The sequence below is a fragment of the Streptomyces sp. NPDC056161 genome (assembly GCF_042268025.1).
Taxonomy (GTDB): domain Bacteria; phylum Actinomycetota; class Actinomycetes; order Streptomycetales; family Streptomycetaceae; genus Streptomyces.
In genome coordinates this window covers 1-54,503 of the sequence record NZ_JBHJUV010000055.1, presented here as the reverse complement: position 1 = coordinate 54,503, position 54,503 = coordinate 1, and the positions used below count along the sequence as shown (strand labels likewise).

Here is a 54,503-nt window from a genome sequence, read left to right as displayed (position 1 = left end):
CACAAAGCCCGCATCGGGCGGTGTCGCCGACGTCGATGGAAGAGGCGCTGGTCAGCTCCCTGGCGACCAACCTGATCGCTGACAGTGCCTTGGGATTCAGTTTTCGGAAGGCCCCGCGGGTGAGTCCCCGGGGCGTGTATCAGCTACGTCGATATGCCCCCATGGCGACTACCCCGAGGGAGGGGTGCGTCCTGAGCCGGGTTGGCCGGGCGCGATGCCCCCTCGATCCCCTGGATCTCCTTCTTCACCATCTCGGCTGTGCGCTTCCAGTCCAGCGGCTCGTCGCCGCGCAGCACCAGGTGCTCCACGACGGCGCCGATGAGACCAGCGGCAGCCAGGCGGGGGTGAATCTCCCGCAGCTTCGGAATCAGGGCCTCTGCCACCACCGGCGGCAGGTTGACGGTGATCCGCCAGTTCTCGCCGGAGGCAGGGTCATAGCTCGACTCACGATTCGTGAGCATCCGCTTGTTCCCAGTCCCGGCCATGATCCGTATCTTGCCATCCCGGACCCCTTCCGTGCATCACGAATCACGCGTGTCGGGGCACTTTTTTCACGTGCGCCCCGCCCTGCTCAACGCGGAATGTCCGGCCTTCGACCTGTTCATGTCGGCTTGCCACTGTGGTGCCGGCGCGTCAACGACGGCGGGGCTCGTGCCCTTCGCGAGGGTGACGGTTCGTCACCCTCGCTCTCTGTGAGCGTTGGACTGGGTGTCGGCTCCTACGGCAGTGCTGCGGGCTGCCCTCGGCCTCGCGATGCTGCCGGACGTACGACGGTCCCCTCAGTGGAGAACCGAAGGGACCGGGGATGCGGGGGCCAGGTCGGCGCGACTGGAACGCGGCTGGGACATGCGCGGGGTCCGCGATGACGTCCCAGTCGCTGAACTCGTGGTGAGGCCGACCGGAGTTCGGGGAGCGCTCGTTCAGGAACCCAGCGCTGACGTGAGTTTCTGAGGACGAACGCTCAGCCGGTCAGTCGCTATCCCTCCGGGTGACGACCAACTGGTGACTGCCGGGGACGTCGGCACGGACGCGCGTGGCGAAACCCCGCCGCCGCAACACCCGGTCGATCGCGGCCGCCATCGCCGCTTCGGTTTCATCCTGCAGCTGCACGTCGGGGTGCTCGTCCTCCTCGCGGTCGATGGCGTCGGCGGCCTGCTTCAGCAACTCCGCGCTGCACGCCCACCCCACGATGACGGCCCCCAGTTCGCGGGACTCCACGACGTCCACGCCGCCGCCGGCGCTGACCGGAGTGGAAGGGAGATCACTCAGGGGAAGGCCCGCGAGCTGAAGCGTGCGGTACACCTCGATCCGCAGGCCCTCGACATCGTCCACCGTGTTCTCCGCTCTTCCCGGCTCCCGTGTGCCGCTGCCGCGGCCCCCGGAGAAACGCTACTGGTCACACCGGTTTCTCAGCAGCAGCGCACTGATGCACGACTGCGGGAACCAGCCAACCGTCCGGGAAACCTGTTCCCTGTTCGTCGCGGGCGTCCGCCCGGTACGGTCTGCCCTATGCCGGACAACGCCCTCGCGCTCTCCCCGCTCGCCGTCCCGGGCCTGCCCACACCGTGCTGCCTCGACGGCCGCGACCTCATGCAGACGTGGGTCACCGCCTATGGCGCCGCCGTGAACTCCGGGGAAGCGGCACGAGAGGTGTTCGATGCCGAGAACGCGTGGACCACGCATCAACTGGTTGTGCACCGGTTGAATCCGCCCCGGGTCGACGGCTGCCACAACTGCGTGGAGTGGGCGGCGAACCTGGGGCTGGGCCCGGACGACTCCCCGGACCTCGACCACCCCGTAGAGTACGAAGCAGCCGAGCACGCGGTCCGGCACCAGGTCTTCGACCCGCTGGTGCGGCACTTCAGCGGCGGCCGCCACTCTCCCGTCTGATCAGGACCTGCGGACATGCCCGACACCACCGCCGACGCTCGTGCACGGCAGGACCGTACGACGGCGGCCGGACTGACCGGCACCGCCGCGGTGTGCGTCGTCCTCGCGGCCGGCTCAGGGCACCGGTGGCCGGTACTCGTCGCGGCGGGTGCACTGTTCGGCGCCGTGATGGTGTACCGCCGGGTCATGCGCGGTGCTTACGCGTACTGGGTCGCCTGGGCGGTGTCTCCCGTTCTGAGCCTGCTACTGCTGTGGGCCCAGCCCTCTGACCTCCGCGATGCGGCCGCACTGCTCGCCCTGCCGTGGGCCGGGCTGAGCGCCGTGGTCGCGCTCGTGCTGTTCGTGCTGTGGCGTTCTCGCCGCGGCGGTCATCTGGACTGGGTGGTGTGGCACCCCGACCTCGGCCTCCTTCGGCGCGAGCAGACGAAGCGGGCGGCCCTCGACTGGGCGCGGTGGCACTACCGCGAGCCGAGCCTGATCGACCGCCTCGACCGGGCGCCGGAACTCGCGCGGCAACGTCCGCTCTACCCGTACGCTGACCGGCCGCTGAAACAAGCCGACCGGCCGCAGGAGTCGCTGTGACCCGGCCTCCGGAGGACGGGGCCAGGGACCGCGCCGTGGCCGGGGTCGCCGCGTTGGGTGCCACCGCTCCCGACTGGGACGCGGTGGACGCTCTCCTGCAGCGCCGGGGCCAGGACGCGGCCGTCGTGACCGTGGCCCTGGCGTACCTGACGGCCTGCGCCGAGTGGCGGACGGCAGAGCAGAGCGGCCGCATCGGTGTGCAGCTCGACCGGTACATGAGCCGGTGGCAGCGCACCGAGAAGCTGCTCATACACCGGCTGCGCCGGCGGGCCGTACTCAAGGCCGCCCCGCTCGGTGTCCGGCGGGCGCGTTGGCGGCAGGCACAACGGATCGTGGCCGCGCTCGACGTCCGCGGGCTCGGCGTCTACACGATGGAGCGCGAGGAAGCGCTGCACGTCTGCGGGCTCATCGCGCTCGGGGTCGTCCACCACCTGGTGGCGGGAGCGGCCCTGCCTGCCATCTGCTCGACAAGCACCGAGTGGGCCTGACGGCCCCCTGTCAGCACCTGCCGGTGGATGGTCACACGTACCGGTGGTCCTTCCGCGTGTCGGGGGCGGGCTCCCTCCCGGCTCGGGCACGGTGGGGTGGTGCGCCGTCTACTGTCCGCCCTCGTCCTGCTCGCTGTGGGGTGCACGGGGTGTGTCAGCGTCGCCGGGCAGGCTCCGCACCCGGACGGTACACGGCCCCCGGCGAACGCCCGGCCGATGATCTTCTCGGAGACACCGCCGCCCTCACCTCCACCCGCTCTCGAAGCGCTCGTGGACACCTCCGAGGACTCGGCACGTCCCGCGCCGTCGTCCCGGCCGGCGAAGGAGACACGGAAGGCGCCGCCACGGCCCCCGGCCTCTCCAGCCCGCGCCGCAACGGCCGCAGCCGAACGCCGCGCGGCTCCGCGTCCGCGCCCCCGGGTCGAGCACGTGACCCCACGGCCGCGTACGGTGCCGAAGCGGCCTCCGGTTCGTCCCCGCCCTGCCCGTTCGTACGACATGGGCACGGTGTGCGCCATGTCGAAGGGGACCGTCGACCCCTCCCTCTCGCAGCTGTGCGAGTCGACCTATGGCCGGTGAAATCAGCGCCCGGGTCCGATATTCTCGCGTATTAAGACGCGAGAATGGGAGAAGCGATCATCACCACGTCAGCAGCGGAGTCCGAGGGTCCTGCCGAGAACGCGACACTCAGCAGCGTCGGAGCCGCGATCACCGAAGCTCTCTGCGCGGGGTGGCAGGACATCCGCCGCCATCATCCCGACGTGCCGGACGCCGTGGTGACGATGGGGACTCGGCACGGCAAGCGCCTCTGGGCCCACTTCTGGGCAAAGCAGTGGAGCCTCACCGGCGGCGAGACGGTCCCGGAGGTGTGGATCGCCGCCGAGGGCCTGGCCCGCGGCGCCGCCGACGTGATGGGCAGCCTGCTGCACGAAGCCGCCCACGGGCGGTGTTCCACCCGTGGAGAAGAGGACTGCAACGCTGCCCAGTACCACAACAAGTTCTTCCGGGACTCGGCTCAGGTGCTCGGGCTCTCCGTGGAGCGCTCCGAACGCAAGGGCTACTCGATCACCTCGATCACGGACATCGCACGGCAGCGCTACCGCGAGCCGATCGCCGCGCTGGAGGCGGCGATCCGGGCGGAGCGAACGATCCCGGCCTCGGGCGTCACCGCCAGCGGCAAGACGCGGCGGGACACCAACTACCGGCCGGCGAGCTGCCAGTGCCGTCCCGTGCGCACCCTGCGGGCGGCGGCGGGCACCTGGGAGGGGCCGCCGGTGATCTGCGGCGGGTGCAACAAGCCGTTCGTGATGACGTCCTAAGCCGCGAGGCGCAGGGACATGGTCGCGCTCTGCTCCCAGTCCGGGACGCTGTCGACGTACTCCCAGAACGCCCGGCTCTTGGGTGCGTGACGGGAGTGGATGGCGACCTGGTGCGGTGGCTTCTTGCTGCGCAGGGCGGCCTGGATGAACCCGCGCCTCATGCTGTGTCCGGTGATGCGGCGGCCCTGCTGCAGAGCACGGCGGAGGCGGAGCCGCCAGCCGGAGAGGATGCTGCTGGCCTCGGCCTCGCTGTCGGTCGCCGCCGCGGCGGCGACCGCCTCCGCGCGGTCTTCCCAGACCTCGGCGACCGCCCGTTCGTCCTCGTCCTTGATGAGCCCGGCCGCGCGGGCGGCCGTCTTGATGATGGTCCGCACGGTCCGGGCGGTGATGCCGCCCTGGCGGTCGGCGTCGTCGTTACGGCGGCCGGCGGCGTCCGCGCCGATCTTCCCGTGCCGGTCGATCCGGCGGAGGAGGGGACCGTCCGTGAGCTGCCCGGCGTCGGCGAGGACGTCGAACCACCGGCGCACGGCGGTGACCGGGCACAACTCCGGTGCGTCCAGGGGCGCCAGGATGCGGACGGTCTCGCCCTCGGCGTCCTGGTCCGCCTTGGACTCCCTGACCTCGACCTCCAGCGCGGGAACCTCGTGGATCTCCCCGGTCTCCTCGTCCGTCAGCTCCACGGTGAGGATGCGGATGTCGTGGATGTTGAGGGCGGCCGGCTCGCTGCACCGCCCGGCCATCCACCAGTCGAGCACCAGCGTGACCGCGTCCCGCGCCCCGCGCGGGGTGCTCACGTTCAGGGTGGCGACCATGCGCCGCAGGTCTTCCGGGGTCACGCCGTCCGCCTTCAGCGGGCCGGGACGGACGCCCCCGATCCCCTTCGCCTCGTGCTTGGCGCGTCCCCGGATGACGCCCTCGATCGCCTTCAACTCCTCGGCGTCCAGCGGCGATCCGTCCAGCGCACGCATCCCGCGCAGGGTGCCCGACATCGCTTGCAGCGTCTTGACCGGGTGCCCCCGGTCGGCCAGGGCGGCGATGAACGACGCCACGGCGCCGCGTTCGGCGGTGTGCCAGTCGACGTCGCTGCACCACTGCGCGTACTCCTGCCAGCGCCAGGCCCGCGCGTCCCGGCTCGACCGTGGGACGCTCTCCTCGAACCACTTGGCAGCGGACGCCGACAGGCGCATTCCGGTCCTGGTGGTCACCGTCTCCATTTGCCGGGCGATGGGGCGAGACGGCGGGAGGGCGATGTCAGTGCTGGTCACGGCAGGGGCCTCCGGGTCTTACTTCCGCTTGGTGCGGGTCGGCGGGAGCATGGCGCGTACGGCGGCCGCCGCGTCCTGGGCGGTCTGATGGACGGCTTCGGCGCCCGTACCGGACGCCCGGGTCATCGTCTTCAGCGCGTTCAGCAGCGTGGCGACGGGGTCCGGGGTGCCGTCGAGCGGCTGGGCTCGGTAGACCAGGACGGCTTCGCCCGGGTCGGACGGCAGGGTGGCGGGGAAGGTCTCGACCTCCATCCGGCCGGCGCGGTAGGCGAATCCGATCTCCAGCCGACGGCGTTCGTCCGGCAGGCCGGTCAGGTCGAACTCCTCGCCCTCCAGCAGCAGTTCCACCAGCGGGAAGACGGTGATGCCACGGCCGCGCCGCAGAGCTGCGTGCACCCGGGTCTTGATCGCTTCGGCCTCGGGCCCCCACTCCTGGGTGCGGGCCTGCTCAAAGGTCTGGCTCACCGGCCCGTGCCCTCCGTGCCTGGGGTGTCGTTGTTCAGGGTGCGCATCTTTTCCTGCACTTCCGCGGCGGTCAGCCGGATCAAGCGGTCTCCCCGGAAGGGCTCGTCCGGCGGCGCGGGAAGGGGGAGGACTGCGGTGGGAGCATCCGCTGGTACGGCCGGTCTGCCGTACACCATCCTCACCGCGTCGGTCAGGGCGTCATGCCGTGCGGCGCCCCGGGCGACGCCCTGGAGGCAGTCGGTCAGCTTCCGGGCCTGCGCGCTCAACGGCGCCCCGGCTGCGGCCAGTCGCCCCAGCTCGGCGGCCTCGGCCGCGATCTCCTCGGCGAGACGCTGCATGTTCCCGGCGGCCGTGGCGATCTGCTCGTCCAGCCGGTCCCGCCCGGCCTCCGCCCGGGTGTACGGGGCGGTCACAGCGCGCCCTGCCGGTCGCGGGCGGCCCGGATCGGAGCACACCGTCCGCAGGTCTTCACCGAGCACACCGGAGCATCCCCCGACCGCCACCGGAACTCGTGACAGTGCTGGTCACGGCCGGACTGGGGCACCTGCTCCAGGGCCGTTCGGATCGCCTCGCGGGCCTCGTCCAGCGCGGCGGGCCGGCTGGGTGCCTCCTGCAGAAGCTCCAGCGCCCGGCTCAGACTCGCCCGGCCGGATGCCAGGCCGGGCAGCTCGGCGAGCGGGACCAGGTCCCCGCGCTGGGCGTCCGCCGCATCGGCCTCCATGCACCAACGGCCGTACGGCATCCGGCCGCCGGTCACTCGCCGCTCTCCGGCCGCTCGACGGTGAACTCGACGCGCTGGACGCCGAAGTCCTCCGTGACGGCCCGCTCCTCGTACGCGACGCCGGCGGCGTCCAGTTGCGCCCGGGTCAGCTCGACGGCGCTGGTCTTCCCGCTGTTCAGCGGGCCCAGGATGGCGGCCCCCTCGACGCCGTCCAGGATCGTCACCGGTCCGCCGCCGAACAGCTCGGGCGACACCAGGGGCTGGACGGACACCGTCTTCTCCTCGCCGCCCCGGGCGATGCCGCTGCGGTCGACCACCGTGGTGGTCCACCCGGTGAGGTCGCCCTGCGGGTCGGTGTCGACCAGGCCGGTGTACCGGCCCTCGCGGGCGAGCTGGTCGAGCAGTTCGCGTCCGCTGACGCCGCGGCGCTCGGCCTCGACCGCCAGCAGCCGCTGGACCTCCCCGGCCGACCGGTCCGGCTCCTCGGACTCGCCTCGCTCCGGCATCGCCGCCCCCTCCAGTAGTTGTCAGCGCCTGTTGTAGGCGTCTGCAAGCGCGCTGTTTCTGATTTCCGCTAAGGAGACGGTATCGGAAATCAGGCGGCCGGCAGGGGCCTTCGGCGTCGCCCGGACGGGTACTTCGACTGTCTAACGGTTCTGTGAGAGCGATTCTCCGCTCCGCCCCCCTCGCGGCCGGTGGGCCGGTGCCGCGCTCGTCGGTGCGCGAGGGGGGAAGGCAGGCAACGGCGGCGGCCGGAGGGGCGAGCCGCTGTGTACCGATCTGCGGCACTCATTGCCCGATCCGGTAGGTACCTGCACTGAAACGAAACTCCTTCCTCAGATCGGCGCGTGTCGAATCGTGCCTGATCAAACCCTGTGGCGATTCAATTTCATTGCGTTGCATTGCATTACGTTTCATTACATTGCATTGCGATCTTGAAGCGGGTTCGACTACACTGCGGAGTCAGGTCGGTACACCGGTCTTCGCTGAGAGCCGTCCTGCTGCGCACGCAGGAGTTCCGTACAGCCGCAAGGGGAGGACAACGGAGTGAGGAAGAACCGCCGTCGAGAACAAGGAGCCACCGGGGTGTCTGTGAGGCGGGTTGTTACGGCGGCCGTAGCGGCGGCCGGGGCGTTCGTCATCGCCGGGTGCTCGTCGGGTACCGGGACGACGAAGGGGACGGGCGACCGGGACGGCGGGAGCGGCGCTGACACCACGGCCGCTGCCGTGCAGACCGCCCGGGACTACCAGAGCGCCGTCAACGGTGACGACTGGACGAAGGCGTGCGGCCTGCGGACCGAGCGCTACCGGCACGGCTCCGTGAAGGAGTGCGTCGCCGACAACGCGCCGAAGACCCAGAGCCCGGAGCCGAGTCCGACCGAGTCCGACGAGTTCCCGCCGCTTCGCCGGGCGGACGGCTCTGTCGTGCGCGGCAAGCCGAAGCCGAGCGCCAGCGGCCCGGACCGGGCGGAGACGGGGGAGGTCAAGGCCAGCGGGCCGCAGAGCGTCCCCGCCATCGGTGACCACCCGGCCGGCACGGGCGTACGGGTCGAGTACACCGTCACCTGGCCCGACTCCACCACCACCAGCCGCAAGGCCCTGCGCGTCGTACAGCAGGGCGACACCTGGCTGGTCGACCAGTCCGAGGACATCGCCGAGTCCGACGAGGCGCACGGCAATCCGGTCCACGACGCACTGATGAGGGGATGACCCCATGTTGGAACCAAAGACCTACTTGTCCGTGGCGCATGAGACCGTGAGGTCCCGCGACGCACACGAGTCCACGCAGGTACCGGGGAGGGCCCGAAGGTGAAGAAGAAACCGCCGCCGTCACCGCGCCTGGCCGCCGTCGCGGTGATGGACCCGGACCTCGCAGGGAAGGACCGGGACCTCCTGGAGCGGGCCGAACGGCATCCCCGTTCGTACAGCGAGGGCGAGATGAGCGTCTGGTGGGCCACCGCCCCGCGTCTGGTTCGCCCCGGTGCCGGCGTCGCTGGTCTCGCGGGCGGAGCCTGGGTCACCGGAGAGTGGAAGTGGTACGACCCGAACGCCCATGACGGCCGGGCCACCGCTTCGGATGTCATCGGCCGGAACATGCAGGGCGTCTTCGACGCGCTTCACTCTGCCCTCACCTACGCCTGGCCATTCGGGGTCGGAGCCTTCGTTCTGGTAGCGGCCGTGTACGCGACGGACGCGGCCGCCCGAAACAAGTCGGCGCGACGGCTGGCCGAACTCAGGGACCGGTGTGTCCGGCCCGCCGAGCTCAACGACGACGCCCGCACTCTCCTGGCCCGTGCTCAGCAGGCGAAGAAGGCCGTGCTCACCTCGGCAGTGCACCGCTTCGACCTCATCGACCGGCAGCGCAACGAGGTGTCCCTCCCCCATCAGGAGTGGGAGATCGCGGAAGCACTGCGGGAGTACACCCGGCTGGTCAAGGCCGAGCCCTCCAACCCCAAAGGGGGCAAGGTCGCCGCGCTGCTCGACACCCGGCGCCGGGCCCTGCGGGCGAGCCTCGACGGGATCACCCGGCGCGTGGTCGCCCTGGAGTCGTACGCCAAGCAGGTGGCCCAAGCCGATGACCGCTACCGCGAACTGCAGCAGATCCAGGCCCTGACCGACGGCAGCGACGACGTCCTCGACTTCCTCGCGCGTACGGCCCGCGATGACCTCGCCGTCGCCGAGATCGAAGGCATGACCGGTGAAGCCGCCGCCGTCGCCGCCTCCTTCACCACGGCGCTCGAATCCGCGAAGGAAGCCGCCGTCATCGCCCTGCCCACACGCAAGACCGCCGCCTGAGCGACGGGGAACGGAATCCACCGATGACTGACCAGAACGGCAGCCCCGCCGAGACCGCCGTCCGACTGTGTGAGTTCCCCGCCGGGTGTTCCCGGCCGGCGAAGACGAAGGCGCCCGGGACACCCGGGCCCCCGTCGAAATACTGCGATGACCCCGACCACACCGCGCTCAAAGCCCTGCGCTGGGAGCGGAGGCACGGCAAGGATGCCGCCGCTCGTCAGGACGCGGTGCCGGACGACCTGTCCAGACTCCCGCACAGTGCCGCCGTGGCGGAGGCCCAGACCACGGAGATCAGTCTTCGGTCCCTCCTGGTCCAGGTCCTCGAAGTTCTCCCCGGTCACCTGGCGGCGGTGGAGGCCGCGGGCGACCCTGAGCTGGCGAGCGTCCAGGTCGCGAACGCACAGAACGCCGCCCGGCTGCGCGTCACCGAGGCAGAGACGAAGCTCGGTGTGGAGCATGAGGCCCGGGTCGCCGCCGAGCAGAAGGCGAAGCGGCTCGAAGGCCTGAAGGAGACGGCGGAGGAGGCGGCGGTCGAAGCGGACGGCCTCCGTGAACAGGCCGAGTCGACCGCCGCCCTGATGTTCCTCCTCGCGCTGTACGCCGCGCGGGCCAAGGACGTGGCCGAGCGGGAGGCCGAGGAACGGGTCACTGCTGCCGATGCGCGGGCGCAGGACGCTCAGGAAGCCGCCCGTGCCGAGATCGAGCGGGTCAGGACCGAGACGACCGAGCAGATCGAAGCGGCCAAGGTCGCGGCCGACGAACGGATTGAGGAACACCGGGTCCAGGTCGAGAAGGACGCCGAGGACAAGGTCGCCGCCGCCCAGAAGAAGGCGGAGGACGAGATCGCCGCCGCCCGCAAGGACGTCGAGACCATCGAGCGGACCACCCGGAAACGCGTCGAAGAACTGCAGGCGGAGACCGCCCAGCACAAGGCGACGGCGGAGGCGGCAACGGCTCAGCTCACAGAAGCCAAGCGGGAGCGGAAGGACCTCATCCAAGAGCACCTGACCGACCGGGGCAACCTGATTAAGCAGCACAACGACGAACGCGACGAGCTGATCAAGCGCCACAACGCCGACCGTGACCGGTTGCTCGAAGAACTCAAGCAAAGCCGGGAGTTCGGCAAGACCCAGGCGGCGGCGGCCGAACGGACGGAGAAGGCTCGCAAGGCTCTGGAGACCCAGGTCCGCCGTCTCGGACGGCAGTCGGCGCCCAGCAGCGGCAAGGGCGGCAAGTCGGCGTCGGCCTCCCCCGCCGACGACGGGCACGGCCGCGAACAGGTCACCGCTGCCGTGGCCGAGGACGAACCGATCCCCGGGCAGTCCCTCATCGTGGATGACCAGGGCAAGCCGGTCCAGAGCGAGGGCAAGGAGGACGTCCAGTGACGCTCACCGACCCCTCCCTGCTGGAGGACCTGTTCACCCATGAGGTCGACGGGCGGTCCGCCCAGTTCGTCCGGCCGGCAGACACCGACCTGCCCAACTGGGGGGTGTACGAGGGAAGCGACTTCCTCGGGATGCTCTACTCCGACCAGTCCGGCGGCGGGACGCGGTGGCGGCTCGGGCAGTCCCACGAACGGCACGACGTCCTCGACGACGCGGTGCGGGCCCTGCGTCGGCCCCGGTCATGGCCGCGCGAGCGGGCGCAGGTCTCGGACTGGGCCCGGCGGCTCCTCGCCGACGAGTCCCTGACCGCTGTCGACGTGGAGACCACCGGCCTCAACGAGCCGTGGGCCGTACAGATCGCGGCCACCGACAAGAGCGGCACCGTGCTCTTCGACTCATACGTCAACCCGCAGGCCGGGATCGAGCCGGACGCCATCGCCGTCCACAAGATCACGCCGGAGAAGGTCGCTGACGCGCCCACCTTCGGAGAGCTGCTGCCCGCCCTCACCGAGGCTCTGCACGGGCGGACGTGCATCGCCTACAACTTGCCCTTCGACAAGGGGTGTTTGGAACGGGAGCTGGAACGGCACAGCTCGGTGCAGGCGGCTGCCCGGTGGCTCGACGGGTGCCGGTGGCACGACGCGATGGAACCGTACGCCGTCTGGAAGGGCCTGTGGTCGGTCAAGCGGGGGCGCTACCGCTCGCAGAAGCTCGGAGGGCCGCACACGGCCGTGGAGGACTGCCGCCTCCTCCTGGCGCGGGTGCGTGAAATGACATCGTCCGATCGACTGTCAGGGGGCTGATCCTGTGGAAGAACGTGCCGAACTGCGCGACTCGCCCGGCGCGGTGGCCGAGCGTATCCGCGAGGACATCCGGCAGTGCGCTGCCCTGCTCAGCCGTGCCCGGCAGTACGGCGAGCGGAGCCCGCAGTACAAGGAAGCTCAGGCCACTTGGAGGTACCGCCAGGCGATCATCGACGCGCTCGCGGTGGAACGGGGGACCTCCCCGGACGACATCCAGGTGCACCGCGTAGCCGCGTACGACGTCATCGCTGCGACGCGGACCGTTCGGACGGATCTCCTGCAGCGCGAAGCGGAGCAGGACGACGCCGGGCGCCGCTTCCTGGAGGCCACGGCGTTCCTGGACGTGCCGACCGGGCCGGCGGCGGGACCTCGCGTTCAGGGCCTGCCCGAGTGGAGCCCGGAGCCTCCCGGCGGGGCCGGGTAAAGCCGGACGACCTGCAGATGGCCCTGGACCTCGCGCATGAGGTCCAGGGCCATCTGCGTGGCTGGCGCCGCGGGCTCTACGAGCGTCGGGATGTGGGGGGCTGCCAGAGCGCCCAACCCACCGCGCAGGCACACGCACCCCACAGGAGGGCTTCGGTGAGGGAGGTGGCCGCGGTCGTCACCACGTTCGTGAAGAGCCATCCGAAGATCACGACGGCGGTGCCACGGGCCCAGCGTGTCTGTTTGGAGAGGACGACCCAGGACCCCACGTAGGGCTGCCAGAGATTCCGGATGATGGAGACCGGCAGCATCAGCAACACCCAGACGGCTACGGCGACCAGGAATCTGAAAAGGGTGCTCTCCGTGAGGACGTAGGCGGTGGTGCTGGCCGTGGCCAGCAGTAGCGCCATGGCGCCTTCGAGTCCGGCGCGGGCCCGCACGGTGCGTTTGGGGTCCAGTGCGTACAGCGCGGTGCGGGCCCGCAGGACCGGCTCGGAGCGGTAGCCCGGCCGGCCGCGCTGGCTGGTGACGAAGTCATCGAGGGTGGCGAGGGCCTGCTGCCGGTGGACGACGTCCTCGCGGGCGATGCGCACGAGTTCGCGGATCGGCTCGCCCCTCGTGTGCACGGTGCTGCTCGACAGGGAGCTGGCGGCGCGCTCGAAGTCCTCGTGGCTCATGGGGGACAGTGAAGCAGGTGCCACCGACAACCGGCCCCGGGATCGAACCCGGTCAGCAGGTCATCCCCGGCACCTGGCTCTGCTCCCGGTCGGCCTCCTGCCACAGCTGCAGGGCGCGGTCGACATCGCCCTCCAGGACATGCACGAGGGCCTGCGCCGTGTCCCGCCGAACCAGGACGGTTCCCGTCAGTACGTTGTTCACCGCGGCGGCCGCCGGGTAGCCCGTCACCGCCTCAACCTGCCAGGCGAGGGCAGCGACGCAGGGCGTCCCGGCCGCATGGTAGAGGTCTCGGACGTAGTCGGCGAAGGCCCGCAGCGCGGGCGAGTTCTCCATAGGCGGCAGGCATCCGGGGCAGTACGGACGCAGGCGCACAACGCCGGTGTTGGACACCAGCGCGCAGGTGTCCGTGGCGGCACCGCACCGGTGGCACTGCCAGCTCAGGACCGTTTCGCTCCACGGCAGGGGCTCGCCCCTCGTGAAGGACCGGAGCGTCACCTCGTCTCCGGTGACGGGGATCGCGGCCGCGCCGCGCCGGGCCTGGGTGTACTTGGCGCCGCTGCGCTCCTTGCGGGCGCGGGCACGGGACTTGGGGCCGTTGGCTCCGTTCTTGGTCATGAAAGCCTCCGTCACGAGACCCCACGCGTCTCGCCGGGCTCGGGCGCTATCAGCGCGGGCAAGGGCGTACTGCGTCCGCGGGCCCGCGCCAGGAATATCCCGGGGGTCCTTGGCCGGCCGTCGTCCGGCACAGCGTGGGTTCGTGGCGTGCGGCGTGCGCGTCCTGCCGCTGAACGGCAGCGTACCGCCCGGCCACCCCGGAGGGTGAACTGCCCTCGCCGGTGGTTGCCGTGGACGGTCGCGGGGCTGGGCTCGCTTCGCGTGCGGCGACGTCGTCCGCGAACGCCCGGTGGACAGCAGCACCGGCTCTGAGTCTCGGGCGGCTGGGCGCCGTGACGATCAAAAACGGGAAGCGTGGCTGATGTCCGCGGGGGTGCCGCCGTACGGCCTGGGGGGCCGCACGGCTGGGTACCTCCGCTCGTCGGTCCTCGACTGCGGGCGCTGAGGGGTTCCGTTCTGTGGTTGAGGTGGACCGCCCCCACTGTGGCTCTGCGGGTACCTGTTGGTGCGTCTGCGACAGACGATCTTCGGGTTGCTCTAGAGTCGGGACCATCTTCCCGGTGGCGCCTCGCTGCCGGGATTTCGTGTTCTCTGGGTGGAGTTGGATCTTGCGTAAGGCGCGGCTGCACGACCGGAATTCAGCGGGGCCCGTCCCACGTATCAGCTGGGCGGCCCGGGTCCGGGAGGCAGGCGCCCCCTTGGCGATCAGACCGTACCGGCTGCACTTCGCCGCCCGCCTGCTCTCCTGGACCGGCTCGGCCGTGGCACCCATCGGGCTGGCCTTCGCCGTGCTCAAGATCGGCGGCGGGCCCGGCGCGCTAGGCGCGGTCCTCGCGGCGAGCGTCGTACCCCAGATCCTGCTGCTGCTCGTTGGCGGCGTCGTCGCGGACCGGCTGCCCCGACACCGAGTCATGGTGTGGTCCAACATCGTCTGCGCGGCCGCGGAGGCGGCTGCGGTGCTCCTGCTCCTCTCGGGCACGGCCCAGGTCTGGCACCTGGTGGCGATGTCGGCCGTCTGCGGGGCGGCGGGGGCCTTCTTCACCCCCGCGGCCGGCGGCATCGTCGTGGAGGTCGTCCCGGCCGAACTCCGGCACGCGGCCAATGCCCTGCTGAAGATCGGGCAGAACACCGTGAAGGTGGCGGGGCCCGCCCTGGGCGGCGTCCTGGTCGCCGTGGTCGGCCCTGGCTGGGCCCTCGGCTGGGACGCTCTCACGTTCGCCGCCTCGGCCCTGCTCTTTTCCCGGATCAGCCTCAGAGCCAAGAACGTGAAGGTCCGGACCGGCTTCACCGCCGACCTGCGCGAGGGCTGGGATGACTTCCGCTCCCGCCGCTGGTTGTGGGTGATGGTCTGCCAGGCCGCCGTGATCGTTCCCGTGTGGCTGGTCGGCTACCAGCTCCTGGGCCCGGTGTACGGACAGCGGGTGCTCGGCGGCGCCGCCCCGTGGGGCGTGGTGGTCTCCGGCTTCACCGCGGGGCTGGTGGCCGGGGCGGCGCTCGCCCTGATGTGGAAGCCGCGTCGGGTCGGGTTTGTGGTCTGTGCGGGAACCGGTTCCATGGCGGTGCCGCTGGGCGCGATGGCGGCGGCCGTACCGCTGCCTGTCCTCGCCCTCGCCACGGCGTTGGCGGGCTCGGGGCTGGCGGTGAGCATGACCGTGTGGGCCTCGTTGGTGCAGGAGAGGATTCCGGCGGACCGGCTGGGCCGGACCCTGTCCTACTCGACGCTCGGGCAGATCCTTCCCGTGCCCTTCGGATACCTCCTGGCGGGCCCCGCCTCTCAGGTGTTCGGGCTTCGCACGACGCTGGCGGTGGGCGCCCTGATCATCGCGGCCGCCGCTGTCGTGCCGCTGGCCATTGCTCAGGTCCGGGGGCTTTGCCTCGCGCCGCTGGTGGTCAAGGAGGGCGACGGCCCGGCAGTACCGGCGCGGGCGGAGAGGTAGAACGCTCGGGCCACCTCGACGGCGCCGGCGAAGTCGCGGAACGCCCGGTCCCGGGCCGCTGCGTCGAGCACGGTCCGGCCGCACCGTTCGGGCAGCCCCCACCGCTGGACCAGCGATGCGGTGATGCGGTCAGCGCTCAGGTGGGCCGTGGTGTGGTGAGGGTCGGCCGCCTCGACCTCGGCGTTGAAGGTGAACGCGGCGGCCACGGCCTCGGCCACCGAGGGGACGGGGCCGATCAGGTCGCCCGCTTCGGCCACCGTGACCGGCCACACCGTCCAAGCTCCGTCCAGGCGGGCGGAGCGGACGACGATCCGCACCAGCGCCTCCTCCGGCGGGAGCTGGCTCACCTCGTCCTCGGTGAGCCAGTGGGCGAGCTGGTCGCCGGACATGCCGCCCAGCTCCACACCGGCCTCGGCAACGCGCCGTAGAGCGGACCGTTCCACTGCCGCGGCTCGCACCGGGCGGCACACGTCGTCGCCCTCTTCCTGCGCGAGAGCAGCCAGGACCCGCGTGCGCCACCGGCTGGGGAACCCCGGGTCGTAGAGCTGCTGATAGTTCAGGAGAGCGAGGCAGTTCACGGACTGCCCGTTCGCCTCCGCGACCGGCCGGAAGGTCGCCTGCCAGTACCGGACGAAGCTGGTCTGCCACGGCTCGCCAGCCCATGCCCCGGCTGTGCCGGGGGCCGGGGGCAGGCCGGCGGCCACCAGGGCAAGGGCACGCTCGGCGTCCTCCCGTTTGGCGTCGCAGGGGTGCACGCGACGCCAGGCGTCCACCCGGTTGAACGCGGGCTGCAACCCCTCCCCCGCCGCGAGGCGGCCCAGGGCGGTCCAGGACCGGCGGGTGTAGGGCAGGGAGCGAGCCAGGTGGGCCAGCCGGGTCGCCTCGGTGGTCTCCAGCTCTCCGTCGGCGGCCGCCCGGGTCAGAGCGGCCCGCAGGTTCACCAGGGCTTCGGACAGCGGGCGGTCGTCGTCGGTGTGGAGCACGGCGACTTCGTCGTCCGCGTCCAGGACGCCGCTGCGGAAGTCCTCGAAGATCCGCCCGATGCCGATCATGCCGTGCGGAGCGAGCTCGGCGGCCCGCAGCGCTCCCATGCTGGCGGCGCCAACCACAGTGACGCCGTCGGCCAGCAGCGCCAGGATCTCCTTGTGCCGCACCGGGGCGCTCTGATGCCAGAGACCGTCAATGATCAGCACCGTGTCGCCGGGGCCGGTTCCGAGTCGCATCAGGTCCCCGTGCCGGACCGGGGAGTGCGTCACGGCGCCGGGGAGGACTTCCCTGACGCGGGCGGTGGGCACGGTGGGCCCGGAGAAGACGTGAACGCTCACGCGACTGCCTCCTGGGTCGGTCGGGGGATGACGTGCCGGGCGTCGTAGCGCAGGGCCGGGGCCAGCACCTTGACGACGGCGAACTCACGTCGCTGGTGGGGTCCGTGGGTAAGGTCCACGACCAGCGGGGAGTGGCCGGTGGCCGCGCTGATGCGGGCCGCCAAGTGCTCGGCCTCGCCTTCGTCCGTGGCGAAGCCGGTGGTGTGCTGCCCCGTGACCTCCGCCCACGGGGCGCCACGGCCGGCGGACGGCTGGGGGCCGTGGTGTACGGCGGGCTGGTAGGCGGCCGGGTGGATGTCCTCCCGGCTGCCGGTGATCTGGGTGAGCCGGGACTGAGCCGCTTCCGTGATCGCCCTCGACACGGCCACGTGGGGGTCCAGGTGGGCGCCGGAGCCGGAGACCAGCAGGGCGGGCTGGTCCTCGCGCCACAGGTAGCAGCTGATGACGGGCACCTCGAAACGGTTCGGCAGATGCCACAGCTCCAGCCAGGCCCCTGCCACCCGCACCCGGTCGATCAGAGCTGCACAGTGCTCGTCCTCAACGGTGCCGGGGTCGATGAGACGGCCGTGCCCCGACCCGTCGGCCAGCGCACTGATCGTGTCGCGCTCGATCAGCTCGGCCAGGGCGTGCACGATGGCCTCGGCGCGCGTGTTGCCGGAGGCGAGCCCGTTCGTGGACGCGCTGGGCAGGTGCAACCGCCATCGGTCGTGGACCTCCCGGCCCAGCTGCACGCACGCCGCCGGAACGAGCGTGGGTTCGCCGTCCAGTGCCGATCGTGCTGTGATCCAGTCCAGGACGGTCCGGCCGGTGACCAGAGAGCCGGGGTGGCTTTCCAGGGCGGTGACCGCATAGGGCAGTTCCAGGCCGAGACCGTCCGCCGGCGCCCGCACTTCGGCGGTCGGGACGGCCCGCTCGCCGTGCCATGCCTCGATCGCCTCCATGGCCCCGGAGACGCGGGCGGCGGACAGCGTCGCGCCCTTCCCCTGAGCGACGGACAGAGTGCGGGCCAGCGGCCGCACGGCCATGGTCACCGGGATGCCGAGATCGTCCAGGCCGGTCACGTCGGCGACGCGGGTGATGCCGTACGCCATCAGCAGCGGGCGGATCGCCTCCCAGGTCTCATCGGGATGACGGGTCCGATGGGTGCCGTCGAAGTACGCCTTGCGCATGGGATCTTCCCTTCGCAGATGCCGAAGCCCGGCCGCCGGGACACCCAGGTCATGAAGGGTGCCCCGGCGGCCGGGCGGCTTCAGCTACCGCCTACGGCGCCGTCAGGCGGACGGCAGCGGGTAGGTGTGGGTGTCGGGGAAGGCGGAGTCCGGCACGGCCGGGTCGCCGCCGGAGTTCTGCGGCATGTTGCCCTCGGCGTGCAGCTCGGCCACGAAGTCGGCCGGGTCCACGGCCTGCGTCGTGGCGGACGGGATCTGCTGGGACATGGTCGTTCCTCCTGGGTTCCGGGGAAGGACGCTGCTACACCGAGAGGTCGGTGAAGCAGATGGTGATCAGTACCTCGCGCGACTGGGAGTCGAGCGGGGTACGCCAGTGGGGGATTCGGCTTCCGTCGAATCCGGTGAGGACGCGGTGGCGGACCGGGAAGGTCTCGCCGCCGTCGGGGTACGGGGTGTTACCGAGGCGGTCGGCCACCTGCTGGGTGGTCAGCCACCGCAAGCGGGGCAGCCAGCCCATCGAGACGAGACCGGGGGTCAGGCCGCACGAGAAGGTGATCTCACACTTCCCGTCGTCGCGGTGGACGTGCATGTAGTCGCCGGGCTCGTAGAACTTCAGGCCGAAGCGGATCGGGGTCATCCGGGTCCGTCCGGTCGCCTCGCCCGCCACCTCCGCGAGGCCCTTGGACATGGCCAGTCGGCTGAGCGCGTCTCCCCCGGTGTGGACCCGGCACCGCTGGGGGGAGGTGATCGAGCCGTCCCGCATCACCAGCAGGCCCGGCCGCCGGTTGTGGCGGACGACCGCGTGCGGCTCGCACCGGTCGGCCTCCTCGGCAAGCTCCTCCCAGAGCCCGGGGTCGACCACGTCCTCCGGAACGACCGCCCGTCCTTCCGCCAGCCAGAGCTGACGTGGAGTCATGGCCGCCATCACAGGTCCATGAACGACATCGTCACCAGCAGGCCCGTCGACGTGACCGGCCGGCGCCAGTGCGGCACGTGGTACCCGGCGAACGCCCGGACACTGCCGTCGCCGTACGGGTGGGCCAGGGTCGTGAAGCCTTCCCCCTCCGGGAACATGCCGTGCTCGGTGACGACCTCCCCCAGACGGTCGGGGAAGGCTCCCATCAGGTCGGGAGCCCAGCCCATCGGCGGCAGGTCCTCGGTCAGCGCGACCGCGACGGTCACGGTGGACTTCACCGAGTCCACGTGCAGGCCCTGAAAGTCGCCTTCCTTGTAGAGGACGACGGCGCCACCGCGCGGGATCAGCCGGGGAATGCCGGTGGCCTCGCGCAGGGCCATCAGCAGGGTCTTGTCGTAGGCCAGGGTCTCCAGCACCGGGCCGGGCGGGATGAAGCCGCAGTGCACCGGGGAGGCGAAGCTGCCGTCACGGTGGGCTGCCGTGTGCTCGTGGACGTGCGGGGTGACCAGGTCGATCCGGCCGTGCGCCTCCTCGACCAGGGCCTTGAAGCGGTCCGGCTCCAGGACACCGGGAACGATTGCCGTTCCCGTCTCCTCCCATGCGGCGCGAGCCGGCAGCCGATCCACAGGTGCTGCGGTGTCCATGATCCCCTCCAGTTGGTCTGTCTGTCCGGGTGGCGCCGTGCGGCCGGTGGAACCTCGACCCGCCGCCGAAGCCGTTCCGGCGGCGAGCCGAGGGATCGGCGGCGTTCGCCCATTGAACTGCCGGGGAACACAAGGAATGAGGGGCCACGAAGGGGTGCGTTTCCCGGCGGGGGGCCGCTCCGGGGGGCCAGGATGAGGGCCGCACCCGACGGCGACGGAGGGAAAGTGTCATGGTGGCCCCGGACGGCATCGGCGTCTTACTTCGATCGATCCGCGAACGCGCCGGACGCACCCGAGATCAGCAGGCCAAGGTCGTCCAACAGGCCCAGGGCGGCCGGTGGTTCGACTGGGAGAACATCAAGCGGTGGGAACTGGAGAAGCGGTTACCGGTCCCGGACTGGCACGAGACGATCGCCCGCGCATACGGGCTGAGCGTGGCGGACGTGCAGCGGGCAGTCGCCGCATCGCGGCAGCACCGACGTAGCCAGCGCAGGGAGAAAGAGGACGTGAAGCGACGCAGTTTCCTCGGGGTGGCGGCCGCGGCCGTAGGTTCAACCGCGTTGCCGGGCATCGCGCAGGCGCGAGAGGGCATCGACGGGGCCCTCACGGGCTCCGGAGCCGGTGATCTGGCTTACCTGGAGTCGGCATTCGAGCGGCACCGGGGTGGCTACCACGGCCGAGCTCCCGACGACGTGCTGAGCGAAATGCAGGCGGACCTCGATCTCCTCGGTCAGGTCCTCAACCAGCCCCACCCCGCCGGGGCACGGGCTGATCTCGCCCGTACCGCTGCGGGGATTGCCGGTCTCGTCGCCATCGTCCAGCACGATCGCGGCGACAAAGGGGACGCGTTCCGATGGTTCGCAACGGCGGAGAAGGCGGCCCGCGAATCCGGTGATCGCAGGATGACCGCCTGGGTGCTGGCACGGCACGCGATGGTGCCGCTGAACTACGGCGCCCCTGAGGCGGCCGTACGGATCGCTTCCCGAGCTCGCAGGGCCGCCGGTCGGACGCCCACCGCCGCCGGCGCGTTGGCGGCGGCGGTCACGGCCCGCTCCCTGGCCGCCATCGGTGACCTTCGGGGCGCCCGGATGGCAGTCACAGACGTGCGGAACCTCGTGGAACACCTCGACGGACAGGAGACAGCAGACACCTGGTTCGGCTATCCGGGACAGAAGCACTTCGTCCACCTCTCCCAGGCGTACACCCTCCTCGGGGACACGGAGGCTGCCTACGCGGCCCAGGACGATGCCCTCGACCTCACCGATTCCCCATCGGTGATGACCCGGGCCCTGATCGCGATGGACACCGCTGCCTGCCTGCGCCTCGACGGCGACCCTTCAGCGGCTGCCGAGATGGCGGCAGGCATCTTCGACCGTCTCCCGGCCCCCTACCGTGACGGCCTGATCCGGTCTCGGGCCGAGGTCCTGCACCAGGCACTCGATGGCCGTCCACGGGACCTTCTTGGGCAAGCTCTCGCCTGACAGACGCTCGGTCGTACGGAGCACCCGCAGGTTCAAATCAGGGTACGGGCGGGCAATTCCGTGGCAGAGTGGGCCAATAGCCCAGCGCCGAATCCCCCCGTTTCGGCGCTGGGCTTGCTCGTTCCCGCGTGACCTCACGGGCGAGCGCTCGTTCATCTCGGCGGAGGTCATTCCGCATCGACTTTCACGCTCGGCGCCGAGCGGTGTCTTCGGAACGGTCGCTGATCGGTCCGCCCGCGGAAGGGTGTTGAAGACACCGAGGGGCTTCTCCTGCTACCCCCGCGGGGGTAGCAGGAGAAGCCCCTCGTCGTTCGTCGTCAGTCCAGGCCGGCGTACGCGATGCTGAGCACCGTGACGGTCTTGGTCTCGGCGCCGACCATCAGCACCACCGCCAGGTCCCCGGCGGCCCACAGCCGCACCACGCCGTCATCGACGTCGCCGTACGGCTCGGTCGCGGTGATGGGGTCAGTGAGCGAGTCGAGCAGAAAGCGGGCCAGGCGGTCGCGGGCCCGCTCGGGCAGGCTCCGGTAGACCTCGTGTTGCGTGGGGTCCATGTAGAGCCGGTAGTTCACGCGACCCGCCGCTCGCTGATCAGCTCGGTGACGTCCGTGTACTCCGGCGGCAGAGCGCCGCCGTGCTGACGCTGGTAGTCCAGGACCTCGGGGGCCTTCGCGGCTCCGGCCCGCAGGTCCTCGATGAGCTTCCGCCACCGGGCACCGAGGGCTTCCAGCTCGCTGAACGGGGTGAGGTTCAGCTGACGCATGAACTCCATCCGCTGGACCGGCGTCAGGGCGTGAGCGATGGCGTCCGGGGTCCACTCCCCCTCGCCAGGATTCGTCACCTCGCGCATGGTCACCGCCTTCCCGTGGCACGGGGCTCCGGAACGGTCGCCGGGCCCTCGCCCCCAGAGTAGCGGCGGCAAGGGCCCGTGTGGGATACGACCGACAGTCCCGGCGGCTACCGGCCGGTGCCCGGAGGAAGGGCGGGGCGGTTCCGGCGCCCGCTCATCGGGCGTCCGCCGCGGCGGTCTCCTCGGCGGGCGGGCTCCTCCCGCTCGACGCGCACGGTGTGCTCCTCGGCGGCCGGCGCCGGGGCGGGAGCGGGAGCGGGGATGACGGTGAAGACGATCCGGTAGGCGGGGGTACCGGGTTCGGACCGCCGGTTCTGCAGACGGCGCGGTTCGTCCACGGCGACCGGTACCGGGTACGCCGCGAGGGCCTTCCTGATCAGGTCCGTGACCTGTTCCTGTTCCTCGACGCTCGCGCCCATGATCCGGATCTCGGCCATCAGCGGGTCACCTCCTGGCGGACAGCGGCCTCGGGGAGGTGAGCGCGGCCGCGGGCGCGGGACCGCCGCAACAGCTCCTCGCGTACGTACTCGCACCCCTTCACCGCAGGCAGTCCCCTGACCGGGGTGACCGGGTCGTCCCCCTGGCGCAGGGCCCAGGATTCGTCGGCGGCGAGGTGCATCGGGCGCTTGCCCGCCCGCGCGGTGTCGGCCGCGATCAGCTTCTGGTCCTCTCCCGGCCGGCCCGGGACGATCAGGCGGTTCCGGGTCACGTCCCGCACCCGGACCAGTACGCGCTCCCACGGGGAGGCGTCCGCCAGATCCTCGTCGGAGAGCCCTCCGGCGTACCGCTCCCCCAGTGGGACGGACGGCTTCACCCGGCGGTCCAGCAGCACCTTGCCGGTGGAGGCGTCCATGACGGCGATCTCGGTGATCTCGGTCGTCTCGGCATCGTTGGTCGGTTGCCCGGAGGACCTGGTGCACAGCAGCACCGCCGTGTCCGCCGCCAGGATCTCGCGTGCGCGACGTGCGCGCTGGCCCCACCGGGTGCCGCCGACCGTGACGTCCGCGCGGTAGCGGGCGGCCTGCTGGTCGGCACGGAGCTCGGCGGCGACCTGCTCGCGCGTCGGGCCGTCCTGGTCGTTGCGGGCCCAGTCCAGTGCCCACGCGCCGGTGCGGTCGTCGTGGAAGGCCCACACCTCGACCTGGTGCCGGTCGGCGACGGCGGCGGCGAAGGCGTGGATCGCCTCGGCGCGGGTCGTCACCCGGCTGTACTCGCGCAGCGGACTCGGTTCTCCGGGTCGTACCGCGCGGACCTCCTCCCACGGCACACCCGGAAGATCCCGCAGGCCCTCGACGTCGCGGGTCCGGAACAGCGGGACGTCGATCCACCGGCGCTTGCCGACCCGGGCCTCTACGTGGGAAGCCGGGGTGATCCAGCCTGCGGCCACCACGTGCTGCCAGTCGGTGGGATACCGGATCTCCAGCAGTCCGGCCGCCTCGTCGGCCCGGATCAGCCGGTCCCCCGTCACCTTTTCGCACAGTTCCTCGTCCGCGGCGAGCACGTCCAGGTCCTCGACGGCGAACCGCCCGCCCCTCCCCGCGCTGATCCGCCCGTCCTGGGCGACCTGCTTCAGCTCGGCCACCTTCCACCCCAGACGGCCGGCTGCCTCGTCGGGCGGCAGACTCACCTCGACCCACGCGATCCACTCGGCCTCGCTGCGGGCCTTCGCCTCCTGCCGAGCGGCGATCAGCTCGGTCATCAGCGCCTTGGCGTCGTCGGACGCCGCGAGGGCCCGCGCGTCGCGTACCGAGTAGAGATCCCAGCCCTTGTACTTATCCACGACGCGCAACCTGGTCTTCTCGGCCAGGGGCGGTACGTCGGCGGACTCGACTGCGAGTCCGGTCAGCTCGGCCAGCAGCTCGGCCGTACGCCGGGCGCCGTACCCCTCGCGGTCCGCGATGCCCTCGCAGATCTCCTCGACCCGCGGAGCGAGCGCGTCGGCTGCCTCGCGCGACCACCCCTTGGACTTGTCTCGGGGCGGGATGAGTCCCAGCTCCTGTGCCCGGGTGACCATCCAGGGCTCGATGCCCAGTTCGGCCGCCAACTGTGTTCCGTTGACCACTTTCGGCCGCGCCTTTTGCGCCGCGACCGCCACCTCTTCGGACATCTTAAGAGCCTTCCATTTCTCGCTGACTTCACCGAAGCCATTTCATGGATAGCAGTACCGGTGGCGCTTGACAAGCAGAATCGGCAATCGGTCAGAAAGGCGGCTCGGAAACGATCCGCGGATATGTTGAGTCAAAATAACGTTATTGGTCAGAACCCTTTCGTGATTCAGTTTGCAAAACGCCCTTGGTGGGCCAGTGGTCCGCGATCCCTTGCCGGACGATGGCGCCGAAGGTGAGCACATGGGCACCGAGCGCGGCCCGCCGGTCACGCTGTTCCTCGGTGAGCCCGCGCAGGTTGCCCAGCCCCTGCCTCAGGATCTCCTCGATCCACGGCTCACTGATCCGCCATGCGGCCGTGCGCGCACGCCAGACCAGGTCATAGTCGAGCGTGCAGGCGAAGGGAGTCCCGAAGTCCTCCCCCGGCCGCTCCGATCCGGGCCACATGCCGGGCAACGACAGCTCGGCCTTCTCCTCCTCGGTCAGCGGGCGCCAGTCGCGGGCAAGGTCCGGCTGCGCCATGCGGCCACGAACACAGGCTTCGACAAGATGATCCTCTGTCGGCCACTCCGTTCTGCGGCGCAATTCTGCCTCTACTCGAATCTTCTTACGCTCTCGGGAATCTCTCGCGTTTAGCAGGGAAAGGCGACGCCAGGTTTTTTCAGCCAGCCGGTACGACCTGGCGGTACTGCTGATCCGTGCAGCAAGATCCTCGGACATGTGGACGGTGACGCGCTGCGTTGCTGCCATACACCCATTAAACCGTTCGGGAAACCCACATGCCAATGACCCGGAAAGACTCCCGGGCCATTGGCATGGTTTGTTCGACTTCCTGGCGAAGCGGCGTTCTATTCCTTCGGGGGAAGGGCCTGGTCGGCTGCCTGCCCGGCCTGGGCGACCTCGGCCGGCGAGAGGACGCGATGCTGTTTGCGCAGGTAGCCGCGAAGGCGTCGGGCCTCGATGACCACCACGCCGTCGAAGACCAAGATGCCGCGACGGCCAACCGGAGCCCCGTGTACGGCGATGATCGGCCGGACGTCGACCGGCAGCCCGTCCAGCGGGCGCCGGAGGGCGGCGGCTGCCTGCCTCGCTTCACCGTGGGCTTTCGCCACCTCGCGGTTCTGGGCGTGGGCGCCGTACCACAGGGTTCCGCCGTCGGGGCTGACGGCGACACGCGCCCCTTTGGCCTGCCAGTTCTTGGTGTTGATGCAGGCAATCCCCCAGTGCCCGATGGCGAGATGGTCCAGGTTCGCGACCTTGCCGAGTGCGCGGTCGTGGAGGATGACCGCGCCGCGGCGGGCCAGCGGGGCGAGCATCCGCGCGGTCCGGCGCTCGCCTTCCGCGCCGGACCGCCAGGCCCGTACGTGCTGAGGGGCCGTGAGGGTTCCGCACCACGCGAGGACGACGGCGAGGGCAGCGATGTGGCCGAACAGCGGGACACCGATGCCGTGCCAGCCGATCCACCACTCCAGCACCCCGGCGAGGGCGAGTACGGGGGCCAGCCCGATGAGGAACCGCCGCCGTGCCGACGCCCTCCAGGACCGGAGACGCCGCTTGTACTCCTGCTGGGCCGACTGGCCCGGTCCCACACGGATCGCCATCCGTCTTCCCCGTCTCGTGGTGGTGCGTCAGGAGGCAACGGGCAGCAGTTTCGCCGCCCACTCCTCGGTCGTGGTGATGATGATCGGCTCGACGTCGACGTGCCGGAGCACGCGAAGGAGGTCCTGGACGCGCTGCTGGGCCTGGGCGGGGTCGTGGGTCCCTGGGTGCTTGGGGCACTGGGCGACCAGGTGCTTCCAGCAGAAGTGCGCGTTGCGGGCCAGCCGCAGCGTCTCGTCCCGGGGGGCCTGCTGGTCATGCCGGAGCCAGGCCGCGCGCATGTGGAGTTCCAGGCTGGTGGCCCACGCCGCCCTGCGCAATGCCAGGTTGGCCCTGACCGCGACGACGTTCACGGTGTAGGGGTGCGAGGCTCCGTACGCGTCGTCCAGCGCCTCTTCGAGATCCTTGGCCGCGACCTCGGCGGCTGGCAGGTTGCCCGCTACATCCGCGGACCTCACCGCGTCCAGCATCTCCCGGTACTCGGGAGGCAGGGGCGCCATCCAGTCGACGCCGGGGGCGGCCGGGGGCGGGCTGGGGATGACCGGTTCGCCGGTGGGCGGGGGAAGGTGGACGGGGGCGGCGGCGGGAGGCGGCTCGGGAGCTCTGCGTGCTGCAGGCGGGGCCGGCGGCGCCGGGTGAGGCTGTTCGAGCGGCGTCACCTCACCGTCCCAGTCGACAATCAGGGGCCAGGTGCTACCGTCCGGCTCCTTGGCGTTGACGCGGACCGGTCGATCGAGCCGGGCAGCCTTCTCCTGGATGTGCGCCAGGGCGGCGTCGCGGGCGTCCTGGCCGGGAAGGGTGTCCACTGGATGCCCGTCGACGCTGGCCTCACCGCTCTCGCGGATCACGATCGTGTAGACCGGGGTCAGGGGGACGGCGTCATGGTCGGTCACAACAGGCATCGGGCCACTTCCTTACAGCGTATTCGCGTGCAGCCGGTCCGGGTCGGTCCACGTGGCGGCACAGCACCTCTGGATGGCGTCGAGCGCGGGCCCGGCGCCGTAGTACAGAACGGTTCCCGGCCGCTCGCGGTCGGGCAGTTCGGTGCTGGTGGCGTCGATCAGGTGCTGAGCGTGGGGGGCGATCTCGTCCATCAGCTTGTTGGCCCGGTCCGCGGGTAGCGGGGCAACGGGCCAGCGGAGCGTCCAACACACGGCCACCAGCCACGGGGGGCAGGCCGCGAACTCGTCGGTCGCGCGCACGTCCAGCTCCCCCGTGGTGAGGTTGAGCCAGACGAAGCAGGCCGCCTCTTCGGTCAGCCTCTTCGCTGCCTCTTCGGTCAGGGGCCGCCAGGCCACGGAGGGCCGGGTGCGTCCCTTCGGATCAGCGACCGGCATAGGGGTTCTGGGTCGCGGGCTCGGCGGCGTCATCCTGTGTGCCCTGCGGCGGGACGCTCGGCCCCGGCTCGGCCTGGGCTCGGGCGTACGCCTCGCGGACCGCCGCCGGGACCGGGCCGCGGTCGGGCACCTCGTGCCCGTTCGCCTTGGCCCAGTCGCGGACCTTCTTCGTCTCGGCCGCCGTCTCGGACTTGGGCTTCGCCGCCTTGCGCCCCTTGCGGCCGGCGCCCTGCTTCACCCGGGCCACCTTCAGCAGCGGAGCGAGGGCTTCGTCGTACTCCGCCAGATGTTCCGGGTTGAGGTCGACCTCGTACTCCGTCCCACGCCACGTGAAGTCGATCCGCTCAACGCCCTTGATGCTCTCCTCGTCCAGGTCGTCAACCAGGATCAGCCGATCTGCCACACCCGTCTCCTTTGCTCTGCTCTAGATCATCTCAAAAAGCACTGACATGCCACGGGTTATCCACCCTTGGGGAAGTACGGAGGCGCCCAACCCTGGTACGTAGCACCCCATTTCGACTCAATGTCGGTGGCCGGGACGATCGAAATCCGGCCGGGAGAGCGGATGTCGTTGGATGCGATCTCGCCGTTGCCGACGTAGATGGCGACGTGTCCGGCCCGGCTGTCGGTGCTCCAGTACATGAGGGCGCCCACCGGGGGGTTGCGGTCCCGGTTGTGACGCATTGTGGAGGGCATTTCCCAGTAGTGGTCTATGGCGTAGTTCGTTCCGGAGAATGACCACCCGTACGAGATCGCGACGAAGGCGAGGCACTTGCGGTACCACTCGGTGGACCCGCTGTCGGCCTCCCTCCGCGCCCACTTCACGGCGTCGGCGGTGGACCGGGGGTTCTTCACCTGGGCGGGCCAGTTGGCGTTGCCGTCGTGGAACGCGGTGCCCGGCTTCGGGGCCGGTCCGTCCTGCTGGTCGTCCTCGTTCTCGCACCGCTCCGTAGGGGCTCCGCTCGGGGCGTCGGACGGGTTGGCCGTGCTGCCGGATGGGCCGTCGGTCGGCTGGCTGTCCGCCCGGCCGGGGTGCGCGAGGTTGATACCGGCTTCCTTGGCGATCCGGCGGGCCTCGGACTCCTGGCCGGCGTACAGCTCGCCCTGCTCGGAGTGCTGGACGGCTTCGGCGGCCTTCTCCAGCGCCATCGACTCCCAGCCCTTGACGTCCGTCAGGCCGCGGGGGCTGCCGCTGTCCGCTCCGAAGAAGAACATCTTCGCCGCGTACTCGGGCTTCATGATCTGTTCCTTGGTGCCCCACCCGTACTGCGGCTTCTGCTGGAACAGGCCCACGGAGTCGCCGGGACCGTGGTCAAGGTTGATGAGCGTGCTCTCCTGGAGCGCGGTCATCAGCGCGACCAGGGTTGCGCGTCCGGGCAGGCCGCCCTGAGCGGCCACCCTGTCGATCGTCTTGGCGTTGTCTATCTGCTGGGCGTGGAGACCGTCGGTGCTGTCCTTGCTGCCCCCGTCGTCGCTCTCGTCGTCGTTCTCGTACTGGGCATCGGGCAGACCGGCGCCGCCGCAGGACGCGGCGGACGCCTGGGAGCTACCGGCGATGCCGCCGACGATCCCGAGTCCTATCAGGAAGCAGAAGAAGAGGATGCCGGCGGGGACGACGAGTTTCAGCGCCGCCCCCCGACGCGCCACCCCCGAGGCCAGCATGGCGGCCTGGCGCGAATTCACGTCAGACCCCCAGCACCCTCGACACGCGCCACTGGTCGCCGTCGCGCGTCATCTCCGCCTGGAAGACATAGGTCTTGTCGTACTTCTTGTAGCCCTCGATGACGGTCTTGACCTTGACCTCCCGCCAGGCCCGTAGCGGGGTATCGATGCCCAGCTTCTCGTCGGCCTTGCCCACCTCGACCCCGGTCACGGTGGACACCCCGCCGTTGGAGATCAGGTTGTCCCACAGGCTGTCTCGGGTGCCCGCGAGATTGCGGGCCAGAGCCTCGGTCATCCACGGAGCCGCCCGCTCGACCACGGTCTCGTGCTCCCTGTCGACCGGCGGGTTGCGGGTCATGTAAACCCGGCCCCAGCCCTCCGCCGTCTTCTCCGGCGCGCTCAAGTCCACGGCCGGAAGCGAGGCGGACGGCGACGCCGATGCGGAAGGGCTCGGCGGCGAGCTCGCCGTCGTGCCCCCGCCGGCGGGATCGGCGGCGGTGGCACTCGGGGCGGTGCTGACGCTCTGCTGTCCCTTGTCGTCCCCGGTGATCCACTTCGTGGCACCGAATCCCACGACCAGGATGACGACGATGATCAGGGCGGCACCGGCAGGGTTCATGGGCTCCTTGGCCCGCTCCTCCTCCAATACCTGTTTCATCGTCGTCTTGCGGTTGGTCTTCGCCGTACGGCGGGCTTGGCGGCGGGCCTTGCGACGCTGGCGCCGCTTGCCCCCTTCCTCGACCTCCGGGACCTCGTAGACCTCCTGCAGCAGCTCGCGGAAGTCCGCGGGCGTACGCGGCTTCTTGTCGTCGTCAGCCACTTAGTTCCCCCCGTTGCGGCGCGTCACGGTCGGCACGGACAGACCCCGGCCGCGGCCGCGACTGCGGGCCCGGCTGCGGTTCTCCGGCCGGGTGGGGTTGGGCCCGGTGGAACCGCCGGGACGGTTCGGTGTCGAGCGGACCACCTTGTGCGGAATGACCTTCGGCGCGGAGGTGCCCGTCTTCGGACCCTGCCGGAAGGTGTAGCTGGCGCCGCTGTTCTCGGTCCGCAGCGTCGGGGACGGACGGCTGGCCGCTCCCGCTGCCGGACGGCTCGTGCTGTTCGCCGCCGCCTGCGCGGAGCCGCTTGCGGCGGGCAGTGCCTGACGGGGCACCGAGCCCCCGACCTCCGCCGGGCGGCGGGTGCCTCCGACCTCCGCCGGGCGGCGGGTGCCCGGGACGGCCTTGGCCGGGCCGTCGGCAACGGACCGGCCGCGGGCCGGCGCGGTGGACGACGGCAGTTCCGGACGGCTGGTGAGGGGACCGACTTCCTTGCGGCTGCCGCTGTTCGGCAGTGCGGCGCCTGCCGTCTGGCCGGAGGGCAGCGGCGGCATGGGGCGGCGGGTACCGGCCAGGGCACCCGGGTTGCCGCCCGGCGGAAGCTGCGGGGTCGTCGGCCTGTCGGCGTTACCGCCGCCTCCACCACCGCTGCGGCGGGGCATACGGGGCATACGCGGAAGACGCATCCCCGCGAGTCCGCGGCCGAGTCCCTTGGTGATACCCCAACCGGCCTTGCCTGCCGCACGGGCGGCGAGCAGTCCGCCGACAGCGGCGGCCGGACTGGTTAGGCCAGTGACACCGACGATGGACTCCAGAACGCTGCGGAACTTGAACGCGACGATGGCAGTGGCGATGCTGATTCCGGCGGCGGCCGCATAGCCGTACTCCCCCATCATCTTGGTGGACGCAGTGGTCACGACCAGGACCGAGCCGAGGGTCATCGTGGCGATGCCGCTCTGCAGGGTGTAGCCGAGGAGGAAGTCGAACCAGCGGACGCCCCACGTCCTGGGCCTGCCTGGAATGATCCACAGGCAGGCGAAAATCACTCCGGTCACCAGCATCATCAGGGCGCCGAGCAGGGACGCCAGACTCGCGAACGCCAGCATCAGGACCAGGGCCGCGAACAGGATCACGCAGATCAGGGCCGGGATGGCGACCATCATGCGGCCTACCGGGTTGTGGCCGTCGACCCAGGAGTTCGAGTCACCCCCGATGCGGTCGCCCACGTCCTTCATGTGCTCCTTGCGCTTCTCCGGGCTGATGCCCGCGTCCAGCAGCCCCTTGCCCTCGGCCTTGCAGGCATCCAGGCTGCCGAACTCGACCACGCACCACGGGGTGACGACGTACGTCCGCCAGACGGCATCGCTCGACTTCCGCAGCATGTTGTCGCGCTCGTTGTTGCCGTACGTGGTCTTGTGGCCGAGGTCGATGGGCTCCTTCGTGCCGTCGCCCAGGCCGGCGGAGGTCGCGTTCATGGCAACGCTGGAGCCGACGTTGCGGGCGGAGTCAATCCCGTTGACCCAGGTCTGCGGGGCCATCAGCAGCGAAATGGAGAAGATGGTCGAGACCGCTACCCAGCCCAACTGGGACAGGCCCGATCCGGCAGCCCGGCGGTGGTTGGCCCACGCGACCAGGGCGCCGATCACCATCGCGGAGGGCAGCAGCGTCTCGGTGAGCGTCTTCGCCGCGCCGCCCACGGAGGCGGTGATCGCGTTCTCCAGCGGCGGGATCGTGGTCACGTTGAAGATCCACTGCACGATCGTGACGGCGGCGGAGCCGATCACGGCGGTGAGGGCCATGCAGATGATCGCGGGGATCTCCAGCATGGGGTCCATGACGTCCCACATGCCGTAGTCGTCGGTGACCGTGTAGAGCAGGGGGTTGCCGTACTCCTCGTACAGCGTCCCCTGTCCCTTCGTGTACGGGATGTCAACGGAGGGCAGAAGGTCACCGATGCCGACTGGGGTGTAGTCCTTCGCCCATGCCGACTGCGCGGTGACCATCAGCGTCACGTAGATCCCCACCAGGGGGATCAGGATCGTTCGCTTGCGGGGCAGCCGGAAGTTCTGCAGCCGGATCAGCAGCTTCAACACGCTGAAGCGGTACTTCTTCGGCGGTTCGAGACTGATCACGACGTCATCCCCTCATCAGTGCGTCGTGGACCGGATTGCCGTGCGCCTCGTCGGACTCGGCGATGTCCTCGGACTGGTCGACCAGCCAGGTGTCGCCCTGCTGTACGACGCGCAGGGCCTTGCGGCTGGTGGTGGTGGAGTCGGGCCAGGTGACGGTGTACTCGACCCGTACGCCCGTGCCGGCCGGGTGGTCACCGATGGCGGGGACGCTCTGCGGCCCGCTGGCCTTGACCTCCCCCGTCTCCGCCCGGTCCGGGCCGCTGGCGCTCGGCTTCGGCTTGCCGCGCACGACAGAGCCGTCCGCCCGGCGAAGCGGCGGGAACTCGTCGGACTCGGTCGGACTCGGCTCCGGGCTCTGGGTCTTCGGCGCGTTGTCGGCGACGCACTCCTTCACGGAGCCGTGCCGGTAGCGCTCGGTCCGCAGGCCGCACGCCTTCGCCCAGTCGTCACCGTTGACGGCGCTCTGGTAGGTCCGGGCGGTCTGCACCGCGGCCGCCGTGGTGTCGGAGGCGCCACCACCGTCGCCGGACTCGCCCTTCTCCCCCTCGTCGTGAGATGAGCACCCGGCGGCGAGAACGGTGACGGCCGCCGCGGCGGCAATGATCATTGCCCGCTTCATACCCCTACCCCCTGCGGTTCCTTGGTCAGGTCGGCCCCACCGGTGTCGACCTCCGGTGTCGTGCTCAGCAGTTCCAGCAGCTCGGCCGACGGGACGTCGAACTGGACGGTGGCGGACTGGAATCGGCGGTCGCGCATGATCGCGTGGCCGTGGCGGATCTCCTGATCGAAGCCAATGCCGATGGCCTGGATCAGCGCCCGGGTGTGCTCACCCGTGGGCAGGTCGAGCAGGGTCGCAAGAGCGTCCTGCTGCTCAGAGGTCGTGAGCTGGAATCCGAACATGGTGGTGATCTGCTCGACCAACCCGACCAACTTGGCCAGCGATTCCGGGTCCTGCGTGTCGATGACCAGGGCGGTTTGGAGTGCCCTGCCGACCCTCGCGATGTACTGGAGGAAGCTGCTTCCCTCGCGGGTCGCGGTCAGCACATGCACCTCGGGGACCGCAATGGCCTTGCGCAGGCCGCGCAGGTCCTTCCGGCCGGCCATCGAGATGCCGAACGCGAGCATCGAGTGGACCAGGGCGACGCTGAGCCGCTGGTGCACGGACCAGTCCTCGCGGTCGTCGTCCGGGGCAGGCAGGGAGATGCCGGGGATCTGCACCACCCAGATGCCCGGTTGGGGCCGCATGAACATGTTGTCGCCGGTGGCCCTGCCCATGAACGGTGCGCCCAAGCCCGTCTGCGCGAGTTCGTACAGGGCCTGCCCGGTCTCCCTGGACAGCTCGTCGGTGGACTGGCGCAGGTGCTCGATGACCTTCCACACCCGCGGTTCCCCGGCGGCGATCACCTCGTTGACGGCCGACTGGATCGGAGTCTCGGCGCCGCGCATCCGCAGGTGCTGAGGGAGGGCGATGCCCAGCTGTGCGGGAACTTCGGTCTGGGCCCGCTCGGCGCTCTCGCCGGTCAGCAGGGTGAACAGGTCAGCGACACCGGCGTACTGGGCGCCGGTCTCGACCAGGTGCGCGTTCAGGCCGTAGCGGCGGCCGGCCGCGACCAGACCACCCATGTCGCCCTTGAAGTCGAGCGCCAGGACGAAGCTGCCGCGGAACGCGGCGTCCAGCAGGGACATCATCATCGCGGTCGTCTTGCCGCGTCCGCTTCGGCCGATGAACGCCGTGGTGGTCGCGTCGCCGCGCTGGCTGCCGCCGGTCAGGTCGTTTCGGACCAGGCCGGGGGTGGAGCCGGTGAGGTAGCCGATCACTGGGCCGGTGTCGTCACCGACGGAGGCGCCGCCCCAGAACCACGATCCGGCGAGCGCGCTCACGGTACGGATGTGGGAGAGGTCAGGGACGCGGACCTTGTCGCCCGGCAGCGTCTCCAGCCAGAGTTCCTTCTGTTCCTCGGTGCCGACGGAAACCTCGATGCCGAGACCGCCGTAGTGGGTGGTGACCGCGTCGATCTTCGAGCGCAGGTCCTCCAGGGAGACGTCGCTGGAGACGACCAGCCGGGGGTGGTCCTCCAGCAGGGTGACGTCCTCGCGCTTCATGTCGCGCGCGAGCTGGGTCATCGTCTCTTCGGTCTCGATGATGTCGGCGGCGGGGGTGGCGGCGGAGTGCTGGGCAGCGGAGTCGCCCTGCTCCTTGGCTAGTTTCCGTGTCTCCTCGGTCAGCTTCAGCGCGTCCCGCCGGTGCAGGACCTTGAAGCGCACGGACGGTTCGGGGTTGACGGGGAGGATCTGAACATCGGGGTCGACGCCGTCCTCGTCGTACTCGGGTACGTACGTGATCTCGCTGACCGTCCGCAGCCACTCCCCCGGCCCCGGGGACTCCATCTCTTCGGGGAAGGAGTCCATCGTCAGGACACTGGTCCAGGCGGCGACTTCGCCCTGGGCGTCCATCACGCGCACGTGGTCCGGGTAGGGGACGACACGGCCGCGGGTGAGGGCGGCCAACTTCGCCCCGGAGATCACACCTGCGGAGTTCGGCGTCGGCAGGCTCGTGGCCCGGTGCTGTTCCCGCGCGACCATCCAGGCCAGGACCTCGACCGGGGCGGGCTTGGCCCGCCACGGGGTCGTCTCCAACTGGCGCCCGAGCCGGCGCGCGAGCGCATCGAGCCGAGCCAGCTCGCGCTGAGGAATGCCCGTCTTCCTGATGCCGAAGGCGTCCTGCACACCGCTGCGGCTGCGGGCCTGCGTCTGTCCCGAGCGCTCTTGGATGCGGACACCCAGCAGTAGCTGACGCTGGGAGAGGGCAAGGTCATCGAGCCGTTCCACCCGGGCGTCCGCCCACGCGGCGTAGTTCCCGGCGGTGAACAGCTCCTCGGCCTCGACGCGGTAGTCCGCCGCGTTCAGCGGGCTCCAGAGTATCCGCAGGTGGCAGTCGTGCCCGGCGAGCGTGCGGGCGAGCGCACTGGATGCCTGGTCGTGTTCGGCGTCCCGCGCCGTCTCCGACATCAGGTCGGTGTTGCTGCTGGACAGGACGTACCACGCCTCCGCGTGGGTCTCCGTCACCGTGAGTCCGTCCGCCAGAGCCAGGTATCGCGGCGGCGGCGCCGACCGGTCCCCCGCGACTCCGAGGAACTTCCCGACTGCCTTCGTGATCTTCATCCCCGTACCCCTCTTTACTGCGGCTTGCCGCCGGTGCGCTTGCGGGCGCGGTACACCGCGTCCGGCCCGTACATCCGGGTCTTGGAGTCGAACGGGACGGCCCGGCCGGCAGTGGGCCGGGGCGCGTCCTTGCCGAGCGCGCTCTCGAAGGCGCCCATGCCGGGCAGTTCGACAAACGCCTCGGCACGCTCACCGAGCCGGGCACGCAGCGGCATCCACTCGTGCCTCTCGGCCGCACGGCGCCCGCCGTTGATCACGGGCCGGTGTCCCAGCGTCATGTACCGGACCCACAGCGCCCATTGGGTGAGGTTCCACCGGCGCTCGTTCCTCCGGCTGCGCTGGGCCCCGTAGTACGTGATCACTGCCGGAGGCGCGAAGTACAGCGTGAACGTCAGCTGGCTGGGTAGCCCGAACAGCATCAGGAGAGAACCGGTCCACAGGACGTAAACGACTACGCCTGTGACCAACATTCGGCGCGAGGGGCCTTCGCCCAGGTCCATGCCGAAGATCTCGTGCTGGCGAGTTTCAAGATCGAAATGGCGCGTGTACGTGTGTCCGACCCTGCTCACGCGCCCGCGACCTTGTTGAAGATCTCCACGAACATGTTCTTCGTGGTGTCGGTGGCGAAGACGAACCCGGCCACCAGGATGCCGGTGATGACGTGGCCGATCAGCTCACCCCACTCGCGCTTGGCGTAGTGGCCGATCGCTCGGACCACCAGGATGATCAGGAAGATGTTTCCCGCGATCAGGAAGACCCACGTCTTCAGGTCTGCGCCGCTGGTCAGCGCCAGCGTCACCGTGTCGGCAGACATGCCTCGTATCCCCTCGTTTGGTTCCTTCAGGCGGAGTTAGACGGTTCCGCCGTGGACCTCGGCGACCTGCCACCGCTCGGCGGCGGCCGAGGCCACCCGGGTCAGCTCGACCCGGTAGGTCTGCTCCAGCTCGGCGGCGCCGATCTGCCAACGCACGACGGCGGTTCCGGTGCGGTCGCTGCCCTTACCCTGGTCGACGTTCCAGCTCTGGATGCCATGGAGCGTGATCCCGTCGGGCAGCGGCGGAACGCTCGCGCCCGGGGCGGTCACGCTGTCCGCCTCCCCCTTGGCGTACTCGGTGAAGAACGTCTCCACGGTGCTCTGGGTCTGGGCGGAGAGCTCGACGTCGCTGTCGACGGCGTTCTGGTCGGTGACGGTCGGGCCGGAGGCGGGAACGCCGACGATGCCCGGCTCGCCGGTGACGACGATGCGGCCTGCGGTGTTGAGGACCGGGACCTCCAGCCCCACCCACTTCCGTTGGGCGGGCGCCGGGTCCTTCTTCTTGTCCTTGGGCGGTTCGCCGGGGACGTTGACCAGCACGGTCACGTGCACCCGGGCGCGCTTGTCGCCGAGCTCCGTCACCGCGCCCGGCTGGGCGAGGAGTACGGTCTGCTGCCCCTTCGAGTTCCAACCCGCGGTGGTATCCGTGCCCTTGGGCATGTCCCGCGCCAGGGCCTTGGCCCGCTGGTCTGGGTCGGCCTCGTCCCAGGTCAGGTACGAGTACGCGAATCGCGCGGCGACCAGTTGGGCGTCCTGCACCGGGTAGGTGGGCCCCTGCTTGACCGTCGGCGCCGGGGCAGGCGCGGGCTGGCTGGGCCAGAACCAGGACCTGACCCCGGTGATCACGGCCAGGCCAACCACCACCCACAGCACGATCCGGCCGGTGACGACCAGCGCCCTCGTGCCGGTCTTCTCTTCCTGAAGTACCCAGGGGGTGGCAGGCGTCCGTGTTTGCTTGGGTTCGGTCGCAACCTGAGTCGGGCTGTGCCCGTTGCGCTCGGCCTGGACACGCTTCCCTGCGGCTACCCAGTGGGCGGCGCCGGCTGACGGTGTGGTCTGCTGATGGGGCGGTTCCGCTTGGGGAGCTGGTGCTTCCTTGCTCCGGGGCTCCGGGAGGTTGAGAACCTTCCACACGACCGTTTTGAGCGCACTCATCCCCAGACGACCTTCCCCGCGATAGGCCCGAACTGATCTGGACAGTACGCGGATCGGCCACAGTGCGTCAAAAAATTTCGTATGGGTCGCGGTAGAGTGCGGCGCCATGCGCACGGGGGCAGACGGATGGCGTCTGCGGGGATGGCTTGTCGCTGAGTTGCGGCAGGCCCGTGGAATCTCCCAGAAGGTATTGGCAACAGCGGTCGGGTGCTCTCGTAGCGCCGTCGCCATGTGGGAGTCGAAGAATCAGCGGCCCAGTCCACGGCATCTGCTCCGGCTGGCCAGAAGCCTCGACGTCTCCCCTCTTGATCTGGTCGAACTTCTCGACGTTGACTGGACGTTGAGGATACTCCGACGGTTCCTGGGGTTCACGCAGGCACAGGTGGCGCAAGCGCTGAAAGTCGCCGTCAGCACGTATTGCGATGTCGAGACGGGGCGTCAGGTTCTGCCTGACAGATGGGTGCCAATACTTGGAGCTCTCTTCAATACCGACGAACACACCGTCAGGAATAGCGCCCCATTAAAAAAGGCGAAGAAGAGATAACCCTTTGTCGACAAACCCACAGAATGAGTTACAGCCAGAGGGAACGTTTAACCACGTATGTATTCCTTGATCCGAAAAGTGCGATTTGACGATCAATGAGGCATGGTTCCGCTTCCTCGGCGCCTGCGCCCGACTGCGTCCGGCGCCCGGCCCGCCGATGGGAGGGACAAGGACCGGGGCATGTGACAAGAGCACAACTAAGCCCCGGTGGGCGGCAGTTGGCGCTCATCCGGGGCTTTGCGGTCGTGCAGTGAGGGTTATCCGGGGCCGATCTGGCGGAGCCACTGACCCATCTGTTCGGCGGAGGGCCGTGCAGCCGGCGGTCGCATGAGGGCGTACTGCAGAACCTCTTCGAGCTGGGGCCAGTGCGTGATGTGCCCGTGCGGCAGCCGGTTACGCAGCAGCAGCCCGCGGAGCACTGCCGCCGTGAACCGTGCCGGGTCGACCCCGGCCGCGGCGTAGTCGCGGTGCCATGTGCCTGTCGCCGCCCACCACAGTCCGGCCGCGAGGGCGTACACCTCGTCCGAGGGCTCGGTGACCACCGGACGCTCTCCCGCCTCGATGCGGTGCATCAGTTCGGGTGACATCAGGTGCACCAGTCCGCCGAGGAAGGTGTGCGACGGTGCCAGCACCGGGCCCGACGCCCATGTGCAGTCGATGAAGCGGACCGCGCCGGACGTGTGGACGGTGTGGTGTGGCTGGAGGTCACCGTGCACCCATCCGGCAGCGTGCAGGGCTCCGACGGCCTGGCACACGTCGACCGCTGCGGCGAGGGCCGAGGACCGGTCCTCGTCGTGCTGCTGGCGTACGCTCTCGAACCGGGTCCAGGTGGAGGCGCCTTCGAGCCACGGCGTGATGAGCCACGCCGAACCGGTCCCTCGGCCCGCCTTCGCCCGCCCTCCGTACGACAGGCCGGGCACCAGGGAGTGCGTCTGCTGGAGCACCGCGGTTTCGCGGGCAACGGCGGCGGCCCCCTCGCCGGTGCCGACCTTCAAGGCCCACAGCCCGCGCGGTCCGGACACCTGCCAGACGGCCGCGCCTCTGCGGTCCGTCACCTGCTCCCAGTGCGCGGGTTCTCCCGCCAGCGCCTCCGCATCGGCCCGGCCGATCAGCGGTGCCTGCGCGACGCGTTGCCCCGGCAGACTGACGGACTTCGTCCCCTCAACGTCCAGCACGGAAAGGCCCTCTCTCTATGGTCCGCGACGGTCGCGGTCAGGTCGTCGGTGACGGGACGGCGGAGAGACCGGTGCCCACCGGCTGGCGGTGCGGCACCGGTGCGACGCCGGTCCGCCTCAGAGCAGGTTTTGAGCGGCCACGGCTGCGGTCACGGTCCACATGGCGCCCAGGTAGGTGCACAGGCAGCGGACCAGCACCGGGTGGTCGCGGTACATGTGCTTCAGCGCGGCGAAGCCCGTCCTGCCGTGCGATTGCGCTCGGAAGCCGAAGAACGAGACGGTCACCGCGGACACCTGCACGGCACGGCCCTCGACCTGCTCCTGGTCCTGGTCCTGGTCCAGAAGCATGTCCATGAGGGTGCGGGGCTCGAAGTCCTGCCGCGGCGGGCGATTCGCGCGGATGCGACGCAGGTACGGGAAGTCAGGCATGGCGGTTCGCTCTCTCGGTTGTTTCGGAGGATGGTGCGGCGGGCGCTGTGCCCGCCGGCGCTGACCGTCCGACGACCCGGGCGCGAGGCACCGGGCCGCCGGACGGGGTTTAGGCCGCGACGCTCGGCGTCGCGAGTTCGGCCAGGTCCACGGGGGTGCAGCCGTGCAGAGTCACGACGTCGCGGGCGGCGAGAGTCCACCGGAGCGCGGGGTCCTCGAACGCGACGTCGGTGAGGCCGTTCTTGCTCTTCGTCGGGACCGGCCGAAGGGTTCGCGGGTCGTAGACGATCCCGGAAACCCCCCACGGCTCTGTCCGCTCGACCAGGGCGGCGGTGTGCCCCTTGACCAGGTGCGGGCAAGCCTCGGCAGCTTCGACGGCACACGGCAGGCACACGGGAGGGGTGTCCGTCACATCGCCGTCGCGAATCGGTCGACCGTCAACCGCGCGTCCGATGAACAGGTGCTTCCCGCCCCAGCGGCTGAACTCGTCGTTGTCGAACGTGGAGGTCGCACAGACCATGCAGAGCATGTGCGACATGGCTTGACGCTGACGCAGAGGGTGGATGTCCGCCAGACGGGGCCTTCCCCTCCCCCGCACCAGTGGGTACCGCACCCAGAGGGCGCCGTCCCTCCGGTCCGCGCCGCTGACTTCGTCGGCGTAACCGATTCCCTCCGCGCCGTCCGGGCCGACCCGCTTGATCAGCCTGGTCGGCAGCGGGTTCTCCTCGCTCCACGGCGCAACGAAGGGGACGTGGAGCCCCCGCCAGTGGAACTGAGCTACGGTCATGCCGCTGCCCCCGCGAACTTGGGCCGGTGCGGCGCGATGACCTGCCCGTCGGGCAGCAGGCTCCCGGTGTCGTCGAAGACGATGGTCCCGTTGCACAGCAGGGCCCAACCCAGCAGGTAGTCCCGGCCGACCACCCTGGCGTGCTCACGGTCCGACTCGTGCACTGCCGGGCAGGGAGGGTTGTGCGGACACATAGCGCTTCGTCCTCTCGGTGGTCCGTGTTGGTGAAGGCGTCCGCTGGACGCTCTGGTTCACGCGACCTGCTTGATCGCTCGCGTGGCGGTGAGCCGTTCCAGGAGGTCGTTCGCGACGGCGCCCACCAGCCGCAGGTGGAGAACGCGGTCCTGGAAGCGCTCTGGCAGGTCGACGGCCTGAAGGCCGGCGGCCCGCTCTGCGAGCCGCAGTACCTCGGCGTCCCTGCTCTCCGCCGCAATAGCGATGGCGGCCAGTCGCTCCAGGTCGTCACGCAGGTGACCGTGAATCTCCTCGACCTCGTCCTCCTCGGGAGGCTGCGGGTCGAGCGCGTCACCGATGTCGTCCAGGATTTCGGGGAGCGTGCGCATCCTCCGCAAGGCCGCTGCCATCCGAGCCAGCTTCTCGGCGCTGACCGAGGGAGCGTGAACCGCGTACGTCGACTGCATCAGCAGCTCCCTATCGCGTAGGCGTGCCGCCCCCGGCGCGGGATACGGGGGGTTGGCCCTGCCAGGGGCGGCACGGGGGGCGCCGGTAAGGCGCCCGGGGTCCGCGCCGGACGGCGTGCTCGCCAGTCCGGCGCGGTGGCTGTGGTGTTCGGTGCGCGCTCCGCGAGAGCGCGGCCGGCCGGAGACTCGGTCATCGGACATCGCCCGTCGCCTCGATCGCGGCCCACACCCTGAGCCCCGGCCCCGCTTCCGTGGCGCCCCACCGGCTGGACAACCGGCGCACCAGGTCGAGCCCGCGGCCGTGCTCGTCCCACAGGTCGGCGGTCTCCTCCGAGATCGCGCGGAGCGGTCTGGCGGGCCGGGGACCGCTGTCACGAACGGCCACCTCGACTTCGCCGTCACGCCGCAGCAGTTCGAGCTGAATGCTGGATGACGTGGTGTGCCGCACCGCGTTGGTCGTGATCTCGGACGCCAGCAGGACGGCCGTGTCGACGGTGTTCTCCGGCATCCGCCAGGAACACAGGGCCTCGCGGACGTGGTGACGGGCGCGGGCCGGGGCCTGGTCGTCGCCGTCGAAGGCGTACTGGTGAGCCGTCATGACTCACCCCCGGCAGCCGCCATGCACTTCTCGTGCGCCTTGACGTCCCACCAGAGCGTGTCGCCGCTCGGGCTGACCGTGCACGCGCGGCCGGCGTTACGCAGTTCTCCGTCCGGCTTTCGGCAGCACAGGCAGGCAGCCCCATGAAGCACGCGTAAGACGGCCCCGCTCACTTCGGGGACCTCGAACCGGCGGCAGATCGCCGTCGCGTCGGCGGGACCGCGTTCACCGTCTGGGATCGGTGCTGCCGCCTGCGGAACTCTCTCGTTCTTCATCGGGGGCTTCCCTCCCGGCTCGGCGAGTCGCTGCGCTCCACGCGTCCACGCGCCGCGACCGGCTGGACGTGATCACCAGCCGTAATGAGCCCGTCACCCTAGAATGGCCTCAGAAGATTCTCTGTGCAACTTCAATGGGAAGATTCACCGAAGTTTCTGACGGTCGGAGGGTCACAGTGGACGGACCGATTACTCCTGGGCCCCGCCGTGCGGCAGGATGGAGCCGTGTACGCAGGCGGAGACTGAGGGGAGGTGCCGGTATGGCGAGAGCACAAGGACCCATGGTCAAGCGACGCCAGATAGGGCGTGAGCTTCAGGCGCTCCGTGAAACTTCTGGACTGACGATCGAAGAGGCGGGCGCCGCAATCGGCCGGTCGGACTCAACGATCAGTCGAATCGAGAACGGCAAGCGCGACGTCCAGCTGATCGAGCTGAAGGGACTCCTGGAGGCGTACGACGCCCCGGGTGAAACCCGCGAGCACCTGCTGACCATGCACAGCGCCTCGCCAGAAGCGTCGTGGTGGACGAACTTCGAGCTGCCGCCGAACCTGGACACGTACATCGCCCTCGAAGCCGAGGCCGCCGCGCTCAGGGTGTTCGCCCTCGCCTCCGTTCACAGCCTCCTCCGCACCGAGGAATATGCGCGGGCGGTTCTGCGCGGCACAAGCCCGTCGGCGCCGGCGGACGAGATCGAGACCCTGGTCAAGTTCCACATGCAGCGGCAGCAGGTACTCACCCGCGAGTTGCCTTTGGACCTGGTCGTGATCCTTGACGAAGCGTGCCTGTGGCGCCAGATCGGCGGACTGGACTGCCAGCGCGAGCAGTTGAAGCACCTCATCGAGCAGGCCGAGCAGGTCCCGAACATCACGGTGCAGGTACTCCCCTACAGCAAGGGCGCCCACACAGCCCTTACCGGCGCCTTCACCATCCTCGACTTTCCCGACCCCACGGAGCCCGCAGTGGTCTACGTGGACAGCCCCGGCGGGAACTTGTACCTCCAGAAGGCCAAGGACACCCGGCGGTTTGACCAGTCCCACAGTCGACTGCGCGGCATGGCGCTCGATGAAGCCGAGTCGGCGCGGTTCATGAAGACCGTGCTGAAGGAGATGAAATGACCACGAACCCTGACCTCAGCAACGCCCTGTGGCGGAAGGCATCTCTCTCCGAAAGCGCCCAGGGGTGCGTTGAGGTCGCCTTCCTCGACAACGGCCAGGTCGCGGTACGCGACAGCAAGGACGTGTCCAAGCCCGCCCACCTCTACCCCAGGTCGACGTGGACCGCCTTCCTGGATCATCTGCGCGGTCTGGTGCCGGCTGAGGGCTCCCGGATCTCGATCGACATCACCGCGGACTCGGCAGTGCTCAGCGATCGAGAGGCGACCGCCGGGGCACCGCACGTCTACACCCACCGCGAGTGGCTGTGCTTCCTCGACGGCGTCCTGAAGCGGGAACCCCAGCTCGTCGGCGCGTGACATCACGGAACGGGCCCGGCAGACCATCGTCTGGCGGGCCCGTTCCGTTTGTGCCGTGACTCCGATCAGCTCATGAGCGGGAGGTCGCATGAGCGGGCCAGGACGGCGAGCACGGCCAGCACGACTAGCCCGTACAGGACCTGGCGGCCCGTGATCGGCTGACCGCCGCTCTGCTCGGGTCCGTCCTCACCGTCGGGGATGCCCCCGAAGTGGGCCTGCTGGCGGTGGGCTTCGCGTGCAGCCGTCTCCCCCTCCGGGCCGATCGGGAAGCGGGTGCGGCAGGCGCCGCACTTCCAGTACGCCACGGGGACGTTCTCCTCTCACGGGCCGCCCGCGGGTGGGCGGCTGCTGATGCGGGAATCGAGCCTAGAACCTGCGCGGGACGGCAGGTAGCCCGCCTACCGAATCGGTAGGCGGGCAGTAGGTGGCGGGTAGTTATTGCAGGTCAGAGGGCTGACCTACCGGTAGTAGGCGGACCAGGTTGGACCCCTGGGCCGGCAGGGGAGTGAAGCCCTGGGGAAGGTCCGCGGAGTGCACACCGGGCCGGTTACGGGTGGCCCCGTCCTTGTCCGATGCAGGGGCCTTCACGCCGTCCCGGACGGGGATCTGGTGGGCCGCCAGGAGGGCCCTCACTCGGCCGATCTCGGACCGCATGTCACCCCCCTCGGGGAGGCTTCCCAGGGCCAGTTCACGGAGGTGCACGGCGGTGCCATTCCCCCGGGTCCGGATGCTCTCGCGCACCCACGCATAGACCCTGATTCGCTCCGCTGCGGCGGTCTCTTCGGGGGACGGTTCCGCCACTTCCCCACCGGACGGATCGGGTTCCACTTCCCCACTCCCCTGATCCTCTTCGTGATCTTCAAGGGGGTCTGCCTCTACGACTCCCCCGTCCGCGTCCTCTTCGCGATCTTCGTTGGCCCCGGCAACCGCTCCGACGATCCAGGCGATCACCACGAAGACGATCACGAAACCGCCCGCTCCTCGCATCAGGCCCACCGGGTGGTCGACCACCCAGTTCCCTACCGCCGCCGCCAGCCTCCCCACCGCCGGGACCGCCGTGTTGACCAGGAACATGCCCCCCATGCCGACGAGAACCACACCGCCGATGATGAGGTCACCGGTGCTGGTCCCGGACTTCGCGGGCGCCCTCTTGCCCCCTGCCGACTTCTTCGCCGGAGACTTCCCTCCGCGCCGCTTCGGCTTCGCGGAACGCTCGGCGTCGCCACCGGCTGCCGCCTTCGGGGCCGACTTCGCGCCCTTCCCCTTTCGTACCCGGCCGATGACCAGCGCCCAGCCCCGGCGTGTCAGGGTCCAGGTCGCGCGGAGGATGATCACCGCCCCCGCCCGTACGGCGACCAGGCCGGCGCGGTCGAACGCGTGATACGCCGACAGGTCCGGCCGGGTCACGGCACGGCCGGACACCCGGGGGGCGTCCGCCTCGCTCTCCAGGGACTCGATGATCTGGCCCCACCACGCCCGAGGGCGTGACGGCTGCTCCACCGTCACGCCCTCGCCGTCCACCAGCTCGATGTCGTCCGCGACGTCCTTGTCCTCGTCGCCCGGGTCGGACTTGACCAGGTCCACAGTCATCAGGCGACCACCGTTCCGGTCAGGTTGCTGATCAGGTGCGTGATCGTGTCGAAGATGCCACCGGCCGCCGTGAACATGCTGGGCAGCATCAGGGCGAACAGGCCGTTGCGGAACTTCGACGGCTTCAGGCCGTACAGCAGGATGCACATCAGGATGGCGACGGCACCGGCGCCGAAGTTGCCCGCGGACCCGAAGCTGGTCTGGATCGCCTGGGACAGGCCACCGCTCATGTCTCCGACGAAGCTGAAGGTCTCCCCGGCCTGGGCATAGAGCTGGCCGGTGATGAACGCGGCCGCGATCACGCCCTCGTGGGACAACTTGATCTTCCACTTGCCCTGCGCGCCGACGATCAGGAACGCGGTCATCACGACGGCGCCGCCGGTGAAACCGATCGCTCCGAAAATCTGGCCCATGTCTGTGATCTGCTCTCTCGGTTAGTTCGTGCCGTACAGGAGGAATGCGACGGTGGCCGTGGCGGCGGGAATGTGGGCGGCCCAGACCACGCCCTTCCAGGGCCATTTGTCGCCGTAGTGGCCGACCCAGCCACGGGCCATGCGGTAGGCGATCTGGAGCCCCAGCGCGACGCCGCCGCCGACGACCCATGCGGGCCGGGCCATCTGCAGAGCCGTGATCAGGCCCAGCGAAGAGACGAAGACGACTCCGCCCAACTTCGACCGCATGGCCAGGGCCAAAATCCCGGCGCCCAGAGCGCAACCGGCCACGGGTGTGGCGTACTGCTCGGCGTGGACCATCAGGCCGGTGACCCAGTCGTCCAGGTGCAGACTCCAGCCCGCGGCGTACGCGGTGCCGGCGAAGACGACCTGACGGCCCCGGGGATTGTTGATCAGGCCGCCGCCCTTCGTGGTGCCAGCGATGACCGGCCCGGCGTTCTTGACCGCGGCCGCGAAGCGGCCGCCCGTCGTCGCCGGTGCCGGGGCTTCGTCGGCGTCTGCCTCCTCGGCGTCGTCGTCCTCGGCGGTCTGGTCCTTCTTCCGCCCGGGTCGGGTCTTCGACTCGGGCCCGCCCTGCTGGTCCTCGTCGTCCTCGTCGTCGGCCTCCTCCTCGACTACCGGCTGGACCGGAGCGGCGGCAGGGGCGTTCTTCGGCGGGGGCGGCACGACCGGCGGAGCGGGGACGTTGCCGGTGAAGGTGTCCTGGTCTGCGGCGTCGTCCTTGTAGACGTCGTTCCACCAGTCCTTCGCCGGTGCGGCCGGGGCGGGTACTTCGACCGGGGCGGGCGGCTGGACGGGAGCGGGTGCGGCGGCAACCGGCGCCGTGTCGGCGTCGGTGTCGACCACGTCCAGGTCCAGGTCGACGTCGGGCATGGTCGCTGCGGCGTCGGGCTCCGGGTCCGGCTCGGCGGCCGGTGCCGGGATCGTCGGGGCGGTCGACGTCGCCAGGACGTCGTCCAGGTCCGCGAGGAAGTCGCTCACGTCGCGGACACCTGTCTCGGACACCTGCGTCTCCGAGTCGGTGTTCGTCGTCATCGGGCCAGCCACCCCCACTTCCGGATGGCGTCGGTCATCAACTGCCGGATGCGGAGTTCGTCAGCCCCGGGCAGGGCCGGGCTGGTCGTCGCCGTCGGCGGGTGCCGGACGAAGCCAGCGGGGAGGTCGAGAGCACGGGCGTCCGCGTACGGCGTCCAGGACCGCGCGGACGGGTAGTACGTGCGGGTCAAGACGTGGCCGGGCGGGGTCGCGGGCCGGGCGCGCTCGGCGCGTCCACGGTGGTGGTGAAGCAGCATCACAGTTGGCTCCAAACGGCGAGGACCGCCACGACGGTGCTGACCGTCACGGCGTCCTTGGCGATTCGGACCTTCCTGCTCTTCGGCCGGTACAGGTGGGTCGCGGCGAGCGCGACCACGGCGGCGCCGAGCGCAAGGTCAAACACGGCTGTCCTTCGGGAGGGGCGGCGCCCCGGCCGCGACGAAGGGTCGCGGCCGGTGGCGCTGCGGGTGAGGGCCCTGCCTGTGCCGTGGTGCTGTTCAGCGCCAGGCACGCGAGTGACGCTCAGCGGTCAGGAACGGCGCTTCTGCGGGATCATCGGGTCGCCCTGGCGGAGGCGGCCGTCGGTCCGGCCGGCGCCCGGCACCGGGATGCCCGGCTGGCCCGTCCGCAGGTAGCCGTTCGAAGGCGTGCTGGTCTTCCGCTCTGCCATGATGTGAGTCCTGTTCCATGCGTTGGGATAGGGACTCGGGGCGGCCCATCTGCTTGGCGGTAGGGGGTCGCTCCGAGGTGTATCCGGCCTCGTTGGTGCTCAGCACCGGCGGGGCCGTTGTCGCGTAAGGCGACTCCGCAGTAAGCGCGTTGGCGTCCTGCGGTACCTCCAGTAAACGGCAACCTCCACAGGAGGTCAACCAAGTTCCACGGGAGATTTAGAAATCTCCTCGGGAGATTGAGTGATCTGCTGCGGAGCCTTACCCTCAGCTCATGACACAGCACCCGTCCGCCACCCCGGAGTTCCGCAGCGTCGCTCAGCGACTGCGGGAGGCCGTGACGGGCGGCACGTACGAACCCGGCTCCCGGCTCCCGGCCGCCGCCGAACTCGCCGAGCACCTGGGGTGCACCCGCTCCGCCGTCGAGCGGGCCGTCCGGGTCGCCGCCGCCGAGGGCCTGGTCACCACACGCAAGGGATCGGGGGCCTACGTCTCCCGCCTCCTGCAGCGGATCACCCGGCGTACGGACGGCCTGCTCCGCTCCGTCTCCGACGGCGAAGCGGCGGGCCCGGACGACGGGCTCGAAGCGGAGCTGCGTGCACTCGGGCTCGTCGCCCGTCACTTCCCCGACGTCCGCACGGAGCGGGCCCCGCAGGACCTGGCCGCTCTGCTCGGTCTGAAGCGGCAGGGGCAGGCCCTTGTCCGCGAGACGCGGACGTTCGCCGTGGCGGCCAGCTCCGCGCCCGCCGATCCCGGCACCCCCGTCCAGCTCGTCTTCACGTACCTGCCGCTCGACATCGCGCGGAACACCGACCTGGAGCGTCCAGACCTCGGCCCCCGAGGCGTAGAAGGCCTTCTCATCGAGCTCGGGCACCGGCCCACGGACTTCTCCGAGACCGTCGACGTCCGCCCGCCATATGAGCACGAAGCGACCGCGCTGGAGATCGACGCGGACAACAGGGTCATCCAACTGACCCGCACCGCCGCCACCGTCGACCGGACCGTGGCGGTCACGGTCAGCGTGCTCCCCGCACACCTGTGGTCGCTCTCCTACCGGTGGACCACCACCACCTGACGCCCCGCTCCCCGACCGGTCAGGCCGGCGCGTCCCGCCGCCCGGTAGTCCGGTAGATGTGCAGGTCAAAGGCCACCTACCGGCAACTACCTACCACCTACCTACCGCGCCCTACCGGCACCCCGCCCCCTGACTCGGACCCGGCCTCACGGCCGCTGGACGCCGTTCGGGGTGACGCCGGACCTCCCGGCCGGGCGCCTTCCAGCAGGGCCGCAGAACGGCGCTCAGGGCCTCCTGCGGCGCCCCACCAGGGAGGTCGGCGGGCAGCAGAACGGGGGGCTGGCCGGACCCTTTCCAGGTCCGGCCAGCCCCCCGTTTGCGTCTTGATCAGATCCGCGCCAGCGGCCCCTTCGAGTCGAGCGCGTCCAGGTCCGCGATCGGGCGCCCGAAGGTGTCCAGCAGCTTGCCCTTGCCCTTGTCCTGGGCGGCCTTGGCGGGGGCCTTCTTCTCCGCCGCGGCCTGCTGGGCGGCCTGCTGGGCGGCCTCCCAGCGATCCATCGCCTCCTGCATGTAGGTGCGGGCCGTCCCCTGCGACGCCAGCCCCAGTTCACCCTGCACCTGGTACGCGACATCGGTACGGGTCCGAGGGGTCACCGCCGGGCCCAGCAGACGGGGGTCGCCCTGCTCGCACAGCTCGTGCACCCGCTGAATGAAGCGCTGCTTCAGCGAGCCCTTGGCCAGCGACGGCATCGGCTTCGACGCCTCCCTCGGCTTCGGCGTCCTCGGCTGCTCCGCCGTCCCGGCCGGCGCGGTCTGCTCCGGCTCCGCCTGCTTCGCGTCGAGCTGAGCCCGAAGCTGCTCCGCCTGCTCCTGCGAAGCGGCGATCTTGCGCTCCGCCTCGGCACGCGCCGCTTCGATCTCGCGCTCCGCCTCGGCCCGCTCCGCCGCCAGCCGCTCGGCCGCTTCGCGCTCGACCCGCTCGGTCGCTTCCCGCTTCGCCTGCTCTGCTTCGGTGCGAAGCTGCTCGGCCTGCTCGCGAAGCTGCTGCTCTGCTTCCCCGCGAAGCTGCTCCAGCTCCCTGCTCCACCGGTCCCGCTCCGCACGGACCTGCTCGCCGCTCTGCTGCTCGAAGCGCTCCGCCTGCTCCTGAAGCTGCCGCTTCGCCTCGTCACGAAGCTGCTCGATCTGGTCGTGCCACCGCTTCGCTTCACGCTCGGCCCGCTGCTCGGTGGTCTCCCGCTCCGCTCGGCGGTCCTCCGCTTCACGGGTCGCACTCTGCTCGACGGCTTCACGGACAAGCCGAACCTGCTCGGCCGCTTCCCGCTTCGCCTGCTCTGCTTCGGAGCGAAGCTGCTCCGCCTGCTCGCGAAGCTGCTCGGCCAGTTCTTCGAAGCGCTCGCGCTCCTGCTGCTGCTCCGCCTGGAGCCGGGTGCGCTCCTCCCGCTCCGCCTCCAGCGCGGCCAGGGCCTCGTCCCGCTCCTGCTTGGCGGCCCGCTCCGCTGCACGCAGCTCGTCCTGCACCTCGGCCTTCTGCTCCTCCAGCTTCTGCGTGACCTTCTGCTGCAACGCGGGGAGCGAGACCACGGTGTTCACCACGGCGTCGACGTCCGCGTAGTCGAGCCGTCCCAGCCGCCCGGCCTGCATGTGACCCATGGTCCGCCGGACCACGGCAAGCGCCTGGTCCACGTTGACCGGCGCGTCCGCGCGGTCCAGTGCGACCGCCGCGTCCTCGGTCCGCCGGTCCACCGCCCGATCCGCCAGCGACTTCCGCCAGCCGAATCGGAACGTACGGTCGGCACGCTTCTGGGCACGGGCCAGCACGATGACCGCGCGGGCAGCACGCTGGGCCAGCAGCCGGCGGGAGGTCTCGCTGGTCGTGGACGTCGTGTCCAGGCCCAACCATGCGAAAGCCGCGATCCAGATCCGGCGCCACAGCAGGACGAACAGGCGAAGGGGGCCCGGTCGGACGCCGTCCTCCTCCTCGGCCTTCGCCAGCTCTGCGATCCGCAGGTCCAGGCCGTGTTCCAGCAGCTTGACCGACACCACCGGCACACCGGCCAGGGCCACCTTCGCCCACAGACCGCCGCCCTCCGGCGCGTGCACCCAGTTCGCCGCCGCCGAGAGGGCCACCAGGCCCCACGCCATCCGGCGGGACCGGATCATGCCCTCGGTCCACCGCGGGACGTCCTGGGCGGCCAGGGACCGCGCCAGCCCCAGCATGAGGCCGATCTCCGCGCCATCGAAGATCGCGATGAAGAAGATCCGCAGCAGCAACGGCAGCCCCGCGGTGTCCTCCGCGAACCCGTACAGGCCGTACATGCTGACGGACATGCCGCAGATGCCGACGATGGTCCGCCAGCGGTCGTCAATCATGGCCATGACCCGGGCGCGGGCCTCGCTGTCGTCGTCGCGGCGAGCCTTCTCGACCGCCCGGGTCGCCGCCCGGCCGGCCAGGCGCACGACCAGGATCAGCAGGGCCAGGCTCGCCACGCCCGCGAGCGCTCCGCCGAGAGCCACTGTCCACGGGGGCACCCCCAGGGACTCCGCCACGGCGTGGATACGGGGAAGCACGTTCACGCCCCCACCTCCGGCAGCAGTGCACCGGAAGGTGCACGTCCACCCCATTCTGGGGTGATACTGAAGTACGACATCGGAGCCTCGTCTCTGGTGTGAGACCCCGGGATGCCCGCCTCCACAAGCTGAGGCAGCCCGGGGTTTCGTCTTTACGTCGCGAGAACCACTCTCGCAACATCCCTAATTATGCCTTATCTTGGGGTCCTTGTCAAGCCCTTGATCACTCCGGCACCTTTTCCTTCTTGCCGGGGAGAAAGGCGTTCAGGACTGGGGCGATCCAGGTAGCTCGGGCCTCGAACCCGTACTTGGCTGTCAGGGTGTCCAAGACCTGCAACTGAGCGTACGTCGGGGCGATTTGGATCTGCACGGGCCCCGCACCCAGGTACCGGACTGCTCGGGGGTCCTCGGGAAAGAGCTCGTTCCCGGCCGCAACCGAGACCTTGGACTCCTGAATGATCTGCGGGGTGGTCGAGTTCTTCGCCGCCACGGCCTCCAACACCGCCGACGTGTTCGTACGGCCACGTGCTGCCCGTACGTACCGCTCGAACCGGCGGTGAAGGGCGGGCGAGACGTACAGCGTCGTGCGGTGCTTGGTCTTGGCAAGGGCCGCTTCCGTCTCCCCCTCCTCAGCCTCGACCTCCTCCGCCTCGACCTCCTCCGCCTCGACCTCCTCGGCCTCGACCTCCTCGGCCTCGACCGCTGCGGGTGGATCTGCAGGCGCCTGCGGCGGCGGGGTGTCACCACTTGGGGCGGCCGGCGGCGGTGTCTCCTTGGCGTCTTCAGGGTTCTTCGGGGGCGGCGGAGTGCTGCCGGTAGGGCTCTGCGGGGGCGGAGCACTTCCTGTTCCGCGGTTGGGGACCAGACCGCCGAGGCCCTGTGCGCGGTTGGGTACGGTGCTCGCCGTCGGCCGGGCGAAGATAGACCCGAGGTTTTCCTCCGGGGTGGTCACGGCCAGACACCTTCCTGGATCATCTCGTTCTGCACCGTCGCCGCCCGGGTGAAGAGTTCTCGCGCCACCACGGCGAAGTCCTCGCTCACCGACGCCGACGTCTTCGACACGACCTGGCTCGCGTCCGCCAGGCCTGCGCGGATCTTCCAGAACTCCGGGTTCTCGGAGGCAGCGGCCTCCAGCTCGTACACCAGCTTGCCGCGGTCGCGGGCGGCCACTGCCACCGCTTCTGCGAAGCGGATGACGTTGTCGAAGATGGGGGCCGCTCCGCCCAGGGTGGCTTCCACGTCGTCGCGAACCGTCTTGCGAATGGCCGTGGCGTTGGCGCCCGTGGCGAAGAGGATGGCGCCCAGAAGAGTCACGTACGGGTTGTACTGCCGCATCGCTGCGTAGTCCGTGGCAAGGGCCTTGAGCCCCTTCTTGCGGCTGGACTTGTCGCTCTTGACCGGCACGACCACCCACCGCGCGGCGCCCAGCGCCAGCTGCATCATGTGCTCGTTCTCGGGCGGGGAGTCGATCAGGATCAGGTCGTACTCCTTGGCCACTGGCTGGAGGATGCGGGCCAGAGTAAGGACGGCCGCAGCTCGTTCCTGATCGTTGATCGGGGAGCCGATGATGCCCGGCACTCGACGCAGCAGCTTGCCTCCCGGGACTACGTCCAGGTTCGGCCGAACGTTACGGATGGGCTTGACCGCTTCCTGAAGCGTGATGGCGGTCAGCAGGCCCTTTCCTTCGTCGTCCAGCTCTGTTTCGGCGTAACCAAGTTCCTCTGCCACGTTGCCCTGTACGTTCAGGTCAACGATCAGCACGCGAAGGCCATCAGCCGCCGCGAGACCGCCGATGTTGCACGTGCACGTCGTCTTTCCGACGCCCCCCTTGCCGTTGCCGAAGCAGTAGACATGGCCCAGCTCAGACCAGTTCACCAGCGATGCCGAGTAGGCAGCGATGTCTAGTGGTGTCGCCACTGTTACCTCCCTCTCCTGTTCTGATGGCAGCCTCGCCCGGCCGCACGCGTGGCTACATGGTGGCATGGAGGCTGTACTGACAACCGTCTTTCCCGCTGTCTGCTCCGCGTGGTAGCCCGCCTACAACACAACTGGCCACCTCGCTGAGAGAGCAGCAGGGCGGCCAGTTGGGTTGCCTAGGGGCTAGCACTTGTACTGAAAAGTGGGCAGGGAAGCGACGATGACGGCGGGGAAAGAAGCAGGCCCTGACCTGCGCATACACGCTTGCCAGTGCACTGCGTAGGGTAATGGCAGACGTAATGGCAAACTCACTGTGAGCTGCACTTGCCCGCTCGATGGCCTGCCCGCTGTGCTGCCTGCTTGCCAGGAATCACCGCAGTACGACGTCCACGACACCGGCAACCAGATGTCCCTGCCTGGCGGCCTCCGCGTACGCCATCAGCGGGGGAGTGACAGCGTGCAGGAGAGCGTGTTCGAGACGTCCCATCATGAGGGTGACTTCGCCTGCCTGCTCGGCGAGCGCCCGCCACCCCGGCGGGACGTACATGTCGCCGTCCGTCAGCCAGGCATGGGCACTGGAGCTCACCTGTACGTTCGTCCCCGGCCCGATGAGCGCTCGCCACCCAGGGCTTCGCGGTGACGGTTTCCCCAGCGCATGGATCTGATGGAGCCCGTCCCCGAGCAGACTGCGAATCACGGGATCGTAGGGCGGCTCACCGTCCTCCGTGACGGTGACCTCCTCCTCGTAGGCAAGCAGGAGGACCGGCCTGGTGCCGGTCGGTGAGGGCAACCCCAGCACCCGGGGGACCAGTTCGGTCTCCCCTGTGAGGGCCAGGTCTCCCGGACCGTAGTCCCGTACCTGGGAGTTCGCACAGCGATGGTGCGCGACCCCCAGGTGGGACAGGCCGGGACTGCGACGCAGCACGACCACGGCCGGCTCCGTCCTCGCGTCGCCTGCTGTCCCGCACTCCACGCACTCGAACACCGTGACACGGCTCTGGAACTCCGCGGCCTGGTTCAGGCCCACTTGGTCGATGACGTCGGAGGCGATGGTGACGCTGGTGGCCATCTGGTCAGTCCTCCGGGTTCTGCCGTGCGCTGCTGACGATGTGGGACCAGGTCCCGGCAGCTCCACCGTGCTCGCGGGCGAGCTCGCCGGCGAGCTTGGCGACAGGCATGTCAGGGTTCGCCTTCAACGCCTTCCGGGCCTTCTCCAGCCGCTCGTCCCCGTCGTAGGGGTAACGGCGTGTGGTCCCGGCCGTGCCGGCGGGGCGACCGCCGCCACTCCGCTCGCGGAGCTCCCCGTACTTCCAGATGTCCCCGCGGCGGTAGTAGCGCTTCACGCGGCCGCTGTCGGTCGTCTCCTCCCTGATGGGGTCGGGCCAGTGCTTCGGCTTCCTGGTGGGGTACTTCGTGATGCTCGTGGGCTCCATCTTCAGCACCCGTGCGGCCTGCGAGAGCGTGATCTCGTCCTCGGCGTTGCCGCTGCGGTCGATCTCCGTCCGCCACTCCTGTCCGGCCTGGTAGCTCTTGTACCAGCGGTCCCATGCCTTGGAGTTCCAGTACATGGTGTTCCCGACCGTCTTCTCCGGCTCGGGATGGCCGTTGGTCTCCCGTTCGCGGTAGAACAGTTCGAGCGTGCTGCGGCCCAGGCCCGTGCGTTCCTGCAGTTCCGCGCGGCTCTCCAGCCCCGCGGTGCCGGTGAGGTCCTTGTACCAGCGGCGCCAGTCGGCGTCGTACCAGGCCAGTTCCCGGCCGGCGGCGTCCGGGACCGGCTCGGGGTGCCCGTTCGTCTCCCGCTCCCGGTACAGCTTCTCCAGGTACGTGAGGCTCAGGTCGTGCTTGTCCGCGAGCTCCCTGCGGGTCGATACCCGGCGCCCGTTCAAGATGGCCATGAGGGAGTCCTCCGTTGTGTTTCCGTCTCGCGACGGGGCTTCAGTCGTCATTGCCCGCCCCCTGATCGCGGTGGTGCTGGTCGTGGCCGGCGGCGCGGGGCAGAAGTACCACGCCGGACTCCGTCAGGCCGTGCTCGACCTCCGGCTCCTCGTCCGCGTCCTCGGCGTCCTGGTCCTGGTCGACCTCGTGCTTCCAGTTCATGACGCCGGACTCGATCGGCCTGGTGATCGTGTCGATGTCCTGGCTCTGGATGGTCGCCGCCCAGTCCTGGGCGCCGTGGGCGGTCTCGTCCGCGAGCTGGATGAACCAGCCGCCGTCACGGGGGAGGGGGCCGTCCTCGATGCGGTAGAGCAGACCGTGGTCGGCACCGGCCGTGTTCCCGGCGTGCAGGGTGATCAGATCGTCAAGCGCGGGGGCCGTGTTCAGCTCCGCGTCGTTTACCATCATGCGTAGATGCCTTCCTGGTATATGGGCTTGTTGAAGGGCCTGGGGCCAGGGGGCTTCAGGGCGGTCAGCACTACTGCCATTGGGCTGACCGTCCGCCCCACTTCCTCCCGCGTCTCCGCGGAAGAACCGAGTATCGAACCTCTCGGCTTCACTAATCGTGCCTTACTCGGTTACTACGTGTCCAGTCGTTCGGCGGACCCGGTCCGATCGAACGACCGCACTGCACCGGCAAGCTGCTCTCAACCTGCCGGAATCCCTAATTATGCCCGCTCGAATTCAGGGCTACAAGCCACAAATTCCCAGCTCATGGCCTTGCCGAGACGGTCGAGTCGACGTTCGCTCAACTTCTCTTCATACCTACAGGACCGCCTCCGGCGGGGGCCCTTACTCCCAAGGGGGCGGGGGCTCCGTCACCGTGTGCGGGCCGTGGGTGGCTGGGGTGGAGGGGTGGCCGGG

At 70.0% G+C, this 54,503-nt stretch carries 65 protein-coding genes; 15 read left to right on the top strand and 50 right to left on the bottom strand.

Annotation, left to right across the window (positions count from 1 at the left end):
• Positions 1–143 precede the first annotated feature (143 nt).
• Positions 144–485: a hypothetical protein gene (locus ACFC09_RS36690; protein WP_376535737.1), complete on the bottom strand. Its 342-nt coding sequence runs from the start codon at positions 483–485 to the stop codon at positions 144–146.
• A 484-nt stretch (positions 486–969) separates the two neighbouring features.
• A complete protein-coding gene (locus ACFC09_RS36685; protein WP_376535735.1) occupies positions 970–1,332 on the bottom strand; it encodes a hypothetical protein in 363 nt (120 codons plus the stop codon).
• A gap of 177 nt (positions 1,333–1,509) precedes the next feature.
• On the opposite strand from ACFC09_RS36685, the gene ACFC09_RS36680 reads away from it, so the two are divergent.
• The 4 genes from ACFC09_RS36680 (at position 1,510) to ACFC09_RS36665 (ending at position 4,279) form a co-directional block, all read left to right on the top strand.
• Positions 1,510–1,890: a hypothetical protein gene (locus ACFC09_RS36680; protein ID WP_376535733.1), complete on the top strand. Its 381-nt coding sequence runs from the start codon at positions 1,510–1,512 to the stop codon at positions 1,888–1,890.
• A 15-nt stretch (positions 1,891–1,905) separates the two neighbouring features.
• Positions 1,906–2,472: a hypothetical protein gene (locus ACFC09_RS36675; protein ID WP_376535731.1), complete on the top strand. Its 567-nt coding sequence runs from the start codon at positions 1,906–1,908 to the stop codon at positions 2,470–2,472.
• Positions 2,469–2,960 carry a hypothetical protein gene (locus tag ACFC09_RS36670; RefSeq protein ID WP_376535729.1) on the top strand — a complete coding sequence of 164 codons (492 nt, stop codon included), beginning with the start codon at positions 2,469–2,471 and terminating at the stop codon, positions 2,958–2,960. The genes ACFC09_RS36675 and ACFC09_RS36670 overlap by 4 nt, the downstream gene beginning before the upstream one ends.
• 623 nt (positions 2,961–3,583) lie before the next feature.
• Positions 3,584–4,279: a hypothetical protein gene (locus ACFC09_RS36665; protein WP_030795174.1), complete on the top strand. Its 696-nt coding sequence runs from the start codon at positions 3,584–3,586 to the stop codon at positions 4,277–4,279.
• Here ACFC09_RS36665 and ACFC09_RS36660 read toward each other — a convergent pair.
• From ACFC09_RS36660 to ACFC09_RS36640, 5 genes are read right to left on the bottom strand one after another with little or no spacing between them, the layout of a single operon-like run.
• Complete coding sequence (locus ACFC09_RS36660; protein WP_376535727.1) at positions 4,276–5,544, bottom strand: hypothetical protein; 1,269 nt, start codon at positions 5,542–5,544, stop codon at positions 4,276–4,278. The genes ACFC09_RS36665 and ACFC09_RS36660 overlap by 4 nt on opposite strands.
• 18 nt (positions 5,545–5,562) lie before the next feature.
• A complete protein-coding gene (locus tag ACFC09_RS36655) occupies positions 5,563–6,009 on the bottom strand; it encodes a hypothetical protein (protein WP_376535725.1) in 447 nt (148 codons plus the stop codon).
• Entirely contained in the window at positions 6,006–6,422 is a 417-nt protein-coding gene (locus tag ACFC09_RS36650) for a hypothetical protein (RefSeq protein WP_376535723.1), read from the bottom strand. Before ACFC09_RS36650 ends, ACFC09_RS36655 begins: the two co-directional genes overlap by 4 nt.
• Positions 6,419–6,730, bottom strand: a complete 312-nt coding sequence (locus tag ACFC09_RS36645; protein WP_376535721.1) for a hypothetical protein — start codon at positions 6,728–6,730, stop codon at positions 6,419–6,421. The genes ACFC09_RS36650 and ACFC09_RS36645 overlap by 4 nt, the downstream gene beginning before the upstream one ends.
• A gap of 32 nt (positions 6,731–6,762) precedes the next feature.
• Positions 6,763–7,236, bottom strand: coding sequence for a hypothetical protein (locus ACFC09_RS36640; protein WP_376535719.1), 474 nt, complete (start codon positions 7,234–7,236; stop codon positions 6,763–6,765).
• 580 nt (positions 7,237–7,816) lie between these two features.
• Between ACFC09_RS36640 and ACFC09_RS36635 the strand changes: the two genes are divergently transcribed.
• The 5 genes from ACFC09_RS36635 to ACFC09_RS36615 all read left to right on the top strand — a co-directional run bounded on the left by ACFC09_RS36635 (position 7,817) and on the right by ACFC09_RS36615 (position 12,138).
• Positions 7,817–8,440, top strand: a complete 624-nt coding sequence (locus ACFC09_RS36635; protein ID WP_376535718.1) for a hypothetical protein — start codon at positions 7,817–7,819, stop codon at positions 8,438–8,440.
• A gap of 99 nt (positions 8,441–8,539) precedes the next feature.
• Complete coding sequence (locus ACFC09_RS36630; RefSeq protein ID WP_376535716.1) at positions 8,540–9,526, top strand: hypothetical protein; 987 nt, start codon at positions 8,540–8,542, stop codon at positions 9,524–9,526.
• A 23-nt stretch (positions 9,527–9,549) separates the two neighbouring features.
• Positions 9,550–10,911: a hypothetical protein gene (locus ACFC09_RS36625; protein ID WP_376535714.1), complete on the top strand. Its 1,362-nt coding sequence runs from the start codon at positions 9,550–9,552 to the stop codon at positions 10,909–10,911.
• Complete coding sequence (locus ACFC09_RS36620; protein WP_376535712.1) at positions 10,908–11,714, top strand: 3'-5' exonuclease; 807 nt, start codon at positions 10,908–10,910, stop codon at positions 11,712–11,714. Before ACFC09_RS36625 ends, ACFC09_RS36620 begins: the two co-directional genes overlap by 4 nt.
• A gap of 4 nt (positions 11,715–11,718) precedes the next feature.
• Entirely contained in the window at positions 11,719–12,138 is a 420-nt protein-coding gene (locus tag ACFC09_RS36615; protein ID WP_376535710.1) for a hypothetical protein, read from the top strand.
• A 76-nt stretch (positions 12,139–12,214) separates the two neighbouring features.
• Here the strand turns inward: ACFC09_RS36615 and ACFC09_RS36610 are convergent, their stop codons facing one another.
• Positions 12,215–12,814, bottom strand: coding sequence for a hypothetical protein (locus ACFC09_RS36610; RefSeq protein ID WP_376535708.1), 600 nt, complete (start codon positions 12,812–12,814; stop codon positions 12,215–12,217).
• Positions 12,815–12,866: 52 nt separating this feature from the next.
• Positions 12,867–13,430, bottom strand: coding sequence for a hypothetical protein (locus ACFC09_RS36605; protein ID WP_376535706.1), 564 nt, complete (start codon positions 13,428–13,430; stop codon positions 12,867–12,869).
• 698 nt (positions 13,431–14,128) lie between these two features.
• Between ACFC09_RS36605 and ACFC09_RS36600 the strand changes: the two genes are divergently transcribed.
• Complete coding sequence (locus ACFC09_RS36600) at positions 14,129–15,367, top strand: MFS transporter (protein ID WP_376535704.1); 1,239 nt, start codon at positions 14,129–14,131, stop codon at positions 15,365–15,367.
• Here ACFC09_RS36600 and ACFC09_RS36595 read toward each other — a convergent pair.
• The 5 genes from ACFC09_RS36595 to ACFC09_RS36575 form a co-directional block, all read right to left on the bottom strand.
• Positions 15,286–16,692 (bottom strand): TfuA-like protein, encoded by a 1,407-nt coding sequence (locus ACFC09_RS36595; RefSeq protein WP_376535702.1) that lies wholly within the window; start codon positions 16,690–16,692, stop codon positions 15,286–15,288. The genes ACFC09_RS36600 and ACFC09_RS36595 overlap by 82 nt on opposite strands.
• On the bottom strand, positions 16,689–17,861 hold the full coding sequence (locus ACFC09_RS36590) for a YcaO-like family protein (protein WP_376535700.1): 1,173 nt from the start codon (positions 17,859–17,861) through the stop codon (positions 16,689–16,691). Before ACFC09_RS36590 ends, ACFC09_RS36595 begins: the two co-directional genes overlap by 4 nt.
• A 102-nt stretch (positions 17,862–17,963) precedes the next feature.
• On the bottom strand, positions 17,964–18,128 hold the full coding sequence (locus ACFC09_RS36585; RefSeq protein ID WP_266361575.1) for a hypothetical protein: 165 nt from the start codon (positions 18,126–18,128) through the stop codon (positions 17,964–17,966).
• 34 nt (positions 18,129–18,162) lie between these two features.
• Positions 18,163–18,777, bottom strand: a complete 615-nt coding sequence (locus ACFC09_RS36580; protein WP_376535697.1) for a hypothetical protein — start codon at positions 18,775–18,777, stop codon at positions 18,163–18,165.
• A gap of 8 nt (positions 18,778–18,785) precedes the next feature.
• The gene (locus ACFC09_RS36575) at positions 18,786–19,421 is read right to left on the bottom strand and encodes a hypothetical protein (protein WP_376535695.1); all 636 of its coding nucleotides are present in this window, start codon (positions 19,419–19,421) and stop codon (positions 18,786–18,788) included.
• A 230-nt stretch (positions 19,422–19,651) separates the two neighbouring features.
• On the opposite strand from ACFC09_RS36575, the gene ACFC09_RS36570 reads away from it, so the two are divergent.
• Complete coding sequence (locus tag ACFC09_RS36570) at positions 19,652–20,902, top strand: transcriptional regulator (RefSeq protein WP_376535693.1); 1,251 nt, start codon at positions 19,652–19,654, stop codon at positions 20,900–20,902.
• Positions 20,903–21,219: 317 nt separating this feature from the next.
• Here ACFC09_RS36570 and ACFC09_RS36565 read toward each other — a convergent pair whose 3' ends face one another.
• The 17 genes from ACFC09_RS36565 to ACFC09_RS36485 all read right to left on the bottom strand — a co-directional run bounded on the left by ACFC09_RS36565 (position 21,220) and on the right by ACFC09_RS36485 (position 36,245).
• Entirely contained in the window at positions 21,220–21,456 is a 237-nt protein-coding gene (locus ACFC09_RS36565; protein WP_030794391.1) for a hypothetical protein, read from the bottom strand.
• 14 nt (positions 21,457–21,470) lie between these two features.
• Positions 21,471–21,743 (bottom strand): hypothetical protein, encoded by a 273-nt coding sequence (locus ACFC09_RS36560; protein WP_376535691.1) that lies wholly within the window; start codon positions 21,741–21,743, stop codon positions 21,471–21,473.
• A 116-nt stretch (positions 21,744–21,859) separates the two neighbouring features.
• Entirely contained in the window at positions 21,860–22,189 is a 330-nt protein-coding gene (locus ACFC09_RS36555; protein WP_376535689.1) for a hypothetical protein, read from the bottom strand.
• Positions 22,189–23,859, bottom strand: a complete 1,671-nt coding sequence (locus ACFC09_RS36550; protein WP_376535687.1) for a hypothetical protein — start codon at positions 23,857–23,859, stop codon at positions 22,189–22,191. Before ACFC09_RS36550 ends, ACFC09_RS36555 begins: the two co-directional genes overlap by 1 nt.
• A 142-nt stretch (positions 23,860–24,001) precedes the next feature.
• Positions 24,002–24,607, bottom strand: coding sequence for a hypothetical protein (locus tag ACFC09_RS36545; protein WP_376535685.1), 606 nt, complete (start codon positions 24,605–24,607; stop codon positions 24,002–24,004).
• A 98-nt stretch (positions 24,608–24,705) separates the two neighbouring features.
• Positions 24,706–25,458, bottom strand: a complete 753-nt coding sequence (locus tag ACFC09_RS36540) for a nuclease-related domain-containing protein (protein ID WP_376535683.1) — start codon at positions 25,456–25,458, stop codon at positions 24,706–24,708.
• Between the two features lie 27 nt (positions 25,459–25,485).
• A complete protein-coding gene (locus tag ACFC09_RS36535) occupies positions 25,486–26,358 on the bottom strand; it encodes a hypothetical protein (RefSeq protein WP_376535681.1) in 873 nt (290 codons plus the stop codon).
• 12 nt (positions 26,359–26,370) lie between these two features.
• Positions 26,371–26,754 carry a hypothetical protein gene (locus ACFC09_RS36530; RefSeq protein ID WP_376535679.1) on the bottom strand — a complete coding sequence of 128 codons (384 nt, stop codon included), beginning with the start codon at positions 26,752–26,754 and terminating at the stop codon, positions 26,371–26,373.
• Positions 26,755–26,779: 25 nt separating this feature from the next.
• A complete protein-coding gene (locus tag ACFC09_RS36525; protein ID WP_376535677.1) occupies positions 26,780–27,196 on the bottom strand; it encodes an Lsr2 family protein in 417 nt (138 codons plus the stop codon).
• Positions 27,197–27,252: 56 nt separating this feature from the next.
• Entirely contained in the window at positions 27,253–28,476 is a 1,224-nt protein-coding gene (locus ACFC09_RS36520) for a peptidase M23 (protein ID WP_376535675.1), read from the bottom strand.
• A gap of 1 nt (position 28,477) precedes the next feature.
• On the bottom strand, positions 28,478–29,275 hold the full coding sequence (locus tag ACFC09_RS36515; RefSeq protein WP_030794421.1) for a hypothetical protein: 798 nt from the start codon (positions 29,273–29,275) through the stop codon (positions 28,478–28,480).
• A complete protein-coding gene (locus ACFC09_RS36510; RefSeq protein ID WP_376535672.1) occupies positions 29,276–31,405 on the bottom strand; it encodes a hypothetical protein in 2,130 nt (709 codons plus the stop codon).
• Positions 31,406–31,409: 4 nt separating this feature from the next.
• Entirely contained in the window at positions 31,410–32,012 is a 603-nt protein-coding gene (locus tag ACFC09_RS36505; protein WP_376535670.1) for a hypothetical protein, read from the bottom strand.
• A gap of 8 nt (positions 32,013–32,020) precedes the next feature.
• Entirely contained in the window at positions 32,021–34,567 is a 2,547-nt protein-coding gene (locus ACFC09_RS36500) for an ATP-binding protein (protein ID WP_376535668.1), read from the bottom strand.
• Between the two features lie 14 nt (positions 34,568–34,581).
• Positions 34,582–34,986, bottom strand: coding sequence for a hypothetical protein (locus tag ACFC09_RS36495; RefSeq protein WP_376535666.1), 405 nt, complete (start codon positions 34,984–34,986; stop codon positions 34,582–34,584).
• A gap of 146 nt (positions 34,987–35,132) precedes the next feature.
• Positions 35,133–35,381 carry a hypothetical protein gene (locus ACFC09_RS36490; protein ID WP_124286974.1) on the bottom strand — a complete coding sequence of 83 codons (249 nt, stop codon included), beginning with the start codon at positions 35,379–35,381 and terminating at the stop codon, positions 35,133–35,135.
• A 36-nt stretch (positions 35,382–35,417) separates the two neighbouring features.
• On the bottom strand, positions 35,418–36,245 hold the full coding sequence (locus ACFC09_RS36485; protein ID WP_376535663.1) for a conjugal transfer protein: 828 nt from the start codon (positions 36,243–36,245) through the stop codon (positions 35,418–35,420).
• Between the two features lie 397 nt (positions 36,246–36,642).
• Here ACFC09_RS36485 and ACFC09_RS36480 point away from each other — a divergent pair, with 397 nt between their 5' ends.
• Positions 36,643–37,080, top strand: coding sequence for a helix-turn-helix domain-containing protein (locus tag ACFC09_RS36480; RefSeq protein WP_376535661.1), 438 nt, complete (start codon positions 36,643–36,645; stop codon positions 37,078–37,080).
• Between the two features lie 257 nt (positions 37,081–37,337).
• Here ACFC09_RS36480 and ACFC09_RS36475 read toward each other — a convergent pair whose 3' ends face one another.
• The 6 genes from ACFC09_RS36475 to ACFC09_RS36450 form a co-directional block, all read right to left on the bottom strand.
• Positions 37,338–38,255, bottom strand: a complete 918-nt coding sequence (locus ACFC09_RS36475; RefSeq protein WP_376535659.1) for a lipopolysaccharide kinase InaA family protein — start codon at positions 38,253–38,255, stop codon at positions 37,338–37,340.
• Positions 38,256–38,372: 117 nt separating this feature from the next.
• Positions 38,373–38,684: a hypothetical protein gene (locus ACFC09_RS36470; RefSeq protein WP_376535657.1), complete on the bottom strand. Its 312-nt coding sequence runs from the start codon at positions 38,682–38,684 to the stop codon at positions 38,373–38,375.
• Positions 38,685–38,793: 109 nt separating this feature from the next.
• On the bottom strand, positions 38,794–39,471 hold the full coding sequence (locus tag ACFC09_RS36465) for a hypothetical protein (RefSeq protein ID WP_376535655.1): 678 nt from the start codon (positions 39,469–39,471) through the stop codon (positions 38,794–38,796).
• The gene (locus tag ACFC09_RS36460; protein ID WP_376535653.1) at positions 39,468–39,665 is read right to left on the bottom strand and encodes a DUF5999 family protein; all 198 of its coding nucleotides are present in this window, start codon (positions 39,663–39,665) and stop codon (positions 39,468–39,470) included. Before ACFC09_RS36460 ends, ACFC09_RS36465 begins: the two co-directional genes overlap by 4 nt.
• Positions 39,666–39,722: 57 nt before the next feature.
• Positions 39,723–40,112 (bottom strand): DUF6415 family natural product biosynthesis protein, encoded by a 390-nt coding sequence (locus ACFC09_RS36455; RefSeq protein ID WP_376535651.1) that lies wholly within the window; start codon positions 40,110–40,112, stop codon positions 39,723–39,725.
• 190 nt (positions 40,113–40,302) lie between these two features.
• Positions 40,303–40,710, bottom strand: a complete 408-nt coding sequence (locus ACFC09_RS36450) for an ATP-binding protein (protein ID WP_362164947.1) — start codon at positions 40,708–40,710, stop codon at positions 40,303–40,305.
• A gap of 556 nt (positions 40,711–41,266) precedes the next feature.
• On the opposite strand from ACFC09_RS36450, the gene ACFC09_RS36445 reads away from it, so the two are divergent.
• Positions 41,267–42,100: a helix-turn-helix transcriptional regulator gene (locus ACFC09_RS36445; RefSeq protein ID WP_362164945.1), complete on the top strand. Its 834-nt coding sequence runs from the start codon at positions 41,267–41,269 to the stop codon at positions 42,098–42,100.
• The gene (locus tag ACFC09_RS36440) at positions 42,097–42,456 is read left to right on the top strand and encodes a DUF397 domain-containing protein (protein WP_376535648.1); all 360 of its coding nucleotides are present in this window, start codon (positions 42,097–42,099) and stop codon (positions 42,454–42,456) included. Before ACFC09_RS36445 ends, ACFC09_RS36440 begins: the two co-directional genes overlap by 4 nt.
• 65 nt (positions 42,457–42,521) lie before the next feature.
• On the opposite strand, the gene ACFC09_RS36435 is transcribed toward ACFC09_RS36440, so the two are convergent.
• The 7 genes from ACFC09_RS36435 to ACFC09_RS36405 form a co-directional block, all read right to left on the bottom strand.
• Positions 42,522–42,761, bottom strand: coding sequence for a hypothetical protein (locus ACFC09_RS36435; protein ID WP_362164941.1), 240 nt, complete (start codon positions 42,759–42,761; stop codon positions 42,522–42,524).
• 130 nt (positions 42,762–42,891) lie between these two features.
• Positions 42,892–44,046 carry a hypothetical protein gene (locus tag ACFC09_RS36430; RefSeq protein ID WP_376535646.1) on the bottom strand — a complete coding sequence of 385 codons (1,155 nt, stop codon included), beginning with the start codon at positions 44,044–44,046 and terminating at the stop codon, positions 42,892–42,894.
• Complete coding sequence (locus ACFC09_RS36425; protein WP_030794178.1) at positions 44,046–44,459, bottom strand: hypothetical protein; 414 nt, start codon at positions 44,457–44,459, stop codon at positions 44,046–44,048. Before ACFC09_RS36425 ends, ACFC09_RS36430 begins: the two co-directional genes overlap by 1 nt.
• A gap of 21 nt (positions 44,460–44,480) precedes the next feature.
• Entirely contained in the window at positions 44,481–45,533 is a 1,053-nt protein-coding gene (locus ACFC09_RS36420) for a hypothetical protein (RefSeq protein WP_376535643.1), read from the bottom strand.
• A complete protein-coding gene (locus ACFC09_RS36415) occupies positions 45,530–45,790 on the bottom strand; it encodes a hypothetical protein (RefSeq protein WP_376535641.1) in 261 nt (86 codons plus the stop codon). Before ACFC09_RS36415 ends, ACFC09_RS36420 begins: the two co-directional genes overlap by 4 nt.
• Positions 45,790–45,936: a hypothetical protein gene (locus tag ACFC09_RS36410; protein ID WP_315880625.1), complete on the bottom strand. Its 147-nt coding sequence runs from the start codon at positions 45,934–45,936 to the stop codon at positions 45,790–45,792. The genes ACFC09_RS36415 and ACFC09_RS36410 overlap by 1 nt, the downstream gene beginning before the upstream one ends.
• A 126-nt stretch (positions 45,937–46,062) precedes the next feature.
• Positions 46,063–46,203: a hypothetical protein gene (locus ACFC09_RS36405; RefSeq protein WP_376535639.1), complete on the bottom strand. Its 141-nt coding sequence runs from the start codon at positions 46,201–46,203 to the stop codon at positions 46,063–46,065.
• 272 nt (positions 46,204–46,475) lie between these two features.
• On the opposite strand from ACFC09_RS36405, the gene ACFC09_RS36400 reads away from it, so the two are divergent.
• Complete coding sequence (locus ACFC09_RS36400; RefSeq protein WP_376535637.1) at positions 46,476–47,276, top strand: GntR family transcriptional regulator; 801 nt, start codon at positions 46,476–46,478, stop codon at positions 47,274–47,276.
• 327 nt (positions 47,277–47,603) lie between these two features.
• Here the strand turns inward: ACFC09_RS36400 and ACFC09_RS36395 are convergent, their stop codons facing one another.
• The 6 genes from ACFC09_RS36395 to ACFC09_RS36370 form a co-directional block, all read right to left on the bottom strand.
• Entirely contained in the window at positions 47,604–49,793 is a 2,190-nt protein-coding gene (locus ACFC09_RS36395; protein ID WP_376535635.1) for a hypothetical protein, read from the bottom strand.
• A gap of 217 nt (positions 49,794–50,010) precedes the next feature.
• Positions 50,011–50,739, bottom strand: coding sequence for a hypothetical protein (locus ACFC09_RS36390; RefSeq protein ID WP_376535633.1), 729 nt, complete (start codon positions 50,737–50,739; stop codon positions 50,011–50,013).
• Entirely contained in the window at positions 50,736–51,704 is a 969-nt protein-coding gene (locus tag ACFC09_RS36385) for a ParA family protein (protein ID WP_158708983.1), read from the bottom strand. Before ACFC09_RS36385 ends, ACFC09_RS36390 begins: the two co-directional genes overlap by 4 nt.
• A gap of 370 nt (positions 51,705–52,074) precedes the next feature.
• Complete coding sequence (locus ACFC09_RS36380; protein ID WP_376535630.1) at positions 52,075–52,773, bottom strand: hypothetical protein; 699 nt, start codon at positions 52,771–52,773, stop codon at positions 52,075–52,077.
• 4 nt (positions 52,774–52,777) lie between these two features.
• On the bottom strand, positions 52,778–53,599 hold the full coding sequence (locus ACFC09_RS36375) for a hypothetical protein (protein ID WP_376535628.1): 822 nt from the start codon (positions 53,597–53,599) through the stop codon (positions 52,778–52,780).
• 40 nt (positions 53,600–53,639) lie between these two features.
• Positions 53,640–54,047, bottom strand: coding sequence for a DUF6211 family protein (locus ACFC09_RS36370; RefSeq protein ID WP_362164914.1), 408 nt, complete (start codon positions 54,045–54,047; stop codon positions 53,640–53,642).
• Positions 54,048–54,503: the final 456 nt, after the last annotated feature.

Bases quoted from the DNA above. Each gene is read 5' to 3' on its own strand.
- ACFC09_RS36690 (WP_376535737.1), bottom strand. From the start codon at position 485: ATGGCCGGGACTGGGAACAAGCGGATGCTCACGAATCGTGAGTCGAGC.
- ACFC09_RS36680 (WP_376535733.1), top strand. From the start codon at position 1,510: ATGCCGGACAACGCCCTCGCGCTCTCCCCGCTCGCCGTCCCGGGCCTG.
- ACFC09_RS36675 (WP_376535731.1), top strand. From the start codon at position 1,906: ATGCCCGACACCACCGCCGACGCTCGTGCACGGCAGGACCGTACGACG.
- ACFC09_RS36665 (WP_030795174.1), top strand. From the start codon at position 3,584: ATGGGAGAAGCGATCATCACCACGTCAGCAGCGGAGTCCGAGGGTCCT.
- ACFC09_RS36645 (WP_376535721.1), bottom strand. From the start codon at position 6,730: ATGGAGGCCGATGCGGCGGACGCCCAGCGCGGGGACCTGGTCCCGCTC.
- ACFC09_RS36640 (WP_376535719.1), bottom strand. From the start codon at position 7,236: ATGCCGGAGCGAGGCGAGTCCGAGGAGCCGGACCGGTCGGCCGGGGAG.
- ACFC09_RS36625 (WP_376535714.1), top strand. From the start codon at position 9,550: ATGACTGACCAGAACGGCAGCCCCGCCGAGACCGCCGTCCGACTGTGT.
- ACFC09_RS36610 (WP_376535708.1), bottom strand. From the start codon at position 12,814: ATGAGCCACGAGGACTTCGAGCGCGCCGCCAGCTCCCTGTCGAGCAGC.
- ACFC09_RS36605 (WP_376535706.1), bottom strand. From the start codon at position 13,430: ATGACCAAGAACGGAGCCAACGGCCCCAAGTCCCGTGCCCGCGCCCGC.
- ACFC09_RS36590 (WP_376535700.1), bottom strand. From the start codon at position 17,861: ATGCGCAAGGCGTACTTCGACGGCACCCATCGGACCCGTCATCCCGAT.
- ACFC09_RS36585 (WP_266361575.1), bottom strand. From the start codon at position 18,128: ATGTCCCAGCAGATCCCGTCCGCCACGACGCAGGCCGTGGACCCGGCC.
- ACFC09_RS36580 (WP_376535697.1), bottom strand. From the start codon at position 18,777: ATGACTCCACGTCAGCTCTGGCTGGCGGAAGGACGGGCGGTCGTTCCG.
- ACFC09_RS36575 (WP_376535695.1), bottom strand. From the start codon at position 19,421: ATGGACACCGCAGCACCTGTGGATCGGCTGCCGGCTCGCGCCGCATGG.
- ACFC09_RS36570 (WP_376535693.1), top strand. From the start codon at position 19,652: ATGGTGGCCCCGGACGGCATCGGCGTCTTACTTCGATCGATCCGCGAA.
- ACFC09_RS36565 (WP_030794391.1), bottom strand. From the start codon at position 21,456: ATGGACCCCACGCAACACGAGGTCTACCGGAGCCTGCCCGAGCGGGCC.
- ACFC09_RS36555 (WP_376535689.1), bottom strand. From the start codon at position 22,189: ATGGCCGAGATCCGGATCATGGGCGCGAGCGTCGAGGAACAGGAACAG.
- ACFC09_RS36550 (WP_376535687.1), bottom strand. From the start codon at position 23,859: ATGTCCGAAGAGGTGGCGGTCGCGGCGCAAAAGGCGCGGCCGAAAGTG.
- ACFC09_RS36545 (WP_376535685.1), bottom strand. From the start codon at position 24,607: ATGGCAGCAACGCAGCGCGTCACCGTCCACATGTCCGAGGATCTTGCT.
- ACFC09_RS36540 (WP_376535683.1), bottom strand. From the start codon at position 25,458: ATGGCGATCCGTGTGGGACCGGGCCAGTCGGCCCAGCAGGAGTACAAG.
- ACFC09_RS36535 (WP_376535681.1), bottom strand. From the start codon at position 26,358: ATGCCTGTTGTGACCGACCATGACGCCGTCCCCCTGACCCCGGTCTAC.
- ACFC09_RS36505 (WP_376535670.1), bottom strand. From the start codon at position 32,012: ATGATCATTGCCGCCGCGGCGGCCGTCACCGTTCTCGCCGCCGGGTGC.
- ACFC09_RS36500 (WP_376535668.1), bottom strand. From the start codon at position 34,567: ATGAAGATCACGAAGGCAGTCGGGAAGTTCCTCGGAGTCGCGGGGGAC.
- ACFC09_RS36495 (WP_376535666.1), bottom strand. From the start codon at position 34,986: ATGCTGTTCGGGCTACCCAGCCAGCTGACGTTCACGCTGTACTTCGCG.
- ACFC09_RS36490 (WP_124286974.1), bottom strand. From the start codon at position 35,381: ATGTCTGCCGACACGGTGACGCTGGCGCTGACCAGCGGCGCAGACCTG.
- ACFC09_RS36480 (WP_376535661.1), top strand. From the start codon at position 36,643: ATGCGCACGGGGGCAGACGGATGGCGTCTGCGGGGATGGCTTGTCGCT.
- ACFC09_RS36470 (WP_376535657.1), bottom strand. From the start codon at position 38,684: ATGCCTGACTTCCCGTACCTGCGTCGCATCCGCGCGAATCGCCCGCCG.
- ACFC09_RS36465 (WP_376535655.1), bottom strand. From the start codon at position 39,471: ATGACCGTAGCTCAGTTCCACTGGCGGGGGCTCCACGTCCCCTTCGTT.
- ACFC09_RS36460 (WP_376535653.1), bottom strand. From the start codon at position 39,665: ATGTGTCCGCACAACCCTCCCTGCCCGGCAGTGCACGAGTCGGACCGT.
- ACFC09_RS36455 (WP_376535651.1), bottom strand. From the start codon at position 40,112: ATGCAGTCGACGTACGCGGTTCACGCTCCCTCGGTCAGCGCCGAGAAG.
- ACFC09_RS36450 (WP_362164947.1), bottom strand. From the start codon at position 40,710: ATGACGGCTCACCAGTACGCCTTCGACGGCGACGACCAGGCCCCGGCC.
- ACFC09_RS36445 (WP_362164945.1), top strand. From the start codon at position 41,267: ATGGTCAAGCGACGCCAGATAGGGCGTGAGCTTCAGGCGCTCCGTGAA.
- ACFC09_RS36440 (WP_376535648.1), top strand. From the start codon at position 42,097: ATGACCACGAACCCTGACCTCAGCAACGCCCTGTGGCGGAAGGCATCT.
- ACFC09_RS36430 (WP_376535646.1), bottom strand. From the start codon at position 44,046: ATGACTGTGGACCTGGTCAAGTCCGACCCGGGCGACGAGGACAAGGAC.
- ACFC09_RS36425 (WP_030794178.1), bottom strand. From the start codon at position 44,459: ATGGGCCAGATTTTCGGAGCGATCGGTTTCACCGGCGGCGCCGTCGTG.
- ACFC09_RS36420 (WP_376535643.1), bottom strand. From the start codon at position 45,533: ATGACGACGAACACCGACTCGGAGACGCAGGTGTCCGAGACAGGTGTC.
- ACFC09_RS36415 (WP_376535641.1), bottom strand. From the start codon at position 45,790: ATGCTGCTTCACCACCACCGTGGACGCGCCGAGCGCGCCCGGCCCGCG.
- ACFC09_RS36405 (WP_376535639.1), bottom strand. From the start codon at position 46,203: ATGGCAGAGCGGAAGACCAGCACGCCTTCGAACGGCTACCTGCGGACG.
- ACFC09_RS36400 (WP_376535637.1), top strand. From the start codon at position 46,476: ATGACACAGCACCCGTCCGCCACCCCGGAGTTCCGCAGCGTCGCTCAG.
- ACFC09_RS36380 (WP_376535630.1), bottom strand. From the start codon at position 52,773: ATGGCCACCAGCGTCACCATCGCCTCCGACGTCATCGACCAAGTGGGC.
- ACFC09_RS36375 (WP_376535628.1), bottom strand. From the start codon at position 53,599: ATGGCCATCTTGAACGGGCGCCGGGTATCGACCCGCAGGGAGCTCGCG.
- ACFC09_RS36370 (WP_362164914.1), bottom strand. From the start codon at position 54,047: ATGATGGTAAACGACGCGGAGCTGAACACGGCCCCCGCGCTTGACGAT.